We start from the raw sequence: 57,671 nt of genomic DNA, 5'->3' as shown, positions 1-57,671 counted from the left end.
CACCAGCAATGGCAACAGCAGGGGGATCGGCACACTGCACAGCGTCGCCAGCACGGCCACGCCATTGGCGATCCACAGGGCTTTCTTGTGACGCAGCGCCAGACGGCGAATCTCTGCCCAGGTCAGGCGGTCAGTGCGTTGAGGTTGCTCATACACAGGCAGCTCGCTCCAGCCATCGACCCAATAACGGCGACAGCTCGGACAGCGGCTGGTAACCATTGGTCAGCAAGGCCAACTGGCCATTGCGCTCTGCGAGCAACGTCGGGAAACCGGCGATCCCCAGATCCTGCACCCAGGTGAAATCGGCGGCCGTGGCGGCATGCTGCTCGGCGCGGTCGAACTCGCCTGCAAACTCGATACGCGGAATACCGGCCTGCTCGGCCAGGTCCACCAGCACATGGGCGAGGGTCACGTCCTGTCCCTCGACATAGAACGCGCGCTGGATCAGCCCCAGCAGCTTCCAGGCGCAATCCGGCGCCAGGCTGCGCGCGGTGACGATGGCACGGCAGGCAGGCTCGGTGTCGTAGACAAACCCGTCAGGCAATACGCCCTCACGCTTGAATGGCTGGCCGGTGGCCTCGGTCACCGCTTGCCAGTGCTCAAGAATGTAGCGCCGGGTGGTCGGCTCCAGCGCTGCACCGCTACCGGTACGCAAGCCGCCCACCACCAGGTGCACGTCCACGCCGGCCGCATGGGCCTGCTCAACCAGCGCCTGCGCGACCGGGGCGAAGCCCCAGCACCAGGAACACATCGGATCCATTACATAGAGCAGGCGCGCAGACATGGCTCAGGCCTCGGAAGGAGTTTGCTTGTAGTTGAAACCAATCGGGTGCGGCATGTTGCGGGCCTTGGCCAGCTCGATCTGCTTCTGCCGGTCGATCGCGCTGCGACGGGTCTTCTCCGGCAGCTTATCCCAGCAATGGGGGCAACTGATGCCAGCCACATAATGCTCAGAGGCGCGATCTTCTACGCTCACTGGTGTGCGGCAGGCATGACATTGATCGTAGTCGCCTTCGCTCAAGTCGTGGCGCACGGTCACGCGATTGTCGAACACAAAGCAGTCGCCCTGCCATTTGGTTTCCTCCTGGGGCACCTCTTCGAGGTACTTCAGGATCCCGCCCTTGAGGTGATAAACCTCATCAAAGCCTTCGCTGAGCATATAGCTCGACGCCTTCTCGCAGCGAATGCCGCCGGTGCAGAACATGGCGACTTTCTTGTGCTTGGCCGGGTCGAAGTTGGCTTTGATATAGTCAGGAAATTCGCGAAAACTGGTGGTCTTTGGGTCGATTGCGCCCTCAAAGGTACCGATTGACACCTCATAATCGTTACGGGTGTCGATCAACAGCACTTCAGGATCGCTGATCAGCGCGTTCCAGTCTTGCGGGTCGACGTAGGTGCCGACCTTTTTGTTCGGATCAACCCCTTCGACGCCCAGGGTCACGATCTCTTTCTTGAGTTTGACCTTGGTTCGGTAGAACGGCTGATCGTCGCAGTAGGATTCCTTGTGGTCAATGTCGACCATGCGCGGGTCTTTTTTCAGCCAGGCCATCAGGCCATCGATACCTTCGCGGCTGCCGGAAACGGTGCCGTTGATGCCTTCTTCGGCGATCAGCAAGGTGCCTTTGATGCCGTTGTCGACCATCGCCTGCAGCAGTGGCTCGCGCAGGGCGACGTAATCTTCGAGGGTGACGAACTTATACAGTGCCGCCACAACAATCGGTTGAGTCATGGGTGTTCTCTCCAGGTGGCTACCCTCGTAAGGGGTGAACCGGATGCAAAAAGGCGTCGGTCAGGCGACGCGGCGCGCATTCTAACAAAAGAGCGGCGCCATCGCATCGGCACGCAGCTGCTGATAGGTCCTCAGCGATGTGGGTTACGTACCCCTTCCACTCGGTACCGCTGGCCGCCGAGATGGCTGAACATCAAACGATAGGCACCGCGTCCACGAGCAGCGGCGTAGCCGTGCAAATCAGCGGACCATAGTTGGTCTCTGTGAGCATGCCAATGAACCGCGCCAAAACGCCCTTCACGCAAGTGGCTGAGGGTAAGGGCAATACTGCGGCGCTCGCGGCCCGATAGTTGGGTATCTACAAGCCTCGCGGTATCGAACTCCATCTGCGGGGTAGCGGCTCTCGCTGCCGCCGGCGCCACCAACGGCACCTGCGCCTGTGCTTGCCGACCACCGCGTGCGCGACTTGAACCAGTCACCGGTGTCGTCACCCCAACCTCGAACGCGCTTGGCCCCGCCTGCTGACCGCTCGCGGCAGCGGACTCACGTGCTGGACTTCGCAGCACTATCACGCCATAGCCCATGCGTTTCAACTCCGGCATCGGGTTACGATTCCCCCCCAGTACGCGTTCGAGGTCTTCCGCCTCGTCCACAGGCCCCACGTAGCCACGGAGGGTCCCCTGACGCCGATGGACCATAAGGGTAATGCCTTTTTCAGCATGACGGCGCGCGTAGGCAAAATTCACCAGCCGCTCCGTTTCTTCGTGACTCAGCCCCGCATCCTCCGCCGCAGCAATCGCCGTCTCCGAAACGGCCCTGGCGAAATTTTCTTCCTGTTGTTGCGCTGCGCTGGCCAGGGCCTGCGGCTGCATGCTTTGATAGGTAATGAAGCGGGCGGTACCAACCAGCAGGCCTCCCACCAGCCCCCCCACGGCAGCCCCCACCCTCTCATCACCCAGCAACGCTCCCGCCCCCAGGCCCAGCAAGGCCAGAACCAGGATGAGTATGATCTCGTCCTGTATCTGAGGATTTTCCATGTCGGTAGGCTGCAACCCCATTGAATCAACGAACGTGACCGGGTTGTTGAACGCCATGAGATAAGGATTCAGCTGCGTCCCTCCCCCAACGGGGTCGGGGCTTATCCAGCGCTGCAACCATGGGGCGTAATAGCGGAAACCGTAGTAATACAAACCGCTGCCGTCACGCTCCTTGCCTGAATATCGACGGGTTTTGTAACTGCCCTCCACCGCGTTGCGCGATGCCCACCACGCTGTCCCCCCATACGGGAAATAACTCTCCTGACTCAATAACTCGGCCTCTTCGCCCAACTCCAACCCATGGCTCGACTGCTGATCGGTCAGGCAGAAACGCAGGGCTTCATCGTCAGCCCCCTCATCAAGTCCCAGCTCCCATTGCAAGACCTCCACCGCGCAGCGCGCTACGTCAAGGCGCAACACATTCAATCGACGCAATGGCCACTGGCGAATTTCCAGGCCTGGCAGGTAATAGACACGCGCCGTTTGTCGACTGCCGGCAACCTGCTGGTGAGTGAGCTTGAGCACACGCTGGCCGTCGCCTGCATACACATAAGCTTCCTCATCCGAGTCAGCTCCGTCGCGCACAACTGACGTGACCCTGGACAACTGATTACGCACATTCCACGCCATCGCTACACCACGCCCCAGCCGTTGCTGATTGCCATTGGCGTCAAAACCCTGCGCCAACGCGCCAACCGGATGCTCGCTAGACAACGCGCGGTTGCTGCCACTGGCGACCTGCATGTCGCGCGTGTAACCGACGCCACTGGACGGCACATGCCGCAACCGGGTCAGGTTGCCCCCCTCGTCATAAGCATAATGCTGGGTGTAGTTGCGACATAAACCGGCATCGGTCGAACCGAACGAAATACGCGCAGGCAGTGCTGGGGTGATGGCGGCGACGGTACTTTCCCGGCCTGTCGCCTGGGTCAGTTGGTACAGCGAGTCGTATTGATAGCAATAGGCGGCATTCACTTGCGTGTTGTGGCTCCATTGGGCCGGTTGCGCCTGATCCCGCAGCTTCGAAACATTTCCCACGGGATCATAGTCGTAGCGCAAATCCTGTAATGGCGCCGCCGGCTCATTTTGGCGGTACGCCATCAACCGGTTCATACGGCCATCCTCGGGCCGATAGGCGGCCAGACTGCTCACGCCATTGCCCAACCGGGCCGTCTCCACCTGACCGGCGGCATTATAGACGTAGCGATCTATCACGGTTTTGCGTGCGCCACTTTTCAAGGCGAGGTGAATATGTTTCGTCTGTCCGTCCAACCCATAGGCAAACTGCCGACCATTACCCTTGGCGTCGACCTGTTCCAACGTGCCGCCGAGGGCATCAAATATCCAGCGTGTGGTGTAACGCTCGCCGTCCAACTGCGCGTCCTGATCGGCCTGAGCAAGCGGCCAGTCAACATCGCCCGGCGCCTCGCGAAATCGCCGCGTCTGCCGAAGCACTTGCCCGCTCATCCCATACGCTTCGAACACCTGGGTGCCAGCCGGGTCGGCATGGCACACCAGACGACCACCGCGGTTAAGCGCGCGGTGCTCAGACGTTGGAGTGGCATATACCAGGCGTTCGACACACCGGGGTCGCTCTTCGTCGGCAGCCTGTTCGAACACCGCCACCGGACGTTGCAAGTCATCGTAGTCGTGGCGCTGATAGGCCCCCCTACCATCCCAGACCTGCAACAGTTGCCCGGATGGCGCTGCCAGCATCAGCCGCATGCCGGCGTCCACATCGTGGTTGCGGATCAGCGTCCCGGACAGGCTGTACACCGACACCTGATTCGCCTCGATCAATGGTTCACGTGATTTAAGGGTATGCAGGCGAGAGTCCCACTGCTCAAGCATCAGGCCGCTGGCCCCATAGACTTGACGCCTGACACGGGCCGTCGGCGCAGCCTGGGGGGTAGCGCGCAGATAAGCGACACTGCGGACCGTCAACCCACGGGGGTCGAATGCTACAAGCGAGGGCGTATTTCGATGAAGTGAAGCAGACATGATCACATGGCCTGAGTTGCACAATGGTCAGAAAAGCCTAGGGCTCATGTCTTGCACAGAGGTGGTATCGGTGTATAGGCACCTCAACCGGCGTGCACCGACGACGCCTGTAAATACCTATACCTGGCCCCGTTAACCTGCGTGATAGCGTTTTTCATTGCCCGCCGGCACCCTCGGCGGGCGTGAAGGAACGTATGAATATGCAAACCGACAGCAGCCCCTTGCTCGCCAAGCTGATTGATCACTCACGTCCTCCCGCCCCCGGTCGGGACGATTTCAAGACCGCCCTGCAGCGCCTCAACCTCACCTCGGTATTGGACATCGTACGATTGTCCGAAAGAGCCTTTGCCGAGCAACTGGCAACGTACAACGATGACGATGCACACACGGTGTACCTCAAGGCCCAGAGCGTCGCCGCGCAACTGGAAACGCTATTTCGCGAACAGCAAGTCTCGTCCCCCCCTTCTTCACCGCGCAATAAACGCAGTCTCCCCCCCGAGACCAGCGCAACCTACCAGGCCTTGTTCAAGGAAAAGTGGGACCAGTTCTGCTCCAGTTCGTCGATTGCAGCGGTTGACTCACCGACTGCCTACCTGCGGGCGCTCTATTTGTTCGCCCAGCAGCTGGAAGAAAACACCAAGGACGCAAACGCGCTCAAGCTGTCGCAGCGACGCCCGGAACTCAAAGACCAGGTGATCAACCAACATAGCGTTTCGGGCCAGGTTCCCATGTTGTCGATCGTCAACCAGATCTTGCTCAAAAATATCGCGCCGGCCAAAGAAGAAGATACCTATAAGGTGCTGAGTGAAACCTGGTATCCGTTTTCTCTGCCCTATCATTTGCACCATCAGCAATGCCAACAGGGCCTGTCGGGCGACAAGCCGGCGTTGGGTGAGTTGAACTATCGCATCAGTCGCCAATTGCCTCTGGCGGGAGAAACCAGCACTTACGGGCAGGTCGGCGAACAGAACAACGAAGTCCAGTGTCAGTTATCGGGGTTGAGCCCTCAACAACAGACAATGCTGAAAGCTAAATGGGTTACCGAAACAGAGGTGGAAAAAGAGGAAAAGGTGAAAAAGTTCCATCTCCAGTTTTACAACTGGACGATAGATCAGACAGGACCAGAGAAACTCACTGACTTTCTGAACCATACACAACTGGATGCCGACCAACTTCAGGCGCTGCTTGCACAACAGACTCAGTCACCACGCCAATCGCCTAACTGCAAGCAAAACCCCGGCCTCACCTACGGTGCGTGCTATATCAACGGCACGACCACACCCGCTATCAGCCTGGACAACGCCAAGCTGACCCACGTTAGCCTTGAGCGCTTCGACAGGCTGCAACGCATGATTCGTCTACAGCGCTGGCTCGGCCTGCCTTTCGCGCAATTGGACACCCTGATAGTCAGCGCCATGCGCTGTGAAGGCCATCGCAACAGCACGCTGCTGATCACCCATAACACCCTCCGGTCGCTGGGGGTCTTTTGCTATTTGAGCAAACGCTACACGTTGCAAGCCGAAGAATTTGCCGCCCTGCTTCATCAGTTACCCGTCCATGCCTCAGGCGACCGCGTGTCATTGTTCGACCAGGTGTTCAATCGCACGGGTTCCGCCCTGCCTCCCCTGTATCTGGACAGCGCTACGTTCGACGGTACCACCCGGCAACAGCTCTGCGCGGGGTTGGGCCTGCAAGACACCCAGGATTCGCTTCAACTACTGATCAACCCCAACAAACCTGCAACCCGCACGATCGAGACGGTCAGCGAGATCTATCGGCAAGCGAGAGTCGCTCGCCTGTTCGGGTTATCGGTCGTGGAATGCCGACAGTTGGTGCAAATGCTCGGGAATGCGAACTTTCTCATGCAGCTGCGCAACCCAACGTTACGCAACAAACCGAAGGGCACGACTGACTTCCTCGACATACTCATGCACCTGGAGTGGGCCAGCCGTTGGTTTAAAGAAAACGGCAGCAGCCTGACGCTGCTCAGACGCCAGCTATTGCTGGATCGCCAGGTCCAGGACCCGATCATGAATCAGCTATTGAAGGAGTTCGCCAGCTATGACCAAGCGTCTCTTTCCAAAGCGTTGCAACTGCTTGATCTTCCTCAGCAACCCGGTGACGAAAAAGATCGTTTACCCGCCGTTGACTGGGAGTCCTTGGCCTATACGGCGCTGCAACGGATGCGTCCCAATAACAGCATCGAGATGGCGCTCGATCAAGTGCTCTCTTCCGTTCAAATCAGCACGATGCCTGCACGTACGACACAGTTGATCGACCGAGCGAAACCTAAGCTCAGCACACTGCTGAGCAACGCGCGGAATGAGTTGTGGGCTTTATATCTACGCCTTAAAGAAATCACCCAAGCCGACCTCCATGAGCCAAGCAAAGCCAACGGCTATCAAAAATACGACAATGACCAGCATTTCCTGCGGTTATATGCCCCCGCTGCTTCGCCGCTGCAAACGCTCAGTTATCTGATACTGCGGTTACCTCACGCCGCCGATATTCTGCAACTGCCCCTCAGCCCACAAGTACTTCACCAGTTCCTGGTCAATCCGCACTGGCTCGCGAGCAAGTACAAGATGTCTTCGTTGCTTGAACTCACCCCGTACAACCTCTACCTCATGCAGCAGTTCAAACATTGCCTACACCACTGCGGCCTGACGGAAGAGCAACTGCTCAACTACTTCGAACACGCCAATACCCTGCCCAACGGCGCTACGCAAAACACCAGTGAAGAAACGAACGAGCGTCTCGCTCAACTTTTAGGTTGGAATGCCAGTGAAATCGACGTCTTCTGCGACAAACTGAGACCTCCACGCATTACCTCAATGATGCGCCTGGACTGGGTGCTGCGCTGCCGCCAAGCCAGCATCGACACAGGCCTGCCTGCCAACATGCTGATCAAAGCCAGCGAACTGAAAGCCGACTCTACATTTGCTGACTGGAAGAGCGTCGGTGAGGCGATCACAAGTGCGTATTCATAACCCACTCACACCCTACTCACATTCGACCTGCTCAAGGATTGATCATGTCTCACTCGCTTAATCAACAGCTCAATGAAAGCCTGCGCGACGCCATGCTCGCGTACTACCTGACCTACAAGGTACCTACCGACTTAAAGGAAAAGATCACCCATGCCGACGATCTTTACGAATACTGGCTGCTCGACGTACAAGTCAGCCAAGCCGTACCGACCAGCCCGGTAGCCTGTACCATCTCCAGCCTGCAGCAGTACATCACGCGCATCCAACTCGGCCTGGAACCGGGCTATGAAAAGCAGGGCATGACCGCGCAACAGGACACGTTATGGCGCGAACAGTTGCACACCTACGCTCTCTGGAACGCCAACCAACAGTTGCACTATCACCCCGCCAACTACTTGGACCCGACATTACGGCGTGACAAGACCGACAGTTTTGAACACTTGGAAAACGACCTGAGCCAGTATCGAATTCAAGCGGATACCGTCACCACGGCGGTTCACAATTACCTGGCCAGGTTCGAGGAAACCGCCAACATACGCACGATCAACGGTTATATCGACGCCGACTTGAGCAAGCTGCATAGCGGCACCTATTACTTCGTCGGTAAATCGAGTTCCGAAAACACCTATTACTGGCGCTCCCTCGACCTGTCCAAGCGCGCAGGCTCGGTACTTTTTCAGGACGCCTGGTCAGACTGGGAGAGAATCAACTTGTCGGTCTCCGACGCCACCGCCGAGCAAAGTATCCGGCCGGTGTACTTCAATAACCGGTTATTTTTCATCTGGGCCGAATGCATCAAACCCGCCCCCACCAGTTCCGTCCCACCGGCGCAAACGGATTCAGGGGAAAAAAAACAGCTGACCGAATGGATCAACAGCCGCTACGTCAAGTTTCGCCTCAATTTTTCTTATAAAAAGCACGATGGTAGTTGGAGTGCACCCAAAGCCTGCATCGAGGAGCACTGCGCCACCGAAGACGTCAACGCATTGACCTCTGCCTTTCTGAAAACCATTACGCAGACGGTAGCTATCGTCGACAGTAACGGCCCCCCGGTACTGTTTTTAAGTGTGCTGGCCACCAGCCGTAAAGACCCCAAACAGCAGGAGAACTTTATTGGCAAATTTTTCCAGGCTGTCCACGTCGACCAGTCCTTCAACATCACCACCATCGCCGATGGCGGCAGCCCCGAGCGCTACAGCGTGCTGCCCGGCTCACAGGTGGACGAAGAGATAAACCGACTCCTGGAACACTTCGATCCGTCGCAGAAGACAAAAGTGCAGACTGTCGTTCAAGGCAAAGATCAAAGCGTGAGTGGGTACTACAGTGAGTTGCTGCCTGACACCGCCCGGCAATACCTCACGTTCTTTGCTCATAAAAACCAAGGTAACTTGCAGTTCAAGGTGACCCCCCCAAACAAGCACTCGATTTCCCCCAGGGAGGAAACGATTACCGAAAACAACATTCATTGGAACTTTGGAAAAAATCGAGAAAAAATAAAAAACCCAGAAACAAGTGACGTCTCTTTTGATTCAAATACCAATGAACTCGTATTTACTTCCACCCTCAATGAAAATTTCCGGCAATCGTACAGCGTCACATTAACAAAAGAAGCCCCTAAGGATATTAGCATCATACTGATAGTAGACGACGCACTGGATGATCCGAAAGCCACTCAGCTCAAACTGACCAGTGAGTCTAAAATTACCGGCCCAACAGACGAGTTAAAAACTGATTTTTACGCTCTTTATTTTAAAAACACGGCCACGCATGACGAGTTCCCCAACGCTGTACATATCAAAAACGGGTTACTCATTAACGCTAAATCCAAAGACGGGAACACCGTCTCACTCGAAGATCATTATATCGACAAGAATGCGTTCATCAGTTTATACACCGGTACAAAAAACTCCATCCAGGTCGCCCTTGACCGCTACAGCAAATACCCAGACGCAAACAAAAAGACGTCGCTGCACGCACAAAATACGTTGACCATCAAAAGGCCCAACGTGCGCACATCTAATTTACGTGCCTATAAGCACATCATTATGAGAGCCAATTTCAAAGACTACCCATTCACCGAAAAAATCAATGCCAACTCACATCAAATCATCAACTATCAGGACACTGTCCACGAAAGCCTCACCGGATCAAATCCCGAATTACCCAGCGGGCATCGGGTCACGGCGCGGATTCCAGTGACCACGGAGGAAATAACGTCGGGCATCACCCTGATACACGGGGTGGTGACGCTTGAGCCTGCCAAAGAAGACGACTCGACAATTCTCGGCTATACCCTGAAAGCGACCACCTTGAAGCTGGCCCCTTCCACCTCTGACACAACGCTCAATCAACAACTGGCGCCGACGATCAAAAGACAGACGTCGGAAAAACTCGGCACCGCCGAATTTATTGATTTCCCAACGAGCACCTCAACCCCGCCTGCCGACACGCCCCCCCGCCTTCGCATGAATACCTGTTTTGCCGGCAACCTGGTCAAGGCGGCCAATGTCAGCCTTGAGCATTTGTTTTCGTTAACACCGAAAACGTGGCAAGAACCTCCACTCACGCCAGGTGGAGCAGCAGAGGACATTGACTTTAACGGGGCTCACGGCAAGTACTTCTGGGAGCTGTTCCTGTACGTGCCCTGGTTGGTTGCCCACCGCCTGAATCAGGAGCAGCAGTATGTCGAAGCCCAAGCCTGGCTCAAACACATCTTCGACCCAGGGCGATTGGCCGATACGGCCAGCGAGCGCCCTGCATTTTGGGGATTCAACGAGCTCGTTCGTACGGGTCCGCTCCCCGGTTCAGTCACTCACGATCCACATAAACTGGCGATTCGCTCACCGGTGCATTTTCGCAAAGCAATCTACCTGCTTTATCTCGACATACTGCTCAATCGTGGCGATGCAGCCTATCGGCAACTCACCCCCGACAGCCTGACCCAGGCCAAACTCTGGTACACGCGAGCCAATCACTTTCTCGGGCCACGCCCCCGCGTCACCACCACTGAACCGTGGGATGAAATCACCCTCGAAAGTTTGACGACGAGCCGCTCTAAAGCCCTGGTAGAACTGGAGCAAGAAAACCCACCAATCAATGTCAACCCTGCGACCGAAAGCACCGCACTGGCTTCGCTCACGGACACCGATAATCTGTGCCTACCCTTCAATACCGATCTGGTGGCGCGCTGGGACAAGCTCGAAAGTCGCCTGCATAACCTGCGCTACAATCTAGATATCACTGGCAAACCCTTGCGCCTGTCGCTGTACGCAACCCCGCTCTCACCTCTGAAGCTGTTGGCCAGCCGCAGCAGCGGTGCCTTCGGCGAAGGAGGCGCGGCGCCGTTCATTGACGCGCAAGTCGGCCATTATCGCTTCCAGATCATGCTGGGCCACGCGCTCACGGCAACCGAGGCGGTGATTCAATTCGGCAACACGGTGCTGAGCCTGATTGAGCGCAAGGAACAGGCTGAATACCTGGAGTTGCAGCAACAACAAGCCTGGGACTTGGCCAATATCGTCGTCACCCAACAACACCAGGCATTGTTGCTCGACGAGAAAAACCGCCAGGCACTCGGCGCCAGTCGTAGCATGATCGAATCCCGGATGCGCCACTACGAACGCCTGCTCACCGAAGGCATCAGCCCCGCAGAAGCACACGCAGGCCAACTCTACCTGATCAGTAGCGGATTCGAGGCCGCAGGTTCCGCCGCCGCCGCAGCGGCCGGCATCGCGATGATCGCGCCGAACATCTTCGGTACGAGTACCGGCGGGTCGCGCTGGGAGGGCCCGTTTTATGCAGCCCAAGCCTTGGCTCAAGGCGTCGCGACAGTGTTGCGGGGCACTGCCGCAGACCTGGACCGTTCCGAGCAATTCAACCGTCGGGAGCAAGAGTGGGCGCATGCCCAGGATCAGGCCCGACTCGAATTGGCACAGGTCGATGCCCAGTTACAAGCCTATGCCGAGCAGGAAAAAGCCACGCGCCTGCAATTACGCCTGGCCGAGACCTCCCTGGCCCAGGCCTGGTCGAACTATCAATTGCTGGCCAAGCGCTTTACCAGAGCACAACTGTATGACTGGCTCAATGTACAACTGAGCAAGTTCTACTACCAAGTCTATGACCTGAGCCTTTCCCTGTGCCGCACCGCGCAAGCGTGCTGGCAGTACGAAGTCGCAGACTATGCGAGCACGTTTATCCAGCCCGGTGCCTGGAACAACAACTACCGCGGCTACCTGGCGGGTGAGGCCCTGAAGCTGTCGCTGTTGAAGATGAATGCGGCCTATGTGGACCAGAACGTGCGGGACCTGGAGATCGTCAAGACCATCTCCCTGCGTCATCGCATGATCGATTGCAAAGTCTCCACACCTACAACAGACACAACCGACACTCAATCATCGAGTACACAAAACACATGGGCCGAGCATAAACGACAACTGGTCGATAACGGCACGCTGTGCTTCAAGTTGCCCGAGGCTCTTTTTGAAGAGGATTACCCCCACCACATCCTGCGGCGAATAAAAGGCATCAGCGTGTCGTTGCCCGCGACGCTAGGCCCCTATGAGGACATCAAGGCGATACTGACCCAAACCCATAACGAAATCGTATTGCCCGCAGGCGAGCGGCGCCGCGACATGCGTGCCCATCAGCAAATCGCACTGTCCACCGGCCTGGATGACAACGGCCTGTTCACCCTCAACTTCGAGAGCCACGATCGCTACTTGCCCTTCGAATACACCGGGGCCATCTCCAACTGGACCCTGGAATTCCCCAATCACAGCCGGCAAGAAGCCGTACTCCAATCAATCAACGATATCGTCATTCACCTGCGTTACACCGCCAGGGTGCCAGTTGCCAGCAGGGGTAAGGTATGAACGACGATACGCCCAACCTCCAAGTCAATACCCCGGCCCTGCCCAAAGGCGGCGGTGCCATTCAAGGCACCGGCAAAGGCTGGGGCGATGTCGGCGCCAGCGGTATGGCCACCTTTGAGATTCCCTTGCCGATCTCTCCCGCGCGCGGTTACGCGCCGGCCATGTCGCTGGCCTATCACAGCGGCGCTGGCAACGGCCCCTTCGGATTGGGTTGGGGGATACCCCTGCCGGCTGTCAGCCGGCGTACCTCCCATGGTGTGCCGGCCTACACGGAGCACGACGTACTGGTGGGCCCCGACGCGCAAATATGGCTACCCGAACGCGACGCCGAAGGTGCGATCGTCAGCCGCGCCGCGACCTCCTTCAATGGTTTGCCACTGACCATCGCCTACACGGCCACCCGGTACTTTCCCCGGGTTGAGAGCCATTTCGACCGTATCGAGCACTGGCACTCGGCAACCGATGCTGCAGGCTTCTGGTTGATACAAAGTGCCGATGGCAGTCAGCACTTTTACGGGAAGACCCCATTGGCCCGAATTGCCGATCCGGACCACCCGCACCATGTGGCGCAATGGTTGTTGCAGGAAAGCCTGAATACCCACGGCGAACACATTTATTATCACTACAAAAAAGAAACTGACTCCTCACGCTACCCGAGGGACTGTCGAGCCCAGCGTTACCTGGAGCGCGTCTGCTACGGCAACTTCACCGCCGAGGAGCAGGAACAACTCTACCTTTGGAAGACCGACGATGAGCCGGGCATGGGCTGGCACTTTCAGTTGCTCTTTGACTATGGCGAACGTGACCTTGAGCTGGATAAGCGGCCGACGTATCAGAAAATCCGGGAGTGGCCGACACGACCCGATCCTTGCTCGGATTTTTCGTTCGGCTTCGAGCTACGCACCCTGCGCTGTTGCAACCAGATTCTGATGTTTCACCACTTCCCCAAGGAAGCGCAAATGGGCACCGACCCGGTGCTGGTCAAACGTCTGCTGCTGGAATACCGCGCGCCCACCCATGTCAGCCTGTTGATTGGGGTCCATGAGCAGGCATTCGATAGCTCGGGCAATAGTGTGAGCCGCCCGCCGCTGGAGTGTTTTTACCAATCGAGCCAGCTCAAGGTGGACAAGAGCGGCTATAAGCCCTTCAGTTCGCTGCCCGGGCTGCATGACAGCGATCGCTATCAACTGGTCGATCTGTATGGCGAAGGCATACCCGGTGTGTTGTATCGCACTGACAAGAGTTGGTACTACCGTGAACCGCTCAGGCCGCAGCACACGAAAACCAGCGACGAGGTGATTTACGGCGCGGCCCAGGAGTTGGCGCGGGTGCCGGTCGCCGACAGCACCCGGCCCATCCACCAGGCGCTGGCCGATGTGGACGGCGATGGCCGTTTGGACTGGCTGGTTGCCCACCCAGGAATGAATGGCTTTTTCAGCCTGGATGAACAGCGTAACTGGTCAGCCTATACGTCGTTCGATGCATTCCCCTCGGAGTTCTTCCACCCCCAGGGCATCCTCGCCGACTTGATGGGGACGGGACGCCCTGACGTTGCCATGATCGGCCCCCGTAGCGTACGCCTGTATGCCAATCGCCGAAGAAAAGGCTTCGAACCCGCCATTGAGGTGCCTCATAAGCTCGATGACGTCTTGCCGATCGTTTCCGCCTCGCCTAACGAGCTGGTGGCGTTCAGCGATGTACTCGCCACGGGCCAACAGCATCTGGTGCGTATCCGGCATGACGAAGTGAAATGTTGGCCGAACCTGGGTCGAGGCCGCTTTGCCCGAGGGTTTGTGTTGGCTACGTTGCCACTGCGTTATGAAACGTTCAAGCCGGCCAATGTACTGCTCGTCGACCTCAATGGAGGTGGCGCTACGGACTTGCTGTATTTGAGCGCCGCCCACCTGTGGATTTTCCTCAATAAAGGCGGCAACGGTTTCGAGGCGCAGGCGATCAAGGTCCCGTGGCCAGAGGGTGTGCAGTATGACGACCACTGCCAGGTCAACATCGTCGACGTGAGCGGCCGGGGCTGCCCTAGCCTGATCCTGACCGCCGCCCACCAGACCCCCATCCATTGGCGCTACGACTTTTTCAGCCACAAGCCCTGGCTGCTCATACGCACCGACAACAACATGGGCGCCCAGGCGGCGATCAAATATCGCAGCAGCGCCCAGGAGTGGCTGGACGAAAAACGCGAGCTGCATGCCAAGGGCCAGCCCGCTATCAGCCAGTTACCCTTTGCGCTGCTGCTCGCCAGCCAACAAACCCAACGAGACGAAATTACCGGCAACCAGCTGACCCAGCGCGTGAGCTATCGTCAGGCTTATTACGACCGTGTGGACCGCAAGTTTCGTGGCTTTGGGCTGTTGCTGCAAACCGACACCGACAGCCGCAAAGACGCCCCTCACGCGCCGGGCTCAAGCGCTCCCGTGCTCAGCAAAACCTGGTTTCATACCGGGCGATCCCTTGACATGCCCTGCCTCGGCCAGAGCACTCACGACCCGAACGCCAAGGCTCCCGGCCGCACGCTGGTCAGCCGCTACAGGGGGACAGCTGGGGCACAACCGCTGGATCATCATGACGACTTGATCAGCGACCCCGCACCGGCGCTGGCACGCGACGTGGCCCGTGCACTCAGTGGCGCGGTGCTGCGGGTCGAAGTGATGGCAGCAGACCCGGCGCAAGACGCCGTGCCCTACTCGGTCAAACACCAGCGGTATCTGGTCCGTGAACTGGCCCCCGCCAGTGCTCATACGCCCTACCCCCGGTTGCTGCCATTAGCGCTGGAGTCGATCAGCTATCAATACGAAGGCGTGGAAAACGATCCCGTCTGCCAGCACCAGATCAATCTGCGCTGGGATGCCTATGGTTACCTGGTGCATAGCGTGACCCTGCATTATGCCCGCCGTACCACCACCGACAGCCCGCCGCCCGCCGTGCTGGTGGATGAGCACCAGCAGCGCTGGTGGCACGATACCCATGACAACGCGCAACAATTCTATTACCTGAGCGAAACGCTGGCGCAGCCCATTCATCTGGACGACGCACAGCAGTGGTGCCTGGCCTTGCCCTACCGCCAACGAGACAACGCCCTGGTGCTCGGCAAGGCGCCGGCGCCTGGCGGGCTGGACCCTGCGCGTATCGCCTATGAGGTGTTCATCGATACCAGCGTCGGGCCGCTGGCCGCAGGGGCCAGCCGCACCCTGAGCGGCTTGTCGCTGCAGTACTACCGGCAGGCCGGTAGCTCCGGTAAAACCCTGGAGCCTGGCGTCGCCACCGTCCAGGCATTGACTGACTATCTGGAAATCGCCGAGCTGGATGACCAGGCCATAAGTGCCTACAACGACATTCCGGCCATGCCCAACCAACCCAAGGTGGACCTGGTGCAAAAGCTCACCGACAGCGGCTATCACACCATGGAGTTGTTTTTTCTATTCGACGGCGAGGTGCCGCCCAAGGAAAACCGACTGTGGTCGATTCGCCGGCACTTTCCCCGCTATGGCAAGGCCACCCAGTTTTATCGGATAAGGGCGCTGCGGGCCACCGAGGCCCATGGCGAAACAAAGCTCACCTATGACCCCTACACGTTGCAAACCGTGCGCGTAAAAATGCCCGACGATTGTGTAACCAAGGCCGAATACGATTATCGATTGCTGCTGCCGATAAAAATCGTCGACCCCAATGGCACTATTCAAGAAGCGCTTTATGACGGTTTTGGGCAGTTACTCGCCAACACCTTTTACGGCCACGAACAAAGCCTCAGAGTGGGCTTCGCCGCTCTGGAAAGCTACCGCCCGCGCAAAAATGTAACGCCCGCATTGGCCATCGAACAGGCGCAAAGCGTGCTGCAAGACATGGCCAGCGCGCACTGCTACGCGCCTTTCAGTTGGATGGGCAGCATCGACTTGGCTCTGGTCAAGCACGAGTGGATTACCAAGGGGTATCTGCTCCCCGGCGGGCATATCCGCATGAGCGCGCGATCGCGGCTGGGTGGTGCTCGCCAGCCCCTCAGTGACAGTGCAAAACAACTCAAGGCGTTGATCGATGAGGCCAGCCGTACGCCGGTACATGGGCTCATATTGCAAGCTGACCGCTACCCCGGCGATGCCGAACAACAGGTTCGCATGACCCTGACCTGCTGGGATGGCTTCGGCCGCTCATTGCAGACCAAGCAGAAGACCGAACCAGGCCCGGCCTATGCCGTCGACGACAAGGGCAACCTGTTGGTCGACGAACTGCCGGATGCAAACGCCACTTTGAAGAAACAGCTGCGCCAAGTGCAAGCCGACCCCCGCTGGCGCATCAGCGAGCGTGTCGAATACAACAACAAGGGCCTGGTCATTCGCGTCTACCGCCCCTACTTCGCCGACAAGCACACCTACGTCAATGATCAATCCATGCGCGAGCTGGGCCACAGCGACCGACAGTTCTACGACCCCCTCGGGCGCCCGACAAAGACATTGACCGCAGGAGGATTTATGCGGCGTAACACCTATTGGGCCTGGTACACCGTCAATGAGGACGAAAACGACACTTATGCAGAGCTGAACTCCGACAACATACTGACTGATACCCCCTAAAGACCTGGGTATCTACAGAACTTTTGCTCCTGCGCCAGACCTGTAGCGGTCTGGCCCCTCCAACGTGAGCCGTTCAAATGTGTGTGAGGCTTGCCTGCAAAGGCAGCCTTGAAGCCGACTGGGATGTTGAATGGGCCGCAGCGACGACCCATTCATGTTCTTGTCAGGATCGCCGGGCTGCGCCCCATCGCGACGCCAAGGTTGTATACCCGCGCCTGGCAAACGTTACGAAAAAGCCGCGCCATTCGGTCAATGATGCAATCACGCCGCGGGCCGCCATGACAATTGTTCGAGTGGTCCGGCCTTGAGCGGCCTGTGGCAGGCCCGTCAGCGCAACGGCCAATGCCTCGACACCGGACGCGGCCCAGTGCGTCCACACCTGATTGAACATTCTGCTCAGCCCACCGTGCGCCGTCGCGACAGGATCCGGCAGCTGTACGGTTTGGCCATGGGGATCGTGGACGGCGGTCCGGTGACCGCCACGCATCATCGTTCCCATCGCCCCATCGTAGGCTTCTATTGCAGGTGAGACATTGGGTTGCATCAGCGCAGGCACTTCCCCGCCATAAACAGCGTTGGCCACGGTGGCAAGGGCATAGGCGGCCGTCGCTCCGGCGGTGCGCGTGACCCTGCCGCGCAGGGGCGTGCTGCCCCAGGAGATGCCGGTACCGTGCCCACGAAGGACCTGCTGCACCAGTTCTCTGGAGAGCGCGCGCACATGTCCGCCCAACCGCTGGACCGCCACCGGGTCCCAGCTGTGCTCGGCTTGATCACCTATCGAGTCGCCATGCATGGCATACCCCATACCCGCGGCACCTGCAAAAATAGCACCGATCTGTGGCGCATATCGCGTCCAGTTACCGGCGATACCGGTGCTCATATGTGCCGTGGACACTGCATCCAGCACCGCAACGGTAAGGCGCAAGATTTGGTTGCGTTGTGCCGTGGGCTGGACGGTACTGAAGACCGCCAGATCGACGCCCGTCGCGATTGCATTGGCGATATAGGTGGATAAACCATCGCGAATCGCTGCCGCCGAGGCCGGTTGTATCCTCGGGCGCATAACCCTGCCTATATTCGCGAGCCTGCGGCTGATGGAAAGCCTGCGTATTTGTTTATCCTGCGACTCCTCCAAAGCCGGTGTGGCAGCCAGCCCTTGCGCATCGACCTTGCTAACCGGATTACCGCCAACCATGGCGTACAGATTCAAACCATCGGCATCGCCAATCGGGTCCGGGCTGATCCATCGGCATAACCACGGTGCGTAATACCTGAAGCCGTAGTAAGACAACCCACTGGCATCGCGCTCCTTGCCCGAGTAACGGATGAACCTGTAACTCGCCTCACTGGCATTCTTCGCCGCCCACCAGGCAGTCCCGCCGAAGGGGTAATAACTTTCCTGGCTGAGCAGTTGCGCCTGCTCGCCCAGTTCCAGGCTGCTGCTGCCCAAGTGGTCCGACAAGCCGTAACGGATCTGCGCGTCCTGGCGCCCCCCCGAAGGGTGGCGATCCCAAAGCAGGACGCGGACCGTGGTCGTACCAGCATCAAGGTTGAGTACATTCAGTTGCTCACCCGTTGCGCTGTCATGCCGAATTTCCAGCCCCGGCAAGTAGCGCACCTCGGCCCTATGCAGCACGCCCCGGGCCTGGGAGATCCGGCGCTTGAGGATGCGCTGGCCCGTGGCATCGTAGGCGTAACGTTCTTCATCGTCGTTGCCGCCCTCGCGCCGCACCTGCGTGAGGCGCACCAGTTGATTGCGCACATCCCAGCCCATCTTGTGATCGCCTGCCAACGCTTGCAGATTGCCGTTGCGGTCAAAGCCCTGGCCCAACCCCGGCGCAGCCTTTCCATCAGCCTGCGGCAGAAAATGATTGCTGCCCGCGGCCACGCTCATCTGCCGCGTGAAGCCCGTGCCGCTGCTGGGCACATGTTGCAACTCAAGCATATTTCCGGCGGCGTCATAGCTGAACCGCTGGGTGTAGCGACGCCATACGCTGTCGTCAGTCGAGCCGAACGTCACACTCGCTGGTAACGCCGGGCCTCCAGTGTTGCCGGCGGTTTCGCGGCCGGTGGCCTTGGTCAGTTGCGATAACGTGTCGTACTCATAAAGGCTGGTCGAACTGATTCGGGTGTTGCTGGACCATTGCGTCGGCTGGGCAAGGTCATCGATCCGCACGACGTTGCCAACGCCGTCATACTCGTAGCGCAGGTCTTGCAGCGCTGCGCCCGGTCGCGCGGGCAGATGGGCAGTCATTTGCCGCAAGCGACCATCGAATTCACGGTAGTGCATGGCACGCACAACGCCGTTGCCGGCGCGTTCGCTGAGCACCTGACCCGCTGCGTTATAGTGCCGCTGGCCCAGTACCTGCGTACGCTCGCCGCCCCTGGGCGTCACAAAGATGCTCGCCGGCTGGCCGTCAATGCCGTAGGCGTAGTCGAAGCGATTGCCCTTGGCGTCCGTGTGATGCAGGCGCTCACCCAGCGCGTTGAACCCAATGGATGTCTGGAATATCTCGGGCTCCAGGAGCACCTCGCGTTGTGCGTACAGCTGCGGCCAATCCAGCGCGGCATCCGCCTGCCGGAAGCGTCGGGTCTGCTGAGCAACTTCTGCGTGCACCCCATACCGCTCGTGGAACAACGAGCCGCCGCCGTCATCGTGGCGAACCACCCGGCCGCAGCGGTTGCGCGCCGCCTCTTCGTTCGAAGATGCAGCATAGGCAAGACGCTCGACGCACAACGCTTGCCCGTCACTGGCCGCCTGCTCGAAGACCGCCACCGGCCGCAGATATTGATCGTAGCGATGAGCCTGGTGAGCGCCCCGCCCATCCCATTCTTCCAGTAACTGCCCAGCCTCCCCCATCAGCGTCAGCCGCCAGCCGGCATCCACGCTGTCGGTGCGCAACGCTTGTCCACCAAGGCTATAGACCGTGCGTTGATTGGGCGCGGTGTCAGGCTGTGAGCGTGACAACTGCAACAAACGTGGGTCCCACTGTTCAATCATCAAGCCCGTACTGCCATACACCTGACGATGAATGCGCATCTGCGGTTCAACCTCTGTGCTTGAACGGTGGTAATCGATGTTACGAACAATTAACCCACGCGGGTCGACTGCGACCAGGGACGGCGTGTTTCGATGGATGGAATCAGACATGACCTCAGGACCTTATTGCTGAACAAGTAGTCCTGAGAGCCTAGGGATGAGGGGATGAGAAAGGTGGTGCTGGAGGATGCTTTTGTGTATCCAGTTACTGGCATCGCCCCGACCCGCTCACGTGTCAGCGTGCCGCCCGCCCTGACACCCTCGGACGGCTGGGCTTGTAGCGACGCCAAGCGGACGCGTTTGACTCCCAAGGCGCGTCGACCCGTTGTTGGTGTCGATAGAACGTCACGCGGCCTGCCAGTTGCAGACGATGCCGATAAAGCCAGCGCAGCTCGGAGGCCGTGGCAGATACCCCTTGCTTGCTGACGACGGCTCCTATGTCCAAATTGTCGAGAGCGAAATGGACCATCGCCGCACTTTGCGGGCTAGTCAAGGTTTCCAAAGCCGATTTGCTGCTTCGAGTGACGATTTTTTGCTGAATGGCCAATAGGTCTGTGCCAACGTGTTGGCGAGCCGTCGCCTCGAGTGAATACCTGCCTGCGGCAAGATCACTGACAAACCTCCTCGCGAATTGCTGGTTGCAGGAAGTTGACGTACAACCTGAATATTTCGAAACAATGCCCTCGTAAAACGGCCGGACGCCGACCGAAAGCTGCTCAATGAGCTCGGCCTTGAGTTCGTTAGCTTTCGCTGGGTCATGTGGATCTTGCGTCAAGTCGCTGAATAGCTCCGCATTCACGTTGCGAAATGCAGAGAAGGCGCGAACGGGAGGCGCCAGCCCGGCAGTCCAGCGCTGCAGTTCCGCGCCTGAAAAATAGGCCACCATCGCATCCCCGCGCGCGCTCAGCTTCGACCAGAAACTCCTGTAGGCAGCAACCGTCGCGGCCAAGCCAAAGAGAATATCGCCTCGACCGGGTTGGAATTGCTCGCCAAACGTCGTTTGCGTGCCATCGGCATCCCTGAACCCTACGGGATTGCCCCGGGCCATCGCATACAGGTTCAAGCCGTCCACATCGCCCATCGGGTCCGGGCTTATCCAGCGCTGCAACCACGGTGCGTAATAACGCGCACCGTAGTAGTACAGGCCCGTGGCGTCGCGTTCCTTGTCGGAGTAACGGCGAATCTTAGGGTGCCCCCGAACGATATTGCTGGTTGCCCACCACGCCGTTGCGCCATAAGGATAGTAATGCTCCTGGCTCAACAAGCGAGCCTGCTCGTCCAGTTCCAGCGCACAGCTCTTGAGGTGATCCAGAATGCTGAATCGCAGTGAGTGGGTACTCATCTCGCTGGGTTTGCCCGACTCCCATTGCACCACGGTGACTCGCCCACCGCCCGTATCAATGTCCAGCACATTGAAGCGCTGTGCCCTTTGCTTGTGTACTTGCAGGCCCGGCAGGTAATAGGTTTCCTGGGTGTAAGGTTTTGCACGAGCCTCACGGCTGCGAACCTTGAGTGCGCGCAGGCCTTGACTGTCATACAGGTAACTCTCCACGTCAGGGTCACCGTTCTCACGCTGTACCTGGGTGGTGTAGGTCAATTGATTGCGCACATTCCAGGCCGCCTGCTGTGTGCCGTCGAGCGACAACTGATTGCCATTGGCATCGAACGCCCCATCCCATTGAACCTGCCGCCCTTGCGCTACGGGCACGGCGCGGTTCGTGAGCGCCGCCACTTGCATTTCGCGGGTATAGCCTGTGCCGCTGGAGGGCACGTGTCGAAGGCGCGTCAGATTGCCCGCACCATCATAGGCATAATGCTGGGTGTAATTGCGCCAGAGCCCCTGATCCGTCGCCCCGAACTGCACCTGCGTTGGCAAAGCCCGGCCCCCGGCATTGGCGCTATTTTCCCGACCGCTGGCCTGGATCAACTGATAAAGCGTGTCGTACTGGTAGCGATTAACCGCATCAATCCGGGTGTTGCTGTGCCATCGAGTCGGTTGCGCCAGGTCGCTGAGGCTGAGGATGTTGCCGACCGGATCGTACTCATATACCAGCTGCTGCAGCGGCGTGCCGGCCTGCCCTTGGCGGTACACCTCAAGTTGCTGCAAACGACCGTCGTGCTCGGCGTAACGGGCGACTTTGGTAACGTTATTGCCCGCCCGCTCGGACACGACTTGGCCGCTGGCGTTGTATACCCGCTGATTCATCAACACTTGGCGCTCGCCGGTCTTGAAGATCAGCAGCATTTCCAACACCCAGCCCTGTTGCCCATAGCGCCACTGTAGGCGGTTGCCCTTGGCATCGATCTGCTCCAGCATTGCACCCAGCGCATCGTAACGCCAGGTGGTGGTATAGGCCTGGCGTTCCGTCAGCAGATCCTGTGCCTCATCGCTGTTTGGCCAGTCGACCAGAGCGATATCGGCGCGAAACCGTCTGGTTTGCTTGATGACGCGTTGATCGATCGCGTACGCCTCCACCAGCAGCACACCCGCCGGGTCCGCATGGCGAATCAACCGTCCACAGCGATTGCCGACGACCTCGGCCGAGATTGCGGGCGCGTACGTCATACGCTCGACACAACGGGGTGACGGGTCCTCTGCAGATTGTTCGAACACCGCCACAGGGCGCAGCAAACTGTCATAGTGAAACGCTTGGAGGGCGCCGCGCGAGTCCCAACTGTGCAACCGCTGCCGCGCTGCACCGTACATGACCAAGCGCCAACCGGCATCCATACTCTGGGTTCGCACGGTTTCACCCGACAGGCTGTAAAGGTTCGATTGCGCCGCCACCCCGGTCGAGCCAAGGGCGAACTGACGTGGGTCCCACTGTTCAAGCAAAAAACCACTGGCACTCAACACCTGGCGATTGACCCGCGCCTGAGGGGAGTCCGCGAGCGTTGCACGATGATACTGCACAGTGCGCACGGCTAACCCGCGAGGGTCAATGGCCGTCAAGGTAGGCGTATTTCGATGAAGGGCGTTAGACATGAATTCATGACCTGTTTTGCACTAAGGTCAACAAATCCTAGAGGTACCGGCCTCGATAAAGGGGTATAAAAAGTAGCCTTGTGTAACCAGATTCTGGCACCACCTGTCGAGACCAGCAGGCTTGGCACCTGCTGGCCTCAAAGGTTTTCAGTGCCCGCCGGCGCAGGTCGGCGAGGCCGGGGCTGCGTCGATCTTCGCCCATTCCTCAGGCGTGTAGGTATGCAGCGCCAACGCATGAAATTCGCTCATCAGGTCACCCAAGGTGGCGTAGACCTTCTGGTGGCGCTTGACGCGGTTGAGCCCTTCGAACTGCGGGCTGACCAGCACGGCCTTGAAGTGGGTCTGCAACCCACGGCTGTGCATGTGGCTTTCATCCAGCACACTCAAGTGTTCCGGGCCCAGGGCGGCGAGCGCCGTTTCGATACGCTGTTGCATGGTCATTGCTGCTTACTTCTTCTTGGCCGGTGCGGCACCTTTTGGCGCCAGCTCATTGGTCATGTCTTCCAACAGCTTGTTCACCACCGGTACGGCGCTTTCCAGTTTGGCCTGGGTCATCTGGGCCGATTGCTGAGTCAGCTGCGGCATTTTTTCCAGGACTTTCTTGCCCAGTGGCGACTGGTAGAACGCTACCAGGTCCTTGAGCTCGGATTCGCTGAAGTTGGTGGTGTAGAGCTTGACCATATCGGGCTTGAGCTTCGGCCAGCCGATGGCCTGGTCCAGGGCGGCGTTGGCCTTGGCCTGGTAGCTGTCCAGTACGGACTGCTTGGCGGCAGGCGCCTTGGTCTGTTCGAAACGCTGGGCGAACATTTGCTGCACTTGCATGTACACCGGGGTCCCCAGCTTGTCAGCGTGGGCCAGGGTAAGGAAGGCTTCGGCACTGGCGTTGTGGCTGGCGGTATCGGCAAAAACCTGGCCGCTGGCGCAAACCAGAGCAACCGCGGTACAGATGGCACGAAGACGAGTCATCGAGTTTCCTTTTCTAGCAGGCGAGGTAAGACCCCAAGGGCGCCCATTCTGCGCCTAAAAAACCTCGCGGCTCAACCCCACCCCACGTAGGCCCTGGTTTTGCGGGGCGCAATGGCACAAATGCGGATTTAGGGAACCCACGGCAGCCGCCAGGGCCTAAACTGACCAATCACGACTGGATAAGGAGGGTGCCCGATGAGCCGTATCGAAACCGACAGCCTGGGAGAAGTACAGGTCCCTGATGATGCCTATTGGGGCGCGCAAACCCAGCGCTCGCTGGTCAATTTTGCGATTGGCGAGCAGCGTATGCCGCTGGCGGTATTGCATGCCCTGGCCCTGATCAAGAAGGCCGCCGCCCGGGTCAATGACCGTAACGGCGACCTGCCCGCCGATATCGCCCGGCTGATCGAACAGGCTGCCGACGAAATCCTCGACGGCCAGCATGACGACCAGTTCCCGCTGGTGGTCTGGCAGACCGGCAGTGGCACCCAGAGCAACATGAACGCCAACGAAGTGATCGCCGGCCGCGCCAACGAACTGGCCGGCAACAATCGGGGCGGTAAAAGCCCGGTACACCCCAACGACCATGTGAACCGCTCCCAAAGCTCCAACGACTGCTTCCCAACCGCCATGAGCATTGCTGCGGTGCAAGCGGTGCACCAGCAACTGCTGCCTGCTATCGCGACGCTGTCCGGTGGCCTGGCGGAACTGGCCGCGCGGCATATGAAGCTGGTCAAGACCGGCCGCACCCACATGATGGACGCCACGCCGATCACCTTCGGCCAGGAGCTGTCGGCGTTTATCGCCCAGCTCGATTACGCCGAGCGCGCGATCCGCAGCGCCCTGCCCGCCGTGTGCGAGCTGGCCCAAGGCGGCACTGCTGTCGGCACCGGGCTCAACGCACCCCATGGCTTCGGCGAGGCGATTGCCTCCGAACTGGCGGCGCTGTCGGGCTTGCCCTTCGTGACCGCACCGAACAAATTTGCAGCCCTCTCCGGCCATGAACCGCTGGTCACCTTGCACGGCGCGCTGAAAACCCTGGCCGTGGCCCTGATGAAAATCGCCAACGACCTGCGCCTGCTGGGTTCCGGCCCACGCACAGGGCTGGCCGAAGTGAAGTTGCCGGCCAACGAACCGGGCAGTTCGATCATGCCCGGCAAGGTCAACCCCACACAGTGCGAAGCGCTGTCGATGCTGGCCTGCCAGGTATTGGGCAACGACGTGACCATCGGCATGGCCGCCAGCCAAGGGCACTTGCAGTTGAACGTGTACAAACCGGTGATCATTCACAACCTGCTGGAGTCGATCCGGCTGCTGGCCGATGGCTGCAACAACTTCCAGGAGCATTGCATCGCGGGTCTTGAGCCAGACGCCGCGCAAATGGCCGAACACCTGGAACGCGGGCTGATGCTGGTCACCGCGCTCAACCCGCATATCGGCTACGACAAGTCGGCAGAGATCGCCAAGAAGGCTTACGCCGAAGGGCTGACACTGCGCGAAGCCGCGCTGGAACTCGGCTACCTCACCGACGCCGAGTTCGACCAGTGGGTCCGCCCGGAAAACATGCTCGGCGCTTAAACCGATATCCGCAGCCGCCGGGCCCTGAGCCCGGCGAGCAGCGAAGGCGCCAACGCCACCATCGCCGACCCCGTCACCACCACCAGCGCCCCCACATACCCCAAGGCATTGATCTCTTCGGCCTGCACATAGTCGGGCCACAGCCAGGCCGCCAAGGCCACCGCCACAAAGGTCACCAACGGCGTCAATGCCAGGGTCGCACTGACCCGCGAGGCTTCCCAATGCGCCAGGGCTTCGGCAAATGCGCCGTAGGCCACCAGCGTATTCATGCAACACGCCAGCAGCAGCCATCCTTGCAGCGGGCTCAACTGCAACGCCTCCAGCGGATGCGCCCACGGCGTGAGCAACACCGCGCACGACAGGTAGATCACCATCATCACCTGCAACGAATTCCACACTGTCAGCAACTGCTTCTGCCCCAATGCATAGAACACCCAGATGGTGGTGGCGAGCAGGATCGTCAGCACACCGGCGGTGTAGGTGCCCATGGACGTCAGCAACTCCACCAGGCGTTGGTTGAAGAACAAACCAAAGCCGATAATCAGCACCACCAGCCCCACACCCTGCCCCAGGCTGAAGCGCTCCTTGAACACAAACACACTGGCTACCATCAGAAAGATCGGGCCCATCTGCACTACCAACTGCGCGGTGCCTGGGCTGAGCATTTTCAGCCCAACCAGATACAGCACGTAGTTGCCGACCAGGCCGCACACCGCCATGCCCACCAGCCAGCCGCCCCTGGGGCCGAGCACTTTACGGCTGGGCAAGCGCTTGGTGGCAGCCAGATAGACAAACAGGCAAGTACCGGCCACCGTGAGGCGAAACCAGGTGACGGTGATCGGGTCCATCACTTGCAGCACTTGCTTGAGCTTGACCGGAAGGATGCCCCACAGAAACGCGGTCAGCAGGGTCAGGAAAAAGCCGTAGACCCAGCGGCCGGAGGAGATGTGCATGAGTGCCCCAGATGCCAGAGGAAGTGGAACCGCATTCTAGGGGCAAGTCACTGGATTGGGATACGCCACAATCCTAAATGTGGGAGGGGGCTTGCCCCAATGCCAGTCAGTTAAGAGCTAGAGCAGACAACTAGTGAGCTGTGGCCCGATGAGGGAGTGTCAGTCAGCACATCTGCGACTGACTCACCGCCATCGGGAGCAAGCCCCCTCCCACATTTGGACCGAGCCGGGTGCAGGCTATTTCTTGTTCTTTTTGTCGTGCTTATCGGTTTTAGCGAACGCATCCTCCAGCGCCCGGTTGATGGTGCGCAACACCTTGACCCGCGCCCAGCGCTTGTCATTGGCTTCTACCAGGGTCCAGGGCGCCACCTCGGTGCTGGTGCGATCAACCATGTCGCCCACCGCCGCGCGGTAGTCGTCCCATTTGTCGCGGTTGCGCCAATCATCTTCAGTGATCTTGAAGCGCTTGAACGGGATTTCCTCGCGGGCCTGGAAGCGCTCCAGTTGGGTGTCCTTGTCGATGGCCAGCCAGAACTTGACCACGATCACCCTCGCATCGCGCAATTGCTCTTCGAAGTCATTGATCTCGCCATAGGCGCGCATCCAGTCCGCCGGGGTGCAAAAGCCTTCGATGCGTTCCACCAGCACGCGGCCGTACCAGGAGCGGTCGAACACGGTGAACATGCCACGCGCCGGGATCTTCTGCCAGAACCGCCATAGATAAGGCTGGGCGCGTTCGTCTTCACTGGGCGCGGCAATCGGCACGATGTGGTACTGGCGCGGGTCCAGTGCTGCCGCCACACGACGGATCGCCCCGCCCTTGCCGGCTGCGTCGTTGCCTTCGAATACGCTCACCAGCGCGTGTTTGCGCATGCGTTTGTCGCGCATCAGGCCAGAGAAGCGCGCCTGCTCGGTGATCAGCTGTTCTTCGTAATCGTCCTTGTCCAGGCGCAGGGTCATGTCCAGGCTGTCGAGCAGGCTCTTCTGGTCAACCGAGGCAAGCAACGGCGCCGGGTTCATGCCGCTGGCCTTGACCTTGGCCTGTTTCAAGGCACTTTGCAGTCCATCCAGCAGGATCTTGCCCACGGTCAGCCCACGGTAATGGGGGTCGACGCCTTCGATCACATGCCACGGCGCGTAATCGCGGCTGGTGCGGCGCAGCACACGCTCACCGAAATGCACGAACTTGTCGTAGGTCTCGGACTGCTGCCAATCCAGCGGGCTGATGCGCCAGCTGTGCAGCGGGTCGTCGGCCAGGGCCTTGAGGCGCGCCTTCATCTGTTTTTTGGACAGGTGGAACCAGAACTTGAAGATCAGCGCACCTTCATCGCAGAGCATTTTTTCCAGACGTTCGGCGCCGGCGATGGCCTGGTCCAGGCGCGCATCCTTGATCTGCCCATGCACCCGGCCTTGCAGCATCTGGCTGTACCAGTTACCGAAAAAGATGCCCATGCGACCCTTGGCCGGCAGTTGCCGCCAATAGCGCCAGGCCGGCGGGCGCGCCAGTTCTTCGTCGGTCTGCTGGTCGAAGGTGCGCACTTCGATCAGGCGCGGGTCCATCCATTCATTGAGCAGCTTGACGGTTTCGCCCTTGCCCGCGCCTTCGATGCCATTGATCAGGATGATCACCGGGAAGCGCTTCTGCTGCTGCAACTCGTACTGCACCTCCAACAAGGCTTCACGCAGGGCCGGCACTTCGGCGTCATAGGTGTCTTTGTCGATGGCGTGACCGATTTCGGCGGATTCGAACATGGGCAGCTCCGTTTCAAGATGGCTCAAGACTAGCGGATTGGGCACCACGGCAGGCAAGGAATTTCACTCGGCTTGCCGTGGATCAATCACCGCGGCTACGGTTAATACCCAGGAACGTGACATAGGCCCAGGTCCTGATGCTTCAACATCTGCTGTGTCAGGCGCTCCATCACTGCGGTTATTGCCTGCCGTCGCGGTGCGCGCAGGGCTTCCATTTGTTTGAAATACTCCCCGTCAGTAAGGTCCTGGCGATTCTCAAAAAGTGTTTGCTGCTGCGTATCGAAGGGCTCAGTCACCGATAGGAACTCAGCAGGAAACTGCTGTTTGAGATGGGTTTTCCAGAACGTCAACTGGGTAATAAAACGCAAGAAGGCAGGCGACAGCTCAGCTGTTCGCACCTGGGCTTGCGCCATCGCCAAATCGCTGCTGGGCACCTCGAAAAACGAGTCATAGACCATATGTTTCGGCTGCCCCGGCAGTTGCAGGTCCTTGGCCAACCCGATCCGAAATGCCAGGTTGATTTCCAGCGGATCCGAGGAGGCTTTTTCAACCGCGTATGTCGCCGCAATTTTCTCCAGCTCGCTGAGGCGAAACAAACCTCGACTCAAGTTCAACAGCGCCCCGGAGTTGCTCTGTGCACGACCCGCCTGCAGCGTTGCCTTCTCGACTTCCTTGAGAACCTCAATCTGGCTGAACATCTGCGCCGCCCCATCCTCACAACCAGTCGGATGGGCTGCCAGTTGGAAGACCTGCTCGCGCAGCCCGACATTGTCATGGGTCGCCTGCAATACGTCCCAGACACGTTGCGTCATATCCTCGCGCACACGGCGACTGTCAGCAGCACTGGTCAATTCAGCCAGCAACAGGAACAACTCTGTCGACTCCGGATCATCCCGCAGGTTGGCCCAGACGCTACGCTTGTTGGCATCGCGGGCGGCCACCTCGTCCGGCAACCACCGCGCCCTGGCCTTCAGTTCGCTCATACGAGGCTGATCGTCGTCTACATACCCCATACCAATACCCACGTCAGCGCGGTAACGCTCGAGTGCCTCTACTGTCGTATCGGATAGCGGATTGCCGCCCAAGTCGATCGACTGGCTGAAAATGCGCGGCACCGTGAACAACCACTCGGGCAGCACGGTGATCAGGTTATCGCGCAGATCCACCTGCTCCAAGTGGGCCAACCGCCCGATGCCCGACGGCAGGTCGACGAGTCTGCTGTCCCGCAGCAACAGCGTGTGCAAGTCACGCATCCTGCTGACATCCACCAGCTTATCCAGTGGGTTATGGCTCAGGTCCAGCAGGCGCAGCGTATTCAGATCAGCCAGTTTCAGCTGGGTATACTCGGTCAGTGCAAGACGGTTATGGGGCATCGACAAGCTTTCGAGGTCGAGCATCCGCGAGAATATTTCCGGCAAGCGCGTCAGGCGGTTACGGTCCAGCGCCAGATGCCGAATGCCTTTGAAACACTTGAGGAAATACGCGACGTCATCGCCCAATCGCATGTTCTTGAGTGACACCTGACGGACATGGTCGAAACGAATGTCGGCAGGCAGCGTCGGCAACGATCCGACGCGCATTCCGTCCAGGTTCAAACTGGCAACCGACATCTGATGTTCATCCAGAGCAAAGCTTTGACGCCGCCAACAGGCTTCAATGCGCTCAGCCACCTGCTCGCGGCTGGTACGAATGTCACTCAGGCCCGGCTGTTTATCCATGCCCTGGGTATCGGTCTTCCAGTGTTTGAGCAGCGCTCGCAGATGAGTAAGCTCTGCCTTCAAACGCTTTACCGCCCTGGCCCGGGAAAGATGGTCAGCACCCAAGGCCATCAGCAGCGAAGACACTTGTGCAGTGCTGAACAAGGGGTACAAACGCTTCACCTTGCGCACCAGCGCGCGAGGGTGCGCCAATGGCCCCGTCGGCGAATCAGCCATTTCACAGGGCATCGCGTCCAGCACCGGCTCGCTGCCCCTGCTGGAAAAAGCCTCGGCGGCCAGCTCCCGTTCCCCCTTGGCCTGGGAAGCGCTCATGTAGCGCAGGCGCCAGAGATTGTTGGCCTCGTTGAGCGGCAACCCCATTGCTACGCGCTGACTGTCGGTCAGCGCGCACTCAATCGCCTGAAACAAGCCGTCCGGTCCGGAGTAAGGCCCACCTAGACTCAGGCCGTTGTCGTCGAACGTTGCAAACCCAGCGTCCGAGCTGACCACTATTCGTCGCGCACCGGCGCCATTGCTCGCGCCCAGAACCAATAAGTCACCCTGTGGCGAACCCTGGCGCAACTCAAGCCGCACCTCCCTGCCCCACCCTGATAAATGCGGCATGGACCTGACTGCCACACGCGCCGTATCCAGGCTGGCCAGCTCAGGCTGCTCAAACCCCATCAGGGCGCGGTCCAGGCGTTGCTCCCCGAGGGCACGCTGGACCGACTCGGCCAATGCCATGGGGATACGTTGATTATCGCGCAGGGTCTCGCGCTGCACCGTTGAGGTCTGGGCCATCAATTCGCGCATCAGCGTACAGGGCAGTTGCGGATAGGCACGCCTGAGCAACGCCCATTCGGGCGGTACAGGTCCGTCATGGGCCTGATACAACTGCTCGAACAACGGCCTGCAGTCAGCCTTGAGGTGTGCGAGCAACTGACGCTCCAATACGCCGCGCTCCTGATCAGCAGCAACCCCCTCTCCAAGCAGGCCGATTTTTTGTGCCTCGTCCAGCTCGGACAACAGCACATCAAACACTTTGCCCTCACGAAGCATCTGCTCAGTGAGCGTCAAACGCAGGCCTGCATTGTCAAACGGCCCACCGGTGGGGTAACGCGCCTTGACGCGGCCCTGTGCATCCAGCACCTCAAAATAGCGCCCCACCGGCCACCCGTCTAACAAGGGCAGGGCATGCATCTGCAAGGTCAAGTTTTCTACACTGGGGGACGCACCGCTTTCCAACTGCCAGATCAGATCACGAATGGACTGGTCCAGCTTGAAACGCTCATACAAATCACGAAAACGTGCGGGAAAGGGCAGGCACTCTTCGGCCTGATAGACGCCCCATTCATGGGGCATATCCATAATGGCCTTGATCTGCACAAGTTTCTTGGGATGCAGCGAAGCACCTGGGCCTGCCGGGTTCAGGCGTGAAAAGAGATACTCCTGATCCTCCCATTCGTCAGGCGTTTCGAACGCAAAACGCCAGCGTCCTTCGCCGTTGTGCAGCAACAGCGGGCGATAAGCCGTCTGCCGCAGCGGGTGGCTGGCCCGCCATCGATCCAGTTTCGAGTCAAACGCAACCCGATGTACGCAATCATTGACCTTGACGTATGAATGCCCTCCGACTTTGTAAATTCCCGTAGCGTCCGCAACCTCGTCGTCGACAAGACGCTGATCATGGAAGTACGGCGTGACATTTGCCCGCCACAGCCGCAGATTGCCATCTGTGGGGCGTACCACTTCAAACTGGCGAAAAAAGTTATCCAGGTTAAGACCGCTGCGTTTCATCGCCGAACCGACAACCTTGCTCCCCGCCGCGAACAGCACCATCGAGGTGATGTTTTGCGCTACCGCTGCCAACTGCTTGAACGCCTCTTCTTTATCGCCACGGCGCCAGTCCTCAATGCCCTCATACAGCTCGCCGAGCATCTGGCCCACCGCCACGCCAGTCATCAATAGTCCCAACTCCGGCACAACAAACCCGGCGAGGTTGAGCACTGTCAAACCGGCATCCAGGTACGCTTGCAAGCGCTGCTCGCGGGCCACCTCATCCACGTCGGCTACCGGTACCGCCAGGGTCCGCGCGTCGGCTTGGAGTTTGGCGGCGTAAGTTGCGAAAAAATGCCCCGCCAGGCTAACCGTAATGGGGGTTGCCTCCAGCGCCCCCAAGGTACGGGATTGATCGAAATGGCTGAAGAAGCCGACCCGGTCATCCTGGCTCAGGTACCGGGTAAAGAAACTACGATAAGCCGGCACTTCAAGCTTGCCCTTGAGGTAGACCTGAAAGTCATCAAACGAGGAATACTCGAACAATGGCCGCTCCGGCTCATTGGGCATGTACACCACACAGGGTTCTTGCGGGTATTGCGCAACCGAGCGGCCGGAGAACACCAGGATGCTCCACAGGCAACTGCCCTGTACATTCAGCCATTGCCAAGTGACGGGGCGCCATTCAAACAAAATCCCTGCCGCCTGAGCCTGAGACGCTGTCAGCTTGCGGTCCAGCAATTTGCACAACACCTCGTAGACACCTTGGGAAATATCTGCGCGCATCAGGGCAATGTGGGCGTCGATTTTTATATCCAGGGTTTTCATCTGGCCGATATCGGTTGCGACATCATTGAGGTTGGGCTGATCACTCCCCAGCTTGAATACTTCACTGATGTGCTGCTGATACAGGCCACCCAGATCCAGGGCACGGCACCCCTGGGCAAACTCCAGGGGGGTTATGCCAATGACCCCGCGAGCGGCAGCCCCCAAGCGCAGCAGCGAGCCCGTCGGAAAGTGCTGCGCTCGCACTTCATCCTCGGAAAAATTCTGCATCGCCACATGCAGGAGACTGTCCTGCACCAGCCTCACCGTTTTCACATATTTCAATGGCAAGACTTCTTTCTCGTACTCGTTTACAGCACGCACCAAAAGATCTTTTTTCGGATCCACGGTCAGTTGCCATCGGGTCTGACAGTAAGCCTTGAGCCGCTCACTGCAAAACTCATCCAGTGCTTGCAAAGGCTTCAATTGCTCGGCGACAACTGCCTGGGCATCTGCAACCCGTGCGGCATCTCTGGTCAGTGCGTCCAACACGCCAGGCGGTGCGTTGACCATCCAGCCCGGCAGTTGCTTTTGCAACACCTGGGCCTTGTCCAAATCACCCGTCATTTCCAGTAAGGCGGATTGCAGTTGCCGCTGGGTCAATTGGTTCAGTTTGCTGTTCAAATCGTCCTGCGGGCGCATCAGCAATGTCCTTTATTGCCTATAAATCAAGCTATTACGATACCGCAGCAACTTGCACAGAATTAACGCTGATAGTTGATGGATTGCAGGCCGGACGCAGCAGCTATTTCCATGCAAAACCTATGGGGCTACCACCTGGAATCGGCCCTGAGCGCCGCGATCGGCTAGAATGGCCGCCTTGTCTTTGCCTGCTGTATGTCTATGAGCCGCCCATGACCCCCATCACCCACGCCCAGCTCGACTGGGATGACCAAGGTCGCCCGCATTCGCGGGTGTTCGACGACGTGTACTTCTCCGACCAGTCGGGCCTTGCAGAAACCCGCTATGTGTTCCTGGAGCAGAACCGCTTGCAGGAGCGCTTTGCTGGCTTGCCAGCGGGCGGGCGGCTGGTGATCGGCGAAACCGGCTTCGGCACGGGTTTGAATTTTCTCTGCGCCTGGCAATTGTTTGAGCAACACGCACCGGCCGGCGCGCGCCTGCACTTTGTCAGCGTGGAAAAATATCCGCTGAGCCATGCCGACCTGCAACGCGCCCTCGCCCTCTGGCCTGAACTGCAACCCTTGGCCGAACAACTCTTGGCGCAATACATCGCCATTCACCAAGGCTTCCAACGCCTGGTACTGGATAACGGCCGCGTGGTCCTGACCCTGTTGATCGGCGATGCTCTGGAGCAATTGCCGCAACTGGATGCGCAGATCGACGCCTGGTTTCTGGACGGTTTCGCCCCGGCGAAAAACCCCGATATGTGGACCGCCGAACTGTTCGCTGAACTGGCGCGCCTGGCCGCTCCGGGCTCGACCATCAGCACCTTTACCAGCACCGGCTGGGTACGGCGCCTGATCAACGCCGCGGGCTTCAAGATGAAGCGCACGCCGGGCATCGGGCATAAGTGGGAGATCCTGCGTGGAGAGTTTCTCGGCTGGCCCGACGAGACGCCGCCGCCCGCAAAAAGCAAACCCTGGTTCGCTCGCCCCCCAGCCATCGACGGTGAACGCCACGCCATGGTTATTGGCGGTGGCCTGGCCGGTTGCGCAACGGCTGCCAGCCTGGCCGCCCGTGGTTGGCGCGTCAGCTTGCTGGAACGCCATGCCGGCCTGGCGCAGGAAGCCTCGGGCAACCCTCAGGGCGTGCTGTACCTCAAGCTGTCGGCCCATGGCACCGCATTGTCCCAACTGATACTCAGCGGTTTCGGCCACACCCGCCGCCTGCTGGAGCACTTGCACCGTGGCGTGGATTGGGATGGCTGTGGTGTGTTGCAACTGGCGTTCGACGCCAAGGAAGGCCAGCGCCAGGCCCAACTCGCCGACGCCTTCGCACCGAGCCTGCTGCACCTGCTCGACCGCGAGCAGGCGCAACAACAGGCTGGAATCCAACTGGCCCACGGCGGCCTGTTTTTCCCCGAGGGCGGCTGGGTGCATCCACCCGCACTGTGCCAGTGGCAGGCGACGCATCCGCTGATTGAGGTGCTCAGCCACCATGAGGCGCTTGAACTGGACCGGCACGACGACCAGTGGCACGCTCGCGCCGGCGATCGCGTGCTGGCCAGCGCCAGCGTGGTGGTGCTCGCCGGGGCGGCGGAGATCAAGCGTTTCCCCTTGAGCGCAGACATACCGCTCAAGCGTATTCGCGGGCAGATCACCCGGCTCGCACAAACCCCAGCCAGTGAGGCCCTTACTACTGTGGTCTGTGCCGAGGGTTACGTCGCACCAGCCCGCCTTGGTGAACATACCCTGGGCGCCAGTTTTGACTTCAACAACCAAGACCTCACACCCACGCTCGCTGAACACACCGGCAACCTGGAGATGCTGCGCGAGATCTCCACAGACCTGCTGCAGCGCCTGGGCGCCGATCGCCTGGCGGCCGAACAGTTGGAAGGGCGTGCCGCGTTTCGCTGCACCAGCCCCGATTACCTGCCGATCGTCGGGCCGCTGGCCGACCATGAAGCGTTCCAGCAGGCTTATGCCGTGCTGGGCAAAGACGCCCGGCAAGTACCGGATACGCCGTGCCCCTGGCTGCCCGGGCTGTACCTCAACAGTGGCCATGGCTCCCGCGGCCTGATCACTGCCCCCCTGTGCGGCGAACTCCTGGCCGCCTGGCTGAATGACGAACCGCTGCCGGTACCGGCCAGCGTGGCCGCGGCTTGCCACCCCAACCGGTTTACCCTGCGCGCTCTGGTTCGAGGCCAGGCCGCAGCCCGTAAAGAGCGGGATTGATGGCTAGGCGGCCATCTGCCTTATAACTTATCGGTCTAAAACTCCACGCATAGCACTGGGTCAGTTTCTGGGTACGCGCCGTTTGGCGTATTGAGTATTGACCCCTCCCCAACGGAAAAACCGGTAAGGAACTTATGTGTGGATTAGCTGGCGAGTTACGCTTTGATCATCAACCTGCCGACCTGGCAGCCGTAGAACGCATCACTCATCACCTCGCCCCCCGTGGCCCCGACGCATGGGGCTTCCACGCCCAAGGGCCGATTGCCCTGGGCCACCGCCGCCTGAAAATCATGGACCTGTCGGACGGCTCCGCGCAGCCGATGGTTGACGCCCAACTGGGGTTGTCCCTGGCGTTCAATGGCGCGATCTATAACTTCCCGGAACTACGAGAAGAGCTGGAAGCCCTGGGCTACGCCTTCTATTCCGGCGGTGATACCGAAGTGCTGCTCAAGGGCTACCACGCCTGGGGCGAAGCACTGCTGCCCAAGCTCAACGGCATGTTTGCCTTCGCCATTTGGGAACGTGACGCCCAACGTCTGTTCATCGCCCGTGACCGCTTGGGCGTAAAACCTTTGTACCTGTCGCGCACCGGCCAGCGCCTGCGTTTTGCCTCGGCGTTACCGGCGTTGCTCAGGGGCGGCGACATCAACCCGATCCTCGATCCGGTCGCTCTCAACCACTACCTGAATTTCCACGCCGTGGTCCCCGCGCCGCGCACACTGTTGGCGGGCATTGAAAAGCTGCCGCCCGCCAGCTGGATGCGCATTGATGCCAGCGGCAAGACCGAACAGAAAACCTGGTGGACCCTGCCTTACGGGCCCCATGAGGATGAAAAACACCTGACGCTGGAAGACTGGACCGACCGCGTGCTCGACAGCACCCGCGAAGCCGTGGCCATCCGCCAACGCGCCGCCGTGGATGTGGGCGTGCTGCTCTCCGGTGGCGTCGACTCGAGCATGCTCGTCGGCCTGCTGCGTGAAGTCGGTGTGCAGGACCTGTCCACGTTCTCCATCGGTTTTGAAGACGCCGGTGGCGAGCGCGGCGACGAATTCCAGTACTCGGACCTGATCGCCAAGCATTACGGCACCCGCCACCATCAACTGCGCATCGCCGAAAGCGAGATCATCGAGCAACTGCCAGCGGCGTTCCGCGCCATGAGCGAGCCGATGGTCAGCCATGACTGCATCGCGTTCTACCTGTTGTCGCGGGAAGTCGCCAAGCATTGCAAGGTGGTGCAGAGCGGCCAGGGCGCCGACGAATTGTTCGCCGGTTACCACTGGTACCCGCAGGTGGATGGCGCAAGCGACCCGTATGCCGCGTACCGCGAGGCGTTTTTCGACCGCAGCTACGATGACTACGCGGCCACCGTCGCACCGAAATGGTTGACCGCCAACGACGCTGCCGGCGACTTTGTGCGCGAACATTTTGCCATGCCGGGCGCGGAAGCCGCCGTAGACAAGGCCCTGCGCCTGGACAGCACGGTGATGCTGGTGGACGACCCAGTCAAACGCGTCGACAACATGACCATGGCCTGGGGCCTGGAAGCCCGGACACCGTTCCTCGACTACCGCCTGGTAGAACTCTCGGCCCGCGTACCGGGCAAGTTCAAACTGCCCGATGGCGGCAAACAGGTGCTCAAAGAGGCCGCGCGCCGGGTGATCCCCAGCGAAGTCATCGACCGTAAAAAAGGTTACTTCCCGGTCCCCGGCCTCAAGCATTTACAAGGCGACACCCTGAACTGGGTGCGCGAGTTGCTGCTGGACCCGAGCCAGGACCGTGGCCTGTTCAACCCGGCCATGCTCGATCGCCTGCTGACGGACCCTCAGGGTCAACTGACCCCATTGCGCGGCTCCAAGCTGTGGCAACTGGCGGCGCTGAACCTGTGGCTCAGCGAACAAGGAATCTGATCCATGAAACCTAACGCCGCGGCGTATAGCCAACGCTTGATCAAAGGCCAGGCGCCGACCTACGAGCGCCTGCAGGCCCGGCTTGCCGAAGACGGCAGCCCGCAAGGTCCCGAACCGATTGCCGTGCATTGCGGTTGGGGGCGCTTGTTGATCGGGCATACGTTTCCCGACCCTGCCAGCCTTGCCCTGGAGCTGCTCAACGAACAGCCCGGCGAACGTGATATCGCTCTGTATGTGGCCGCGCCCCAGCAAATCCTCGGGATCGACCCGCAGCAGTTATTCCTCGACCCGTCAGACACCTTGCGCCTGTGGTTCAGTGACTACCGCCCCGCCACCCGTGTGTTTCGCGGTTTTCGGATCCGTCGCGTACAGAGCGAAGCCGACTGGCACGCCGTCAACTTGCTGTATCAGGGCCGCGGCATGTTGCCCGTCGACGTAGAACGCCTCACACCGCGCCATCAAGGCGGCCCGGTGTATTGGCTGGCGGAAGACGAAGACAGCGGCGCCGTGATCGGCAGCGTGATGGGCCTCAACCATCAGAAAGCCTTTCACGACCCGGAAAACGGTTGCAGCCTGTGGTGCCTGGCGGTAGACCCACAGTGCACCCGCCCAGGCGTGGGTGAAGTGCTGGTGCGCCACCTGGTGGAACACTTCATGAGCCGTGGCTTGAGCTACCTGGACCTGTCGGTGCTGCACGATAACCGCCAGGCCAAGAGCCTTTACGCCAAGCTGGGTTTTCGCGCACTGACCACCTTTGCGATCAAGCACAAGAACGGCATCAACCAGCCGCTGTTTCTCGGCCCGGGGCCGCAGGCGGGGTTCAATCCGTATGCACGAATCATTGTCGAAGAAGCCCATCGGCGCGGTATCGATGTGCAGGTGGATGACGCCGATGCCGGGCTGTTCACCCTCAGCCACGGCGGGCGCCGCGTGCGGTGCCGCGAGTCGCTGAGCGATTTGACCAGCGCCATCAGCATGACCCTTTGCCAGGACAAGAGCCTGACCCACAAGGTGCTCAAGGCCGCTGGCCTGAAGTTGCCTGCGCAGCAGTTGGCAGGCAGTGCCGACGACAACCTGGAGTTTCTGGACGAGCACCAGCGCGTGGTGGTCAAGCCGTTGGATGGCGAACAAGGCCAGGGCGTGGCGGTGGACCTGCGAACGATCGAGGAGGTGCAGCAAGCCATCGAAACGGCACGCCAGTTCGACAGCCGCGTACTGCTCGAAAGCTTTCACGAGGGCTTGGACCTGCGCATCCTGGTGATCGGTTTCGACGTAGTCGCCGCCGCGATTCGCCGCCCCGCCGAAGTGATCGGCGACGGTCAGCATTCGATTCGTGCATTGATCCAAGCGCAAAGCCGACGTCGTCAGGCCGCCACCGATGGCGAAAGCAAGATCCCCCTGGACGGCGAGACCGAGCGCACGCTCAAGGCCGCCGGCTACGACTACGACAGCATCCTGCCCCGCGGCCAGACCCTGGCCGTGCGGCGAACTGCCAACCTGCATACCGGCGGTTGTCTGGAAGACGTCACCGCCATCCTGCACCCGACGCTGGTGGACGCCGCCGTGCGCGCCGCCCGTGCCCTGGATATTCCCATGGTCGGCCTGGACCTGATGGTGCCGGCGGCCGACCAACCGGAGTACGTGTTTATCGAAGCCAACGAACGGGCCGGGCTGGCCAACCATGAACCGCAACCAACTGCAGAGAAGTTTGTGGATTTGTTGTTTCCACACAGTCAACCGGCCGCTTGAGGCTTGTGTTGAATGTGAAACCGCTATCGGGGGCAAGCCCCCTCCCACATTTTCCTGTGTTCACACATCAAGGGTGGGAGGGGGCTTGCCCCCGATGAGGCCGGCACTGGCAACGAATCTCTCAACCCTATCATCGAAACCATCGATGCCCTCAACTCATCAGGAGTTTCCATGACCAGAACCATCCCAGAACCCGATCTCGCCTACCTGCAAAAAGTGCTGCTGGAGATGCTCGCCATTCCCAGCCCCACCGGATTTACTGACACCATCGTGCGCTACGTCGCCGAACGCCTGGAAGAACTTGGCATCCCGTTTGAAATGACCCGGCGCGGCACTATTCGCGCCACCCTCAAGGGCCAGAAAAACAGCCCTGACCGTGCCGTCTCTGCGCACCTGGACACCATCGGCGCCGCCGTGCGAGCGATCAAGGACAACGGCCGCCTGACCCTGGCACCGGTGGGCTGCTGGTCGAGCCGCTTTGCCGAAGGCAGCCGGGTCAGCCTGTTCACCGATAACGGTGTCATCCGCGGCAGCGTATTGCCGTTGATGGCGTCCGGGCATGCGTTCAACACCGCCGTGGATGAAATGCCGGTCAGTTGGGACCATGTGGAACTGCGCCTGGACGCCTACTGCGCCACTCGTGCCGACTGTGACTCCCTAGGCATCAGCGTCGGTGACTATGTAGCGTTCGACCCACTGCCGGAGTTCACCGAAAGCGGGCATATCAGCGCCCGTCACCTGGACGACAAAGCTGGGGTCGCCGCCCTGCTCGCCGCGCTCAAGGCAATCGTCGACAGTGGCGAACCGCTGCTGATCGACTGCCACCCGCTGTTCACCATCACCGAGGAAACCGGCAGTGGCGCAGCGGCCGCCCTGCCCTGGGATGTCAGCGAGTTTGTCGGCATCGACATCGCCCCGGTCGCCCCCGGCCAGCACTCCAGCGAACACGCGGTGAGCGTGGCGATGCAGGACTCCGGCGGGCCGTACGACTATCACCTGTCGCGGCACTTGCTGCGCCTGGCCGCCGATAACGACTTGCCGGTGCGCCGCGATCTGTTCCGCTATTACTTCAGCGATGCGCACTCAGCAGTCACCGCCGGCCATGACATTCGCACCGCCCTGCTGGCCTTCGGTTGCGATGCCACCCACGGCTACGAGCGTACCCATATCGACAGCCTGGCCGCCCTGAGTCGCTTGCTGGGCGCCTATATCCTCAGCCCGCCGGTCTTTGCCAGCGATGCACAACCGGCCCAAGGTTCCCTGGATCGGTTCAGTCATCAGATCGAGCATGAAACGCAAATGGAGAGCGACACCCGCGTGCCGTCGGTGGACAGCCTGGTCGGAAACAAGTCCTGACGCCGGCGACAGCTGCTACTGGCAACATAGGTCCCGGCGCAGTAGCATCGCCGGGACCTGACACCTGAGGCTTGTATGCTGATTCCCTACGATGCACTTGAAGTCGACACCCTGACCCGCCTCATCGAAGACTTCGTCACCCGCGACGGCACTGACAATGGCGACGATACGCCGCTGGAAACCCGCGTGCTGCGCGTACGCCAGGCACTGACCAAGGGCCAGGCGCTGATCGTCTTCGACCCCGAGAGCGAGCAATGCCAACTGATGCTCAAGCACGATGTGCCCAAGCATCTGTTCGACTGAAAACCCCGCCTAAGGATTGGGTACCGACACGGGATGCGTGACGGGCCCCTGGCGTTCGCGGATCTTCTGGTAAACCTCGGCGCGGTGCACATTGACGCCCACGGGGGCGTCGATACCGAATTTCACGTGGGTGCCGTTCACTTCGAGAATATAGACGGTGATGTCATCGCCAATAGCGATGGCTTCGCCTATGGTGCGGCTTAAGACCAGCATGGCGTGTGTCCTTTTCAAGTAGCAGGACCTGGACCATGCGCCCTTGGAAATGGACCGGCAATGGCTTGCTGGAAAATCAGGCATTACCTACACAGGTAGGTAATTTGCCTGACAGACTCCATCCAAATCAGCCCTTAACGACCTGCGCCTTCGCGCGCATCTTGTCGGCCATCAGCGTCATTTCGTCATACAGCAACTGCGGGTTTTTCTGCTTCAGGGCCCAGGCCATGCGCCCTTGCTCATGGGGCAGGATCATGAATTCGCCCGCGGCCACGCGGTGGTAGATGTAATCGGCGATATCGGTCGCCGAAATAGGTGAACTTTCAAGCAACTTGCCCACCTGCGCCTTCATGGCCGGGGTCGGCCCACGGAAGGAGTCGAGCAGGTTGGTCTGGAAAAACGATGGGCACACCACGTGCACGCCCACTTCCTGCTGCTTGAGCTCGACCAGCAGGCTTTCCGACAACGCCACTACGCCGGCCTTGGCCACGTTGTAGTTGCTCATGGCCGGCCCCTGCATCAATGCAGCCATCGACGCGATGTTGATGATCCGGCCCTTGCTCTTCTCCAACAGCGGCAGGAACGCCTTGCAGCCCTTGACCACGCCCATCAGATTGATTGCGATCTGCCAGTCCCAATCCTCCAGGGACAGTTCGGCGAAGAACCCACCCGAGGCCACGCCTGCGTTGTTGACGATCACATCAATGCCGCCGAGCTTGACCTCGCACGCCTGGGCAAACGCGGTGAGCTGGCTGTAGTCGCGCACGTCGCAGCGTTGGATAAACCCTTCACCCCCCGCCTCGCGCACAAGTTTGAGGGTCTCCTGCAAACCGGGCTCACTGACATCCGACAACGCCAACTGCCAGCCCTCACTGGCCCAGCGCAGAGCGATTTCACGACCCAGGCCGGACCCGGCGCCAGTGATCATCATGCGGTTTTGCATAGGAAGTAGCCTTGTGGTTTACCGAAGAAGTGACCGGCAGTGTAGCGAAGGTTTTTCCCGCACCCACGCACCATCAGATTGATGAATGCCCCAGGCAAACCGTGGGCCGGGTCGCAGGCACGCATATAGCCCAAGTTCAATTTTTTTCAACTGATTAGTTCAAGTTGCGCACGGGTTAAAAGAAATAAGCAACTAATCAAAATGTTTTAGAAAAACAATGAATTTTCTGCGAAGTGCATGAGTCGGAATGGTTAAGACGTCCCGATGCACATGGACGAGATAACGGTCAAACAGCCGGTTTTTGCACAGAACCTATAAGGAATAAAACCATGAGCCTCATTCTAATCATTATCCTGATCCTTCTGTTGGTCGGCGGCCTGCCAGTGTTCCCGCACTCGCGTAACTGGGGTTACGGACCGTCGGGTATCCTGGGTGTGGTGCTGGTCGTCCTGCTGGTGCTGTTGTTGCTCGGCAAGATATAAAAGCCAGGACAAAAAAAGAGGCCTCGATCGAGGCCTCTTTTTTATTGCCGGTCAGTTAGTCCGGCTTACCATCTACAACACCTGCGGTGTTATCCAGCAGGCTCTTGGTAGCGGTCTGCAGGAACGACTCAAGTTTCTGCTTGAGCGCAGCTTCGTCCGGCGACTCAGGGATCACCTTGCCAGTCGGTTCGGCGCCCAGGGTGTATTCCCACAACTTGGGTGGCATTTCCTTGGGCAATACCAGTACGCGGTCAGCGGTAAGCAAGGCCACGGTCTGGTCGCTGCCCGATGGCTTGATCACGCCGAAGCCCTTGTCGCCTTCCGGCAGGTTCAACAGGTCACGCCCCCAGCACTGGTGCAATGTGTCACCACCCAGGCGGCCCATGATGGTCGGCACGATGTCGATCTGGGTGCCCACGGTGTGGTCACGTACGCCGAACTTTTCCTGCATGCCAGGTGCGATCATCAGCATCGGCACGTTGAAGCGGCCCAGGTCCATTTCGGTGATCTGTTGCTCGTTGCCGAAACCGTGGTCGCCCACAATCACGAACAGCGTTTCCTTGAAGTACGGCTCCTTGCGGGCCTTTTCAAAGAACTGGCCCAGGGCCCAGTCAGAGTAGCGCATGGCCGTCAAATGCTCGTTGAGGCTGCCACGGTCGGTGACTTTTTCAACCGGCAATGGCGTCGGCAACGCGTACGGGGTGTGGTTGGACAAGGTTTGCAGCAATGCGTAGAACGGCTTGCCGCCTTCACGGGCTTTGAGTTCCTCCAGGCCACGGTTGAACATGTCCTGGTCGGACACGCCCCATGTCGGGTCGGAGAACACCGGGTCGACAAAGTCATTACGGCCGATGAAGTTGGTCATGCCCTGGTTGCTGAAGAAGCCCGACTGGTTGTCCCAGGCGAAATCGCCGTTGTAGACATACACATCGTCGAAATCACGCGCACTGAGCAACTGCGGCAGGCCCGACAACTTGTGGCTGCCTTCCGGGGTCTGCATCAGGTATTCGAAGCCCGGCAGGTTCGGGAAGCAGGCCATGGTGGCGAACATACCCTGGTGGGTGTGGGTACCGTTGGAGAAGAAGCGGTCGAACAGCAAGCCTTCCTTGGTCAGCTTGTCGAAGTACGGCGTGATATTGCCCGGACGCCCCAACGCGCCTACCGAGTGACCGGCGAAGCTTTCCATCAGGATCACTACGACGTTCTTGATCGGCAGGGTTTTCTCGGCCGGCGGCGTGAAATCACGGCGCACGGCAGCGGTGTCGGTATCCACCAGTTTTTCGCTCGGCAACACCAGCATGTCGCGCACGGTCTGGGTGGCCAGCGGTTGTTCGAGGGTGGCTTTCCAGATGTTGGCACGGTCTTCACCGAACCGCGCCTTGGCCGCCGCGATCAGCGACAGGGTGCCATTGAGGCCCAACTGGTTGGCGAAGTTCGAATCGGTGGTGTAGACATCCCCCCAACGCAATGGCGGGCCCTGACGCAGGGTGCCGCGAATGGCGACCACGGCGACCAGCAGGCAAACCACGAATACAGCGATGCGGCTGTACCACGGAGCCACCTGGCGCGTGCTGATCGTACCGCCGCTGAACGGGCCACGCGGGCGCGTTGCACGGTCGGCGCCCTTGAAGGCCATGCTCAGGATCAGCGTGCCCACGGCCCAGGCCAGCAGGTAGCGCACCACCGGGAAACCGTACCAGAGCATGCTCATCACGGTTTTCGGGTCTTCCTTCACATACTGGAAGACCAGGCCGTTGAGGCGCTGGTGGAATTCACGGTAGAAGTCCATTTCCATCAGCCCCAGGAACAAGGCGATGCTGGACACGACGGTCAGCCACAAACGGAAGAAACCCCGTGCCGCCATGGCCCGTACACTGAACAACGCCAGCAGCAACGGGATCAGCAGGTACATCACCAAGCGGATATCCAGGCGCAGGCCATTGGCAAACGCTTCCAGGAACGTCGAGGCCGGCGTGTCCAGGATCATCTCGCGGTTGTAGACCAGCAACGCCAGGCGCAGCAGGGAGAACATCACCATCATGACCAGTGCGCAGAGCAGCGTGTACGCCAGATGGGATTTGACGGTCGGTTGCAGCAGGCGATTTGAAGCTCGCTGCTGATTCAGGGCGTCCGGGTTTGCCATGTCGTTTTAGGACCCATTGGAAGTTTAAGTTGCGAAATAATGCAGTGGCGTCCGCCCTCGCCCAGGCTGGCTGGGGTAAGCGGTTTACGCGGTGGCACAAATGGTGCCCGATCAAGGCCGGCAAGGCTATTAATTACTGAACGTGCAACCTTGTCGTGTCTTTAAAGGCCCCAGGGATAGAGCCTTGGCAGGCGAATAAAGCCGGCGAATTGTCTTGGATGGAATGTGAAAATTCTGTACAGCGAATATTTCGATACACAAATTTTTCGAACAAATGTGGGAGGGGGCTTGCTCCCGATAGCGGTGTGTCAGTGAGCTTATTTGTCACTGATCCACCGCTATCGGGAGCAAGCCCCCTCCCACATTGACTGCGCCGACTCCAGGAGGAGTGAGGCGCTCAGATCCGCACGTTACCGCGTGGCCCAGCGATAGCCCAGATAATCAGACCCAGTACCGGCAACAGCAGGATCAACAGGATCCACAGCACTTTGGCGCCCGTACTTGCGCCGCTTTTGAACACGTTGATGATCGCCCAGATATCCAGCGCGAGGATGATCAGGCCAATCAGGCCGTTGAAAGTGGAACCCATGGTGTCGCTCCTAAGTGAGGGCATGCACTTGTAGGATAGTCAGCCTTGGCGGGGGTTCCGTTTTAATTTCAGACGTGCACGGCGATCTTCAATGCCTCAAGCGACGGCTCAGCCTTGATGCCGACTTCAACGCACAGTTGCAGCACGCGCGGCAGGTCGTTGCCGAATACCAATACGGCCTGGATCTCATCATCGAGCAACTGACTGAAGTTCATCAGCACATAACCGCCGTCTTCCGGGCTCAAGGCGCTCATCTGAATCTGGATGCGGTTCAACGCGGTCAGGTCTTCAGTCTTGGTCAATTGCTTGGGCTTGAGATTGAACGCCACGCCCGGACCAAACGAGGCGACGATCTGCGCGAACAGGTCGCCGTAGGTATCAGCCTGAAACAACACCGTGTCGGGCAGGCTGCCGACCACCACCCACTCCCCCAGCGGTATCGGGAAGCTGTCGTCGTAGTTGATATCCGGGTTAGCCGCCAGGAAAGCGGCCGGGTCTGCGTAGGCTTGCGCCGCTTCGTCGGCAATACGTGCCACTTCGTCCTCAGCCATGACGCCGGCGCTGATTTTGCTGATGAGTTCGACGAGGGCGGTTTTCATGGGCGATCCTGTAGCGGGCGGGTTTTCGAGGGCGCGTAGCCTACACCAGTTTCTGCAACTGCGCCGCCGTATCCACCGCGCCCATGGTCTGTGCCGCAGCCAGTGCTGTGGCACCTTGAGCGTCGGTAGCCTTGGGATTGGCGCCTTGACCGAGCAGGTATTCGACCATTTCAACGCGGTTGAACATCGCCGCCATCATCAACGCCGTACGCCCGTCCGATGAGGCCGCCTCAACCGGCGTACCGCCTTCGATCAGGGCCCTAACCACCGGCAGGTTGCCTTTGAACGCCGCGCCGGCAATCGGCAACTGGTTCTTGTCATTGGCGATCAAGGGGTCGGCCTTGAATTCCAGCAGTACTTTTACCGCCTCGGCGTGTCCGTGGTAGGCCGCGAGCATCAACAAGGTGTCGCCATTGTGGTTACGAAAGTTGGCTGGCAAGCCCTTGGTCAACAACGCAGCGAGCATGGCTGCATCGCCGCGGCGGGCCACGTCGAAGACCTGCTCGGCAAATTCGGCGGCTTCGTCTTCGGTCATTTGTTTAGGCTGATCTGACATGGGGGCTCCTTGCTGAGGCGGCTTGTGTAACTGAATAAGGCGCCCAGTGTCGCGATGGAGTTCCCCCCTGTCATGGCTTTTTTGTCAAAAGCCGCCATAGCCAGAATCAATAACGAAAGTGCCCGCCCTGGATCTGCGCCAATAATTGCCCGGTAACCGGCACGTAGCTCTGCGAACCTGGCAGCCAGGCGTACACCGGGTCATTGCCGGCCTTGGCGGGGTCGAATGCTTCCTCTTTGAGTTTCATTTTCTGGTACTTGAAGGTGCCGGTGGTTTCCATTTTTACCTTGATCCGCAGGAACAGCGGCACCGCATAGTGCGGCAACTGGCCGTGGGCAAATTGCAGCAGTTCGCGCATGTCCAGGGCGGCCAGAGACTCACTCGGGGTGATGGCGACCATGCCAGCACGGCCATTGGTGTTCGCGATCTCGACACCATAAGCCACCACTTCGGCGATTTGCGGGTGTTGCAGCAGCACGTTTTCCACTTCGGTGGTCGAGACGTTTTCACCCTTCCATCGGTAGGTGTCCCCCAGGCGATCGACAAATTGCGCATGACCGAAGCCGATGCTGCGTACCAGATCGCCAGTATTGAAATACCGGTCGCCCTTCTCGAACACGTCGCTGATCACCACTTTGCGATTTTTTTGCGGGTCGGTGTAGCCATCGAACGGTGACTTTTCATCGATCTTCGCCAGCAACAAGCCCTGCCCGCCCGTTGAGACCTTGTGCATGAACCCATCACTGCCGCGCAACGGTTCACCTGTGTCAGGGGCGTAATCCACCAATGCCCAATGCTGCAGGCAAAAGCCGATGGTGTTGTCAAAATTCAGCACGTTGGTAAAACCGATATTGCCGTCACTGGCCGCATACAGTTCGCAAATATGCTCCACCTCATAGCGCTGTTTGAACTGCGCCCATACACCGGGGCGCAGGCCATTGCCGACCATCTTGGTCACGCGGTTATCGCGATCCTGTTCGCTGAGGGGCTGGTCGAGCAAATAGCGGCATAACTCACCGACATAGCCGAGGGTGGTTGCGTTGAACTTGCGCGCATCCTCCCAGAACTGGCTGGCGCTGAACTTGCGCCGAATGGCGAAGCCGGACGCGCCGATAATGGCCGAGCCCCAGCACACGCACAAACCGGTGCCGTGGTACAGCGGCAAGGTGCAATAGAGAACGTCGTGCGGTGCCATGTCCAGGGCAATCCTGCCGAAGCTCACAGCGGTTTTGGTCCAGCGCCCATGCTTCATGATGCCGGCCTTGGGCAAGCCGGTGGTGCCGGAGGTGTAGATATAGAAGCAGGGATCGTTGTAGGAAATCTGCGCGCAGATCGCAAGGTTGTCCACCGGGTGCCCGGCACTGGCCGCCATCAGGTCGATGTAGCCCTCAGGAACTGCGCCATCGGGTTGATCCGCCACAAACCAAGTGCGCTCGGCCGGGATCTGCACCTGATCGCGCACCGCTGCGTAGGCGCTCAGCAACTCTGCCCCCACCACAATGGCAACCGGGTCGACCAGCGTCAGGCTGTGCACCAGCGTCCCCTGGGTTTGCGACGTATTGAGCATGGCGCAGACGCCGCCCAGCTTGGCCACGGCCAACACGTTGAGCAGCAACTCGGGGCGATTTTCAATTAACAGCGCTACCACGTCGCCTTTGCGAATGCCCTGGTCATGCAGGTGATGGGCGATGCGATTGGCCTGCTGATTGGCGTCGCGATAGCTGATCACCTGGTCAGCGTAAAGCAGCGCGGCACCGTCAGGATTGCGCAAGGTCGCTTGCTCGAAATGCCAGCCCAGGCCGCAGGATTGCCTGGGGTCGGTGACATTGGCCGCGCGCATGCCGCGTACCACACGCGGGAGCGCCCGAACGATGGCAGGCACCTTTCGCAGCATCATGCCCCAGGTAATCATGTCGTTTTGCCGATGGCTCATGGCGGGACTTCCTTTTTCTTATTTTTGGTCGAGTCCAGATACATGACGAGCCCGTAGGCACTCGCCAATGCGTTACAGGAAAATACGTCAGCCCTTCTTGGGCTGTACACGCGGGATTTGAAAAGTTTTGTATCCCAAAGGGCAGTCGCCGCAGGCAACGGAATTTTCCGGCAAAAAAGGCGGTCAATAGCTGTAAGGCAAGCCCGACACCTTCGCAAAGGCGCCGACTAAATAACGCAAAATGCAGGATGCACGATGGCCTTTCATGCAAATTGCACGAAAATGAAAATTCGATTGTTTTATAAGTATCTGATTTTTAAAGACTTTTTTCTTTAAGCAATACTGGCACAATCACTGCACCTATCACTCCATGCTTGCCAACTTGAGCCAATGGAGCTGATAGACATGAGCCTGATCCAAGATAAATTCGCTTCGGTATTCTCCAACTACGACGTCACCACCCAGCCACGTCCTGACGGTGGGATCCTGTTGACCCTGCGCAACAGCGAAGGTAAACAGGTCAAGCGCTCGATCTCGTACCAGCAATTGCACACCGCCGATCAATTGACCTGGGTCATCAGCGCCATTCGCCGTGACCTGGCCGAACAAGCCAGCGAGCTGCCGCAGATTTCCATGCTGCAAAGCCAGAACCGCTTTGCGCTGCCGACCTACCATTCGGCATAAGCGACAGACATGAAAAGGGCCGCGACGCCGTTGAGCGTCGCGGCCCTTTTTTGTGCCTTCAGCACAAGCCTTGGCGAGTGGCTTCGTTTTTCGCCTGTACCCGGTTGGTCACGTCCAGCTTGCCGTAGATATTGCGCAGATGAAACTTCACCGCCGCTTCGGAGGTGCCGCGAATCTGGCTGATCTCCCAGATGGTCTTGCCCTCGGAAGCCCACCGCAGGATTTCCAGCTCCGTTGGGGTCAGGGGCTTGCCGGACAAGTTCAGGCGTTTTCTGATAGCCGTCGGCACGCTATCGATGGGGGCACACGTCTGCTCTGGGCTGCTCATCGCTCTCTCCTTATATCTGCTGATGCGGCACCGCCTTTCGGACTCCTCCTATTGACAGATGACATAAACATTGGCGCCGCACAGAGAGTTACATAACCAGCGGAGTGAAAGCGTACAACACAGAACAAACAGCTTCGCCCTACGAATATTCAGGCGTTTTCCCACAACAAGTTCCAACTTGCCCGGGTTGAACATTTAGATATTTATGCTTAGTCGTCCAACCCTGGAAAACGCGCGGCAATGTTATCTGCGCTGAACGTCGGCACCTCGCCCTGGGCGGTGTTGAACAAACGCAGCGCCACCAAGTGCGGGTTCTCGCCGATGTCGAGCCAGTGCGACATACCCGCCGGGATAACCAACAGGTCATTTTTCTCGGCGCGCACGCCGTATACATAATCACCCACATGCAGCATGAACAGGCCCTGGCCGGCGATGAAGAAATACGCGTTATCTTCACGATAGGTGCGCTCTACCAGGAACGGGTCACGCAATTCATGCATCTGGGGATGGTCGCCCGTCACGCTGATCACCTTCGCCGTGGCATAGCCGAGCGCATCGATCTGTGGACGGTACGCCGCGATCATTTGCGCGTCACTGGCGCCTTTCTCGATAACGCTGGGCTGCCAACGTTCAAAGCCTATGCGGTGTTCGGCCAGGGTCGACTGGATGTCGTCGAAATGGGTCAGCACCTTGTTGGGTGTGTCCGCGGTGGCGATGTGGTAAACGGCTACGTAACTCATTGCACGGTTCCTTGATTCGGCTCTTGCAATCGAAGGCCAATGATAATGGCGGCGGCCAGCGCAGCGACGCTGGCGATACTGAACGTCAGGGTCGGGCCCAGCAGGTTCCAGCTATAACCGGAATACAGGGCGCCGAGGGCACCGCCAGTACCGGCCAAGGCAGCGTACAGGGCTTGGCCCTGGCCTTGCTGACGGTCACCGAAGCTGCGCTGCACAAAGGCAATCGCCGCCGCGTGAAAACTGCCGAATGTGGCTGCGTGCAGGAGCTGCGCCAACAGCAACACCCAGAAAAATTCGGCAAAGGAGCCCAGCAGCAACCAGCGCAGCGCCGCCAGCACAAAGCTGGCCAGCAGCACCCGGCGCACCGAAAAACGCGCCAGGATACGGCTCATGGCCAGGAACATCAGGACCTCCGCCACCACCCCCAGGGCCCACAACATCCCGATCACGCCACGGCTGTAGCCCAAGTGTTCCAAGTGCAGAGTGAGGAAGGTGTAATACGGGCCATGGCTCATTTGCATCAATGCCACGCAGGCATAGAACGCCAGCACCCCGGGACTGCGCAATTGCTTGAGGAAACCGTCACCAGCCAAGCGATTGCCGTGGCTGGCAGGCTGGGCATTGGGCACCCACAGGCTGGCGCCGATGATGCCGGCCATGATCACTACCACCACGACCGGGTAGATATCCAGGCTCAGCCAGTCGAACAGCCGCCCCATGATCACTACAGTGAGGATAAAGCCGATGGAGCCCCACAGACGGATCTGGCTGTAGCGCGAGGTTTGCTTGTGCAGATGGGCCAGGGTGATGACCTCAAACTGCGGCAGCACCGCGTGCCAGAAGAATGCGTGCAGGGCCATGACCATCGCCAGCCAGGCGTAGGTCTTGCTGACGAAGATCAGGCAGAAACTGGCCAGGGTACAGGCCGCGCCAAATCGCACAATGGCCAGGCGCCGGCCGGTGAAGTCGCCGATCCAGCCCCACAGGTTAGGCGCCACGCAGCGCATCAGCATGGGGATGGCCACCAGTTCGCCGATACGCGCGCTGGAAAAGCCCAGGTGATCGAAGTACAACGCCAGGAACGGCGCCGTCGCCCCGAGCAGGGCGAAGTAGAACAGGTAAAAGCTGGAAAGGTGCCAGTATGGGAGCGGTGGGGTCATTTTATTGGGGCTGCTTCGCAGCCCGGCGCGAGCAAGCTCGCTCGCCACAACAAGCGCACTCACCCTGGCAAGCTCGCTTGCCGGCGGCGATCACAGTTGGCCCAGTACCGGTGTGGTCACGCGCACATCGGCATTTTGCCCACGGTTGCGCAGCAGGTGGTCCATCAACACGATGGCCATCATGGCTTCGGCAATCGGTGTGGCGCGGATGCCGACGCACGGGTCATGACGGCCCTTGGTGATCACGTCCACCGGGTTGCCGTGTACATCGATCGAACGGCCCGGTGTGGTAATGCTTGAGGTCGCCTTGAGCGCCAGGTGCGCAACAATCGGTTGGCCGGAGGAAATACCGCCAAGGATGCCACCCGCATTGTTGCTGAGGAAACCTTCAGGCGTCAGCTCATCGCGATGTTCGGTTCCGCGCTGGGCAACACAGGCGAAGCCTGCGCCGATTTCCACGCCTTTGACCGCGTTGATGCTCATCAGCGCGTGGGCCAGTTCGGCGTCGAGGCGGTCGAAGATCGGCTCGCCCAGGCCCGGCTTGACGCCTTCGGCCACCACGGTGATCTTGGCACCGACGGAGTCCTGGTCGCGGCGCAACTGGTCCATATAGGCCTCCAGCTCCGGCACCTTGTCCGGGTCGGGACAGAAGAAGGCGTTGTCTTGCACGCTGTCCCAGTTCTTGAACGGGATCTCAATCGGACCCAACTGGCTCATGTAGCCACGGATGACGATGCCTTGGGTGGCCAGGTATTTCTTGGCGATGGCACCGGCGGCCACGCGCATGGCGGTTTCACGCGCCGAGCTGCGGCCCCCGCCGCGGTAGTCGCGCTCGCCGTATTTATGGTGGTAGGTGTAGTCGGCATGGGACGGACGGAACACATCCTTGATTGCCGAGTAGTCCTTGGACTTCTGGTCGGTGTTGCGAATCAACAAGCCAATGGCGCAGCCGGTGGTACGGCCCTCGAACACCCCGGAAAGGATTTCGACTTCGTCCGGCTCCTGGCGCTGGGTGGTGTGGCGGCTGGTGCCGGGCTTGCGGCGGTCGAGGTCACGCTGCAGGTCGTCCAGGGACAGCTCAAGGCCTGGTGGGCAGCCGTCGACAATGGCGACCAACGCCGGGCCATGGCTTTCGCCCGCGGTGGTGACAGTGAACAGCTTGCCGAAGGTATTGCCGGACATGCAGGGCGCTCCGTGAAATCAGTTGAATCAAGTCAACCGTAATAACTTAAGGCGGCCAGTATACGCAGGCTAACCGACTAGTTCATCCTCGAAACCTTACCGGTAGACATTGGTCCAACCGGCACCTCACTGATGATGGCGCGATGATGCTGCGAGTTCTGCTGTTCACCCTTACCCTGTTTACCGCCGCGGTCCAGGCCGCCTCCCCTGTGGTATTGCAACGCCCTATCAGCCTGGACACCGGCAGCGGCCAACTGTTTGGCTCATTATTGTTGCCGCAGTCCGACAAACCGGTGCCTGTGGTGCTGATCATCGCCGGCTCCGGCCCTACCGACCGCAATGGCAACAGCGCCGACGGCGCCCGCAATGACAGCCTCAAGCGCCTGGCCTGGGTGCTTGCCCGACATAACATCGCCAGCGTGCGCTACGACAAGCGCGGGGTCGCCGCCAGCCTGGCCGCCACGCCGGATGAGCGCAACCTCACCCTGGACGCCTATGTGTCCGATGCGGTGGCCTGGGGCAAGCTGCTCAAGGCCGACAAGCGCATGGGCCCGTTGATTGTGCTGGGCCATAGCGAAGGCGCGCTGGTAGCCGCCCTCGCCGCGCCGCAACTGGCGCCGGCCGGGGTGATTTCCCTATCGGGCAGCGCCCGCCCGGTAGACCAGGTGATTCGCCAGCAACTGGCCGATCACTTGCCCCCTGCCCTGTTGTTGCGCAGCAATGAAATCCTCGACCACCTCAAGGCCGGCCAAGTGGATGCCGACGTGCCGCGCCCACTCGAAGGCATCTTCCGACCAAGCGTGCAGCCTTATCTGATCAGCCTGTTCCGCGCCAACCCATCGGCCGCCTTCGCCAGGCTGAACATGCCGGCGTTGATCATCCAGGGCACCAACGATATTCAGGTCGGCGTAGCGGATGCCCAGCAGTTGAAACACGCCAAGCCCGACGCGCAGTTGACGGTTATCGAAGGCATGAACCACGTGATGCGCATCGTGCCCAACAACGTGAAGCAGCAACTGGCGTCCTACAATGACCCGAAACTGCCCCTGGCTGCGGAACTGGGCCAGCGTATCGTCGCGTTTATCGACGGACTTCAACCCCGTTAAGCGACAATTTGCCTCCAGTCCTGGGCAAACCGGCCGATAAGTCCAGAGTCGACAGTAAAAAGACTGTCGGCTTGCTGGGCTTGGACAGGATCGCGCCGCATGACAACCACCGAAGCAACACCCGAATCTACCGCCGACACCTCGACTGCAACCGCGGCCGTCGAGGCGGCGGCCCTGCCGTGGGCGGACGTCCACGCCGAACACTTCAAGATGCTGCGCCTGGCTCCGCTGACCACCGACCGTGCCACTGGCGCACGGCCGTTGCGCTTTGTGCAGTTCGGCTATGCCGAGCGCCACGACAAGCACCACAGCCTGTTGCGCATGGTTATTCAACTGCCCGGCCAGCGAGTACGCCGCGAGCAGAACCACCTGGATATCTGGGTGGACCACGATAAGCATCGCGTGCATTTCGGCCCAGGCAACAGCCTGGAAATCGAACCGGCCAACCGGGGGATCGGCCGTTTCCTGGTCGCTCAGGCCGCCGCCTGGGCGAAGAAGAAGTGGTCCCACTACCGCGTCGACGGTGTAGACCTGGCCAACAAGGACGCCCTCAACGAAGCCACGCGCCTGCGTCGTGATCACTTCCTGCGTATCCAGGGATTTGATGTGGCCTATGCCGACGTGCAGCACCTCAAAGGCAATGTGCAGCCGGGCAAGGTTGGCGACGTGCTGGACAGTTGGAACACCGAGAAGGTGCAGTTCGTGGAGATCCTCGAAGCCGCGCAGATGCTGCAACAGGCCGATCAGAACCTGGCGGAACAGGAAGTGAAGCTGCGCAAGGAAGAGGAAAAAGTCATCAAGTTCAAGCGCGAGGACAGCGGGCTGCGCTTTACCATCACGTGCCTGGTGGCGTTTACGGTGTTTCAGGCAGGGTTGTTGATCTGGATTGCCACGCACCGCTGATAGATTGAAATGCAATCAAAATGTGGGAGCCAGCTCCCACATTGACCGAGTTTCTGCAGTTATATCCGGGCAGCGAAAACGGCCTGGTGTTGGCGACACTGCTCAGCCGTCAGCATGAACACCCCATGCCCACCCCGCTTGAAGTCCAGCCAGGCAAAGTCGACTTCCGGATACAGCGCGTCAACATGCACCTGGCTGTTGCCCACTTCGACAATCAGCAAACCCTTCTCGGTCAGATGGTCCGCCGCTTCGGCCAGCATCCGGCGTACCAGGTTCAGGCCGTCGTCACCACAGGCCAGGCCCAGTTCCGGCTCGTGCTGGTATTCATCCGGCATGTCGGCAAAATCTTCGGCATCCACATACGGCGGGTTTGACACGATCAGGTCGAATCGCTGGCCGGGCAAGCCGTCAAAACCATCGCCCTGCACGGTATAGACCCGCTCATCGACGCCATGGCGCTCGATATTCTGGTTTGCCACTTCAAGGGCTTCGAAGGACAGGTCACCCAGTACCACTTCGGCCTCCTGGAACTCGTACGCACAGGCAATGCCGATGCAACCGGAGCCGGTGCACAGGTCGAGGATGCGCGCCGGCGGCTGCGCCAACCAGGGTTCGAAGCGGTTTTCGATCAGTTCGCCAATCGGTGAACGCGGGATCAACACGCGCTCATCGACAATAAACGACATGCCGCAGAACCACGCCTCTTTCAACAGGTAGGCGGTGGGCACACGCTCGTGAATACGGCGATGCAGTAAACGCTGCACATGGGAGATTTCCTCTTCTTCGAGGTTGCAATCCAGGTAGCTGTCAGCAATTTCCCACGGCAGGTGCAAGGCGCCGAGCACCAATTGCCGGGCTTCGTCCCAGGCATTGTCGGTGCCATGGCCAAAAAACAGGTCTTCCCCATGGAAACGGCTGACAGCCCAACGGATATGGTCGCGCAAAGTGCGCAGGCGGGAAGTGATCACGGGGCAAGCTCCTGGAAAAAACGACTGGCAATTCTAACAGCCTTCACCTGTACCGACGATGTACGAAAACACTGGCGCCGTACGTCGGATTTCATCCAATTGCCCCGCATTGTGTTAAACAAGCCCACCTCTTGACATGGCTGCACGCCAGCAACGGCGTACCTTACGATAGTAGCGATTCACAGAAGCGCTCAGCCAGTGGACAATGTCGCAAAAGCCCCACTCACAGGAGCCCCAGAATGTCCGTTCCAAAGACGATGTTTCAACTCAGCGGTCGCGGTTACGCAGCAGCCAACCTCAGTCATGCGACCCTCGTGATCATCGACGCCCAGAAGGAATACCTCAGCGGCCCGCTCGCCCTCTCGGGCATGGACGCATCTGTCGCTAATATCAAACAACTGGTCAGCGCCGCGCGCAATGCCGGGCGCCCGATTGTGCATGTACGCCACTTGGGTACCGTAGGCGGTCTGTTTGATCCACAGGGCGAGCGCGGCGAATTCATCCCGGGGCTTGAGCCAGAGGGTGACGAAACCATCATCGGCAAGCTGCTGCCGAGCGCCTTCCACGGCACCGGCCTGGAAAAACACTTGCAGGACCTTGGCTCCCTGGACCTGATCGTCTGCGGCTTCATGAGCCACTCCAGCGTCAGCACCACCGTGCGTGCGGCCAAGAACCTGGGCTTTCGCTGCACCCTGGTGGAAGACGCCTGCGCCACTCGCGACCTGCCCTACAAGGGCGGCATCCTGAGCGCCGAACATGTGCAGCACACCGAAATGGCGATCATGGCCGACAACTTCGCCACCCTCGCACTGACTAAAGATCTGATCTGATCATTCTGGCGTTGAGCGGCGTGTTTATTGCTCCGCTCATCCGCAAAGCCCTTTCATTTGGCGCATTTACCCCTCCCTCCGGAACAACCTGTGTATTGTCCGGTCGAAGGGCCGATACCCTGGAGGAAAGGTCGGAATGAAGATATCCGATGGTTTTGATGCTCGTCGCTTGCGCCCCAAGGGCCCGAGCAACTGGCGTCTGCGCCTGGTGGCAGGCATTGCCGCGTTGCTGGCGATCATAGGCTTGTTGTTGGCAGGCGCTGGTGGCGCCGGCCTGTTTGGGCATTCGCCGGCACTGGGCGAGTTGAATGCCAGCCCGGGCGGCTCGGCGATCCTGTTGGGGATCGGCCTGCTGGTGCTGTGGTTGGGCGTATGGTTATGGCGCCGCAGCCGTCGGCGGATGCGTCAGCCCTTGTCGTTGAATATCGCCTCGCACCTGATGAAAAAGCACGACTGATGGCGCTTGGATAGCGTTTGCTGCGCCCTGGCCGCCGCGATTTAGGTAAACTGCCCGCCCTTCGCGGAGGCTGACATGCAAGACGACGATTTTTCCCTGTTCAAAAACGAGCTGCGCGGCGTCAAGCCGATCAAGCACGACCGCGCCGACACCGGCAAACCCAAGACCGACCGGGCACAGATCGCCAAGCTGCGCCAGGCCGCGACCGTGCGCAGCGATGCCACTACCGTGGATGGCCTGTCGGATCAGTTCGTGATTGACGTCGGCCCCGAAGACGAGCTGATGTGGGCCCGCGACGGTGTGCAGGAAAGCCAGATGCGCAAGCTCAAGGCCGGCCAGGTCCCGTTCGAAGGCAGCCTCGACCTGCACGGCATGAACGTGGAAAAGGCCCGGGAAACCCTGTGGGCCTTCCTCGCCGAAGCGACTAAATTCGAAATCCGCTGCGTGCGCGTCACCCACGGCAAGGCTGTGCGGCTGGATGGCAAGCGGCCAATGATCAAGAGCCACGTCAACACCTGGCTGCGTCAACATGCCCAGGTGCTCGGCTTTACTTCCTGCCAGGCCCGCCACGGCGGTGCCGGTGCGGTGTATGTGATGCTCAAGCGCACCATGCTCGAAGGCCGCGACGAGTAAAGTGCCATCGTCAGGCTTGCAGCGATGTGCCCGCCACCGTAACCTTGCGCTTTGCGAAAATCCCACAGGTAGTTTCATGTCCCTGGAACAGAATTACACAGAGATTCTCGGCCAACTCGGCGAGGACGTCTCCCGCGAGGGTCTGCTCGACACGCCAAAGCGTGCCGCCAAGGCGATGCAGTACCTTTGCCGCGGTTATGAACAGACGCTCGAAGAAGTCACCAACGGTGCCTTGTTCAGCTCCGATAACAGCGAAATGGTGCTGGTCAAGGAC

General features: G+C 59.7%; 40 protein-coding genes (2 of these 40 cut by a window edge). 17 read left to right on the top strand and 23 right to left on the bottom strand.

Going from position 1 to position 57,671, the window contains the following annotated elements; translation table 11 throughout:
* The 4 genes from E4O97_RS13305 to E4O97_RS13290 all read right to left on the bottom strand — a co-directional run.
* On the bottom strand, positions 1-156 hold the start of the coding sequence (locus tag E4O97_RS13305; RefSeq protein ID WP_248161492.1) for an ABC transporter ATP-binding protein. 1,647 nt of this gene lie to the left of the window's left edge; only the first 156 of its 1,803 coding nucleotides appear in the window; it begins with the start codon at positions 154-156; the stop codon falls past the left edge of the window.
* Positions 149-784 (bottom strand): DsbA family protein, encoded by a 636-nt coding sequence (locus tag E4O97_RS13300; RefSeq protein ID WP_248161490.1) that lies wholly within the window; start codon positions 782-784, stop codon positions 149-151. Before E4O97_RS13300 ends, E4O97_RS13305 begins: the two co-directional genes overlap by 8 nt.
* 3 nt (positions 785-787) lie before the next feature.
* Complete coding sequence (locus tag E4O97_RS13295) at positions 788-1,729, bottom strand: rhodanese-related sulfurtransferase (RefSeq protein WP_078821910.1); 942 nt, start codon at positions 1,727-1,729, stop codon at positions 788-790.
* A 131-nt stretch (positions 1,730-1,860) separates the two neighbouring features.
* The gene (locus tag E4O97_RS13290; RefSeq protein WP_248161488.1) at positions 1,861-4,617 is read right to left on the bottom strand and encodes an RHS repeat-associated core domain-containing protein; all 2,757 of its coding nucleotides are present in this window, start codon (positions 4,615-4,617) and stop codon (positions 1,861-1,863) included.
* A 350-nt stretch (positions 4,618-4,967) separates the two neighbouring features.
* On the opposite strand from E4O97_RS13290, the gene E4O97_RS13285 reads away from it, so the two are divergent.
* Genes E4O97_RS13285 through E4O97_RS13275 form a run of 3 tightly spaced genes read left to right on the top strand, consistent with a single transcriptional unit; the run spans position 4,968 to position 17,208 of the window.
* Complete coding sequence (locus E4O97_RS13285) at positions 4,968-7,757, top strand: Tc toxin subunit A (protein WP_248161485.1); 2,790 nt, start codon at positions 4,968-4,970, stop codon at positions 7,755-7,757.
* A gap of 44 nt (positions 7,758-7,801) precedes the next feature.
* Entirely contained in the window at positions 7,802-12,628 is a 4,827-nt protein-coding gene (locus tag E4O97_RS13280; RefSeq protein WP_248161483.1) for a neuraminidase-like domain-containing protein, read from the top strand.
* Positions 12,625-17,208, top strand: a complete 4,584-nt coding sequence (locus E4O97_RS13275; protein WP_248161481.1) for a SpvB/TcaC N-terminal domain-containing protein — start codon at positions 12,625-12,627, stop codon at positions 17,206-17,208. The genes E4O97_RS13280 and E4O97_RS13275 overlap by 4 nt, the downstream gene beginning before the upstream one ends.
* Before the next feature lie 163 nt (positions 17,209-17,371).
* Here the strand turns inward: E4O97_RS13275 and E4O97_RS13270 are convergent, their stop codons facing one another.
* The 4 genes from E4O97_RS13270 to E4O97_RS13255 all read right to left on the bottom strand — a co-directional run bounded on the left by E4O97_RS13270 (position 17,372) and on the right by E4O97_RS13255 (position 24,200).
* On the bottom strand, positions 17,372-20,359 hold the full coding sequence (locus E4O97_RS13270; RefSeq protein ID WP_248161479.1) for an RHS repeat-associated core domain-containing protein: 2,988 nt from the start codon (positions 20,357-20,359) through the stop codon (positions 17,372-17,374).
* A 124-nt stretch (positions 20,360-20,483) separates the two neighbouring features.
* Positions 20,484-23,234 carry an RHS repeat-associated core domain-containing protein gene (locus tag E4O97_RS13265; RefSeq protein ID WP_248161477.1) on the bottom strand — a complete coding sequence of 917 codons (2,751 nt, stop codon included), beginning with the start codon at positions 23,232-23,234 and terminating at the stop codon, positions 20,484-20,486.
* 147 nt (positions 23,235-23,381) lie between these two features.
* Positions 23,382-23,675, bottom strand: a complete 294-nt coding sequence (locus tag E4O97_RS13260; protein ID WP_032880157.1) for a BolA family protein — start codon at positions 23,673-23,675, stop codon at positions 23,382-23,384.
* 6 nt (positions 23,676-23,681) lie between these two features.
* Positions 23,682-24,200 (bottom strand): DUF2059 domain-containing protein, encoded by a 519-nt coding sequence (locus E4O97_RS13255; RefSeq protein ID WP_032880156.1) that lies wholly within the window; start codon positions 24,198-24,200, stop codon positions 23,682-23,684.
* Positions 24,201-24,395: 195 nt separating this feature from the next.
* On the opposite strand from E4O97_RS13255, the gene E4O97_RS13250 reads away from it, so the two are divergent.
* Positions 24,396-25,778, top strand: coding sequence for a class II fumarate hydratase (locus E4O97_RS13250; protein ID WP_032880155.1), 1,383 nt, complete (start codon positions 24,396-24,398; stop codon positions 25,776-25,778).
* Here E4O97_RS13250 and E4O97_RS13245 read toward each other — a convergent pair.
* From E4O97_RS13245 to E4O97_RS13235, 3 genes are all read right to left on the bottom strand, one after another.
* Positions 25,775-26,731, bottom strand: coding sequence for a DMT family transporter (locus E4O97_RS13245; protein WP_032880154.1), 957 nt, complete (start codon positions 26,729-26,731; stop codon positions 25,775-25,777). The two genes, E4O97_RS13250 and E4O97_RS13245, sit on opposite strands and share 4 nt — an antisense overlap.
* 237 nt (positions 26,732-26,968) lie before the next feature.
* On the bottom strand, positions 26,969-28,483 hold the full coding sequence (gene pap, locus E4O97_RS13240) for a polyphosphate:AMP phosphotransferase (protein WP_248161475.1): 1,515 nt from the start codon (positions 28,481-28,483) through the stop codon (positions 26,969-26,971).
* A 101-nt stretch (positions 28,484-28,584) separates the two neighbouring features.
* Positions 28,585-33,420: an NEL-type E3 ubiquitin ligase domain-containing protein gene (locus E4O97_RS13235; RefSeq protein WP_248161473.1), complete on the bottom strand. Its 4,836-nt coding sequence runs from the start codon at positions 33,418-33,420 to the stop codon at positions 28,585-28,587.
* 212 nt (positions 33,421-33,632) lie between these two features.
* Between E4O97_RS13235 and mnmC the strand changes: the two genes are divergently transcribed.
* From mnmC to E4O97_RS13210, 5 genes are all read left to right on the top strand, one after another.
* Positions 33,633-35,633 carry a bifunctional tRNA (5-methylaminomethyl-2-thiouridine)(34)-methyltransferase MnmD/FAD-dependent 5-carboxymethylaminomethyl-2-thiouridine(34) oxidoreductase MnmC gene (gene mnmC / locus E4O97_RS13230; RefSeq protein ID WP_103733718.1) on the top strand — a complete coding sequence of 667 codons (2,001 nt, stop codon included), beginning with the start codon at positions 33,633-33,635 and terminating at the stop codon, positions 35,631-35,633.
* A 134-nt stretch (positions 35,634-35,767) separates the two neighbouring features.
* Positions 35,768-37,540: an N-acetylglutaminylglutamine amidotransferase gene (locus tag E4O97_RS13225; protein WP_103733717.1), complete on the top strand. Its 1,773-nt coding sequence runs from the start codon at positions 35,768-35,770 to the stop codon at positions 37,538-37,540.
* A 3-nt stretch (positions 37,541-37,543) separates the two neighbouring features.
* On the top strand, positions 37,544-39,289 hold the full coding sequence (gene ngg / locus E4O97_RS13220; protein WP_078821927.1) for an N-acetylglutaminylglutamine synthetase: 1,746 nt from the start codon (positions 37,544-37,546) through the stop codon (positions 39,287-39,289).
* A 171-nt stretch (positions 39,290-39,460) separates the two neighbouring features.
* On the top strand, positions 39,461-40,645 hold the full coding sequence (locus tag E4O97_RS13215) for an osmoprotectant NAGGN system M42 family peptidase (RefSeq protein WP_005789901.1): 1,185 nt from the start codon (positions 39,461-39,463) through the stop codon (positions 40,643-40,645).
* A gap of 75 nt (positions 40,646-40,720) precedes the next feature.
* Entirely contained in the window at positions 40,721-40,948 is a 228-nt protein-coding gene (locus E4O97_RS13210) for a YheU family protein (protein ID WP_003192759.1), read from the top strand.
* 9 nt (positions 40,949-40,957) lie between these two features.
* On the opposite strand, the gene csrA is transcribed toward E4O97_RS13210, so the two are convergent.
* Positions 40,958-41,161 carry a carbon storage regulator CsrA gene (gene csrA / locus E4O97_RS13205; RefSeq protein WP_248161508.1) on the bottom strand — a complete coding sequence of 68 codons (204 nt, stop codon included), beginning with the start codon at positions 41,159-41,161 and terminating at the stop codon, positions 40,958-40,960.
* A 127-nt stretch (positions 41,162-41,288) separates the two neighbouring features.
* On the bottom strand, positions 41,289-42,104 hold the full coding sequence (locus E4O97_RS13200) for an SDR family oxidoreductase (RefSeq protein ID WP_248161472.1): 816 nt from the start codon (positions 42,102-42,104) through the stop codon (positions 41,289-41,291).
* A 329-nt stretch (positions 42,105-42,433) separates the two neighbouring features.
* Here E4O97_RS13200 and E4O97_RS13195 point away from each other — a divergent pair, with 329 nt between their 5' ends.
* Positions 42,434-42,586 (top strand): DUF3309 family protein, encoded by a 153-nt coding sequence (locus E4O97_RS13195; protein ID WP_003192767.1) that lies wholly within the window; start codon positions 42,434-42,436, stop codon positions 42,584-42,586.
* Positions 42,587-42,641: 55 nt separating this feature from the next.
* Here E4O97_RS13195 and E4O97_RS13190 read toward each other — a convergent pair whose 3' ends face one another.
* The 5 genes from E4O97_RS13190 to E4O97_RS13170 all read right to left on the bottom strand — a co-directional run bounded on the left by E4O97_RS13190 (position 42,642) and on the right by E4O97_RS13170 (position 48,406).
* Entirely contained in the window at positions 42,642-44,729 is a 2,088-nt protein-coding gene (locus E4O97_RS13190) for an LTA synthase family protein (protein ID WP_005789904.1), read from the bottom strand.
* Positions 44,730-45,126: 397 nt separating this feature from the next.
* Positions 45,127-45,318: a PLDc N-terminal domain-containing protein gene (locus E4O97_RS13185; protein ID WP_003172956.1), complete on the bottom strand. Its 192-nt coding sequence runs from the start codon at positions 45,316-45,318 to the stop codon at positions 45,127-45,129.
* A 68-nt stretch (positions 45,319-45,386) separates the two neighbouring features.
* Complete coding sequence (locus tag E4O97_RS13180; RefSeq protein ID WP_078821928.1) at positions 45,387-45,917, bottom strand: hypothetical protein; 531 nt, start codon at positions 45,915-45,917, stop codon at positions 45,387-45,389.
* A 40-nt stretch (positions 45,918-45,957) separates the two neighbouring features.
* The gene (locus E4O97_RS13175) at positions 45,958-46,473 is read right to left on the bottom strand and encodes an ankyrin repeat domain-containing protein (RefSeq protein WP_032880147.1); all 516 of its coding nucleotides are present in this window, start codon (positions 46,471-46,473) and stop codon (positions 45,958-45,960) included.
* A gap of 106 nt (positions 46,474-46,579) precedes the next feature.
* The gene (locus E4O97_RS13170) at positions 46,580-48,406 is read right to left on the bottom strand and encodes a long-chain-acyl-CoA synthetase (RefSeq protein WP_078821930.1); all 1,827 of its coding nucleotides are present in this window, start codon (positions 48,404-48,406) and stop codon (positions 46,580-46,582) included.
* A gap of 405 nt (positions 48,407-48,811) precedes the next feature.
* Here E4O97_RS13170 and E4O97_RS13165 point away from each other — a divergent pair, with 405 nt between their 5' ends.
* A complete protein-coding gene (locus E4O97_RS13165) occupies positions 48,812-49,090 on the top strand; it encodes a DUF3509 domain-containing protein (protein WP_003172952.1) in 279 nt (92 codons plus the stop codon).
* Positions 49,091-49,148: 58 nt separating this feature from the next.
* Here E4O97_RS13165 and E4O97_RS13160 read toward each other — a convergent pair whose 3' ends face one another.
* The 4 genes from E4O97_RS13160 to aroC form a co-directional block, all read right to left on the bottom strand.
* Entirely contained in the window at positions 49,149-49,418 is a 270-nt protein-coding gene (locus tag E4O97_RS13160; RefSeq protein ID WP_032880144.1) for a helix-turn-helix transcriptional regulator, read from the bottom strand.
* 209 nt (positions 49,419-49,627) lie between these two features.
* Complete coding sequence (locus E4O97_RS13155) at positions 49,628-50,158, bottom strand: acireductone dioxygenase (protein WP_078821932.1); 531 nt, start codon at positions 50,156-50,158, stop codon at positions 49,628-49,630.
* Positions 50,155-51,318, bottom strand: coding sequence for an MFS transporter (locus E4O97_RS13150; RefSeq protein ID WP_248161471.1), 1,164 nt, complete (start codon positions 51,316-51,318; stop codon positions 50,155-50,157). Before E4O97_RS13150 ends, E4O97_RS13155 begins: the two co-directional genes overlap by 4 nt.
* 90 nt (positions 51,319-51,408) lie before the next feature.
* A complete protein-coding gene (gene aroC, locus E4O97_RS13145; protein WP_032880139.1) occupies positions 51,409-52,500 on the bottom strand; it encodes a chorismate synthase in 1,092 nt (363 codons plus the stop codon).
* A 143-nt stretch (positions 52,501-52,643) separates the two neighbouring features.
* Here aroC and E4O97_RS13140 point away from each other — a divergent pair, with 143 nt between their 5' ends.
* Together E4O97_RS13140 and E4O97_RS13135 are read left to right on the top strand one after the other, a co-directional pair.
* Positions 52,644-53,606, top strand: coding sequence for an alpha/beta fold hydrolase (locus E4O97_RS13140; protein WP_248131254.1), 963 nt, complete (start codon positions 52,644-52,646; stop codon positions 53,604-53,606).
* Between the two features lie 99 nt (positions 53,607-53,705).
* Positions 53,706-54,509, top strand: coding sequence for a hypothetical protein (locus E4O97_RS13135; RefSeq protein ID WP_005789918.1), 804 nt, complete (start codon positions 53,706-53,708; stop codon positions 54,507-54,509).
* Positions 54,510-54,568: 59 nt separating this feature from the next.
* Here the strand turns inward: E4O97_RS13135 and prmB are convergent, their stop codons facing one another.
* The gene (gene prmB, locus E4O97_RS13130; protein WP_005789919.1) at positions 54,569-55,477 is read right to left on the bottom strand and encodes a 50S ribosomal protein L3 N(5)-glutamine methyltransferase; all 909 of its coding nucleotides are present in this window, start codon (positions 55,475-55,477) and stop codon (positions 54,569-54,571) included.
* A 239-nt stretch (positions 55,478-55,716) separates the two neighbouring features.
* On the opposite strand from prmB, the gene E4O97_RS13125 reads away from it, so the two are divergent.
* The 4 genes from E4O97_RS13125 to folE form a co-directional block, all read left to right on the top strand.
* Positions 55,717-56,307, top strand: a complete 591-nt coding sequence (locus tag E4O97_RS13125) for a cysteine hydrolase family protein (protein WP_248161470.1) — start codon at positions 55,717-55,719, stop codon at positions 56,305-56,307.
* Positions 56,308-56,443: 136 nt separating this feature from the next.
* The gene (locus tag E4O97_RS13120) at positions 56,444-56,764 is read left to right on the top strand and encodes a hypothetical protein (protein ID WP_005789923.1); all 321 of its coding nucleotides are present in this window, start codon (positions 56,444-56,446) and stop codon (positions 56,762-56,764) included.
* 75 nt (positions 56,765-56,839) lie between these two features.
* Positions 56,840-57,397: a Smr/MutS family protein gene (locus E4O97_RS13115; RefSeq protein ID WP_005789925.1), complete on the top strand. Its 558-nt coding sequence runs from the start codon at positions 56,840-56,842 to the stop codon at positions 57,395-57,397.
* A 76-nt stretch (positions 57,398-57,473) separates the two neighbouring features.
* Positions 57,474-57,671: the beginning of a GTP cyclohydrolase I FolE gene (gene folE / locus E4O97_RS13110; RefSeq protein WP_005789928.1), read on the top strand. 348 nt of this gene lie beyond the right edge of the window; the window shows 198 of its 546 coding nt (coding positions 1-198); it begins with the start codon at positions 57,474-57,476; the stop codon falls past the right edge of the window.

Origin of the sequence: Pseudomonas sp. W15Feb34 (assembly GCF_023127765.1) — a bacterium.
GTDB classification, from domain to species: domain Bacteria; phylum Pseudomonadota; class Gammaproteobacteria; order Pseudomonadales; family Pseudomonadaceae; genus Aquipseudomonas; species Aquipseudomonas synxantha_A.
This window is presented reverse-complemented; position numbering and strand designations above follow the sequence as displayed.

Bases quoted from the DNA above. Each gene is read 5' to 3' on its own strand.
- E4O97_RS13300 (WP_248161490.1), bottom strand. From the start codon at position 784: ATGTCTGCGCGCCTGCTCTATGTAATGGATCCGATGTGTTCCTGGTGC.
- E4O97_RS13295 (WP_078821910.1), bottom strand. From the start codon at position 1,729: ATGACTCAACCGATTGTTGTGGCGGCACTGTATAAGTTCGTCACCCTC.
- E4O97_RS13290 (WP_248161488.1), bottom strand. From the start codon at position 4,617: ATGCTTGAGCAGTGGGACTCTCGCCTGCATACCCTTAAATCACGTGAA.
- E4O97_RS13285 (WP_248161485.1), top strand. From the start codon at position 4,968: ATGCAAACCGACAGCAGCCCCTTGCTCGCCAAGCTGATTGATCACTCA.
- E4O97_RS13280 (WP_248161483.1), top strand. From the start codon at position 7,802: ATGTCTCACTCGCTTAATCAACAGCTCAATGAAAGCCTGCGCGACGCC.
- E4O97_RS13275 (WP_248161481.1), top strand. From the start codon at position 12,625: ATGAACGACGATACGCCCAACCTCCAAGTCAATACCCCGGCCCTGCCC.
- E4O97_RS13270 (WP_248161479.1), bottom strand. From the start codon at position 20,359: ATGTCTGATTCCATCCATCGAAACACGCCGTCCCTGGTCGCAGTCGAC.
- E4O97_RS13265 (WP_248161477.1), bottom strand. From the start codon at position 23,234: ATGTCTAACGCCCTTCATCGAAATACGCCTACCTTGACGGCCATTGAC.
- E4O97_RS13260 (WP_032880157.1), bottom strand. From the start codon at position 23,675: ATGACCATGCAACAGCGTATCGAAACGGCGCTCGCCGCCCTGGGCCCG.
- E4O97_RS13255 (WP_032880156.1), bottom strand. From the start codon at position 24,200: ATGACTCGTCTTCGTGCCATCTGTACCGCGGTTGCTCTGGTTTGCGCC.
- E4O97_RS13250 (WP_032880155.1), top strand. From the start codon at position 24,396: ATGAGCCGTATCGAAACCGACAGCCTGGGAGAAGTACAGGTCCCTGAT.
- E4O97_RS13245 (WP_032880154.1), bottom strand. From the start codon at position 26,731: ATGCACATCTCCTCCGGCCGCTGGGTCTACGGCTTTTTCCTGACCCTG.
- pap (WP_248161475.1), bottom strand. From the start codon at position 28,483: ATGTTCGAATCCGCCGAAATCGGTCACGCCATCGACAAAGACACCTAT.
- E4O97_RS13235 (WP_248161473.1), bottom strand. From the start codon at position 33,420: ATGCGCCCGCAGGACGATTTGAACAGCAAACTGAACCAATTGACCCAG.
- mnmC (WP_103733718.1), top strand. From the start codon at position 33,633: ATGACCCCCATCACCCACGCCCAGCTCGACTGGGATGACCAAGGTCGC.
- E4O97_RS13225 (WP_103733717.1), top strand. From the start codon at position 35,768: ATGTGTGGATTAGCTGGCGAGTTACGCTTTGATCATCAACCTGCCGAC.
- ngg (WP_078821927.1), top strand. From the start codon at position 37,544: ATGAAACCTAACGCCGCGGCGTATAGCCAACGCTTGATCAAAGGCCAG.
- E4O97_RS13215 (WP_005789901.1), top strand. From the start codon at position 39,461: ATGACCAGAACCATCCCAGAACCCGATCTCGCCTACCTGCAAAAAGTG.
- E4O97_RS13210 (WP_003192759.1), top strand. From the start codon at position 40,721: ATGCTGATTCCCTACGATGCACTTGAAGTCGACACCCTGACCCGCCTC.
- csrA (WP_248161508.1), bottom strand. From the start codon at position 41,161: ATGCTGGTCTTAAGCCGCACCATAGGCGAAGCCATCGCTATTGGCGAT.
- E4O97_RS13200 (WP_248161472.1), bottom strand. From the start codon at position 42,104: ATGCAAAACCGCATGATGATCACTGGCGCCGGGTCCGGCCTGGGTCGT.
- E4O97_RS13195 (WP_003192767.1), top strand. From the start codon at position 42,434: ATGAGCCTCATTCTAATCATTATCCTGATCCTTCTGTTGGTCGGCGGC.
- E4O97_RS13190 (WP_005789904.1), bottom strand. From the start codon at position 44,729: ATGGCAAACCCGGACGCCCTGAATCAGCAGCGAGCTTCAAATCGCCTG.
- E4O97_RS13185 (WP_003172956.1), bottom strand. From the start codon at position 45,318: ATGGGTTCCACTTTCAACGGCCTGATTGGCCTGATCATCCTCGCGCTG.
- E4O97_RS13180 (WP_078821928.1), bottom strand. From the start codon at position 45,917: ATGAAAACCGCCCTCGTCGAACTCATCAGCAAAATCAGCGCCGGCGTC.
- E4O97_RS13175 (WP_032880147.1), bottom strand. From the start codon at position 46,473: ATGTCAGATCAGCCTAAACAAATGACCGAAGACGAAGCCGCCGAATTT.
- E4O97_RS13170 (WP_078821930.1), bottom strand. From the start codon at position 48,406: ATGAGCCATCGGCAAAACGACATGATTACCTGGGGCATGATGCTGCGA.
- E4O97_RS13165 (WP_003172952.1), top strand. From the start codon at position 48,812: ATGAGCCTGATCCAAGATAAATTCGCTTCGGTATTCTCCAACTACGAC.
- E4O97_RS13160 (WP_032880144.1), bottom strand. From the start codon at position 49,418: ATGAGCAGCCCAGAGCAGACGTGTGCCCCCATCGATAGCGTGCCGACG.
- E4O97_RS13155 (WP_078821932.1), bottom strand. From the start codon at position 50,158: ATGAGTTACGTAGCCGTTTACCACATCGCCACCGCGGACACACCCAAC.
- E4O97_RS13150 (WP_248161471.1), bottom strand. From the start codon at position 51,318: ATGACCCCACCGCTCCCATACTGGCACCTTTCCAGCTTTTACCTGTTC.
- aroC (WP_032880139.1), bottom strand. From the start codon at position 52,500: ATGTCCGGCAATACCTTCGGCAAGCTGTTCACTGTCACCACCGCGGGC.
- E4O97_RS13140 (WP_248131254.1), top strand. From the start codon at position 52,644: ATGATGCTGCGAGTTCTGCTGTTCACCCTTACCCTGTTTACCGCCGCG.
- E4O97_RS13135 (WP_005789918.1), top strand. From the start codon at position 53,706: ATGACAACCACCGAAGCAACACCCGAATCTACCGCCGACACCTCGACT.
- E4O97_RS13125 (WP_248161470.1), top strand. From the start codon at position 55,717: ATGTCCGTTCCAAAGACGATGTTTCAACTCAGCGGTCGCGGTTACGCA.
- E4O97_RS13120 (WP_005789923.1), top strand. From the start codon at position 56,444: ATGAAGATATCCGATGGTTTTGATGCTCGTCGCTTGCGCCCCAAGGGC.
- E4O97_RS13115 (WP_005789925.1), top strand. From the start codon at position 56,840: ATGCAAGACGACGATTTTTCCCTGTTCAAAAACGAGCTGCGCGGCGTC.